55 protein-coding genes are annotated in these 57,671 nt (G+C 34.2%); 35 read left to right on the top strand and 20 right to left on the bottom strand.

The window, feature by feature from the left end; genetic code table 11:
• Positions 1–11: 11 nt before the first annotated feature.
• Entirely contained in the window at positions 12–917 is a 906-nt protein-coding gene (rluF, locus tag H4O20_RS14760; protein ID WP_185099793.1) for a 23S rRNA pseudouridine(2604) synthase RluF, read from the bottom strand.
• 115 nt (positions 918–1,032) lie between these two features.
• On the opposite strand from rluF, the gene H4O20_RS14755 reads away from it, so the two are divergent.
• Positions 1,033–2,559 (top strand): GH3 auxin-responsive promoter family protein, encoded by a 1,527-nt coding sequence (locus H4O20_RS14755; protein ID WP_185099792.1) that lies wholly within the window; start codon positions 1,033–1,035, stop codon positions 2,557–2,559.
• A gap of 93 nt (positions 2,560–2,652) precedes the next feature.
• Here the strand turns inward: H4O20_RS14755 and H4O20_RS14750 are convergent, their stop codons facing one another.
• The 7 genes from H4O20_RS14750 to H4O20_RS14720 form a co-directional block, all read right to left on the bottom strand.
• Complete coding sequence (locus tag H4O20_RS14750) at positions 2,653–3,066, bottom strand: hypothetical protein (protein ID WP_185099791.1); 414 nt, start codon at positions 3,064–3,066, stop codon at positions 2,653–2,655.
• A gap of 113 nt (positions 3,067–3,179) precedes the next feature.
• A complete protein-coding gene (locus H4O20_RS14745) occupies positions 3,180–3,782 on the bottom strand; it encodes a hypothetical protein (RefSeq protein WP_185099790.1) in 603 nt (200 codons plus the stop codon).
• A 112-nt stretch (positions 3,783–3,894) separates the two neighbouring features.
• On the bottom strand, positions 3,895–5,892 hold the full coding sequence (uvrB, locus tag H4O20_RS14740; protein ID WP_139856058.1) for an excinuclease ABC subunit UvrB: 1,998 nt from the start codon (positions 5,890–5,892) through the stop codon (positions 3,895–3,897).
• 78 nt (positions 5,893–5,970) lie between these two features.
• On the bottom strand, positions 5,971–6,546 hold the full coding sequence (locus H4O20_RS14735; RefSeq protein ID WP_139856057.1) for a pentapeptide repeat-containing protein: 576 nt from the start codon (positions 6,544–6,546) through the stop codon (positions 5,971–5,973).
• Between the two features lie 39 nt (positions 6,547–6,585).
• Complete coding sequence (locus H4O20_RS14730; protein ID WP_139856056.1) at positions 6,586–7,230, bottom strand: vancomycin high temperature exclusion protein; 645 nt, start codon at positions 7,228–7,230, stop codon at positions 6,586–6,588.
• Positions 7,231–7,340: 110 nt separating this feature from the next.
• Positions 7,341–8,642, bottom strand: a complete 1,302-nt coding sequence (locus H4O20_RS14725) for a glycosyltransferase (protein ID WP_185099789.1) — start codon at positions 8,640–8,642, stop codon at positions 7,341–7,343.
• Positions 8,632–8,934, bottom strand: a complete 303-nt coding sequence (locus tag H4O20_RS14720) for a hypothetical protein (protein ID WP_185099788.1) — start codon at positions 8,932–8,934, stop codon at positions 8,632–8,634. Before H4O20_RS14720 ends, H4O20_RS14725 begins: the two co-directional genes overlap by 11 nt.
• 500 nt (positions 8,935–9,434) lie before the next feature.
• Here H4O20_RS14720 and H4O20_RS14715 point away from each other — a divergent pair, with 500 nt between their 5' ends.
• From H4O20_RS14715 to H4O20_RS14690, 6 genes are all read left to right on the top strand, one after another.
• On the top strand, positions 9,435–11,393 hold the full coding sequence (locus H4O20_RS14715; RefSeq protein WP_260402703.1) for a histidine kinase: 1,959 nt from the start codon (positions 9,435–9,437) through the stop codon (positions 11,391–11,393).
• A 3-nt stretch (positions 11,394–11,396) separates the two neighbouring features.
• Positions 11,397–12,155, top strand: coding sequence for a LytTR family DNA-binding domain-containing protein (locus H4O20_RS14710; protein WP_139856052.1), 759 nt, complete (start codon positions 11,397–11,399; stop codon positions 12,153–12,155).
• 215 nt (positions 12,156–12,370) lie between these two features.
• Positions 12,371–13,222, top strand: coding sequence for a hypothetical protein (locus H4O20_RS14705; protein WP_185099786.1), 852 nt, complete (start codon positions 12,371–12,373; stop codon positions 13,220–13,222).
• Between the two features lie 56 nt (positions 13,223–13,278).
• Positions 13,279–14,538, top strand: coding sequence for a hypothetical protein (locus H4O20_RS14700; RefSeq protein WP_139856050.1), 1,260 nt, complete (start codon positions 13,279–13,281; stop codon positions 14,536–14,538).
• A gap of 102 nt (positions 14,539–14,640) precedes the next feature.
• On the top strand, positions 14,641–15,000 hold the full coding sequence (locus H4O20_RS14695) for a DUF4870 domain-containing protein (protein ID WP_139856049.1): 360 nt from the start codon (positions 14,641–14,643) through the stop codon (positions 14,998–15,000).
• A 2-nt stretch (positions 15,001–15,002) separates the two neighbouring features.
• Entirely contained in the window at positions 15,003–15,542 is a 540-nt protein-coding gene (locus tag H4O20_RS14690; protein ID WP_185099785.1) for a hypothetical protein, read from the top strand.
• 108 nt (positions 15,543–15,650) lie between these two features.
• Here the strand turns inward: H4O20_RS14690 and rimO are convergent, their stop codons facing one another.
• Positions 15,651–16,955 carry a 30S ribosomal protein S12 methylthiotransferase RimO gene (rimO, locus tag H4O20_RS14685; protein ID WP_185099784.1) on the bottom strand — a complete coding sequence of 435 codons (1,305 nt, stop codon included), beginning with the start codon at positions 16,953–16,955 and terminating at the stop codon, positions 15,651–15,653.
• A 128-nt stretch (positions 16,956–17,083) separates the two neighbouring features.
• Between rimO and H4O20_RS14680 the strand changes: the two genes are divergently transcribed.
• The 11 genes from H4O20_RS14680 to H4O20_RS14630 all read left to right on the top strand — a co-directional run bounded on the left by H4O20_RS14680 (position 17,084) and on the right by H4O20_RS14630 (position 31,940).
• Complete coding sequence (locus H4O20_RS14680) at positions 17,084–18,982, top strand: S9 family peptidase (protein WP_185099783.1); 1,899 nt, start codon at positions 17,084–17,086, stop codon at positions 18,980–18,982.
• Between the two features lie 175 nt (positions 18,983–19,157).
• A complete protein-coding gene (guaA, locus tag H4O20_RS14675) occupies positions 19,158–20,687 on the top strand; it encodes a glutamine-hydrolyzing GMP synthase (RefSeq protein ID WP_139856045.1) in 1,530 nt (509 codons plus the stop codon).
• 77 nt (positions 20,688–20,764) lie between these two features.
• A complete protein-coding gene (locus H4O20_RS14670; protein ID WP_185099782.1) occupies positions 20,765–22,702 on the top strand; it encodes a LysM peptidoglycan-binding domain-containing protein in 1,938 nt (645 codons plus the stop codon).
• Entirely contained in the window at positions 22,699–23,103 is a 405-nt protein-coding gene (locus H4O20_RS14665; protein ID WP_185099781.1) for an OsmC family protein, read from the top strand. Before H4O20_RS14670 ends, H4O20_RS14665 begins: the two co-directional genes overlap by 4 nt.
• A 75-nt stretch (positions 23,104–23,178) precedes the next feature.
• Positions 23,179–23,709 (top strand): DUF922 domain-containing protein, encoded by a 531-nt coding sequence (locus tag H4O20_RS14660; RefSeq protein WP_185099780.1) that lies wholly within the window; start codon positions 23,179–23,181, stop codon positions 23,707–23,709.
• Positions 23,693–23,923 carry a DUF3820 family protein gene (locus tag H4O20_RS14655; protein ID WP_139856041.1) on the top strand — a complete coding sequence of 77 codons (231 nt, stop codon included), beginning with the start codon at positions 23,693–23,695 and terminating at the stop codon, positions 23,921–23,923. Before H4O20_RS14660 ends, H4O20_RS14655 begins: the two co-directional genes overlap by 17 nt.
• A 50-nt stretch (positions 23,924–23,973) precedes the next feature.
• Positions 23,974–24,621, top strand: coding sequence for a spermidine synthase (locus H4O20_RS14650; protein WP_185099779.1), 648 nt, complete (start codon positions 23,974–23,976; stop codon positions 24,619–24,621).
• Between the two features lie 123 nt (positions 24,622–24,744).
• Positions 24,745–26,364, top strand: a complete 1,620-nt coding sequence (locus H4O20_RS14645; RefSeq protein WP_185099778.1) for a CTP synthase — start codon at positions 24,745–24,747, stop codon at positions 26,362–26,364.
• 180 nt (positions 26,365–26,544) lie between these two features.
• Positions 26,545–28,431 (top strand): membrane protein insertase YidC, encoded by a 1,887-nt coding sequence (gene yidC / locus H4O20_RS14640; RefSeq protein ID WP_185099777.1) that lies wholly within the window; start codon positions 26,545–26,547, stop codon positions 28,429–28,431.
• A 138-nt stretch (positions 28,432–28,569) separates the two neighbouring features.
• The gene (locus H4O20_RS14635; protein ID WP_185099776.1) at positions 28,570–29,262 is read left to right on the top strand and encodes a toxin-antitoxin system YwqK family antitoxin; all 693 of its coding nucleotides are present in this window, start codon (positions 28,570–28,572) and stop codon (positions 29,260–29,262) included.
• Positions 29,263–29,468: 206 nt separating this feature from the next.
• Positions 29,469–31,940, top strand: coding sequence for a M14 metallopeptidase family protein (locus H4O20_RS14630; RefSeq protein ID WP_185099775.1), 2,472 nt, complete (start codon positions 29,469–29,471; stop codon positions 31,938–31,940).
• Between the two features lie 58 nt (positions 31,941–31,998).
• On the opposite strand, the gene H4O20_RS14625 is transcribed toward H4O20_RS14630, so the two are convergent.
• Both H4O20_RS14625 and H4O20_RS14620 read right to left on the bottom strand, forming a co-directional pair.
• The gene (locus tag H4O20_RS14625) at positions 31,999–32,745 is read right to left on the bottom strand and encodes a DUF6503 family protein (protein WP_185099774.1); all 747 of its coding nucleotides are present in this window, start codon (positions 32,743–32,745) and stop codon (positions 31,999–32,001) included.
• A gap of 92 nt (positions 32,746–32,837) precedes the next feature.
• On the bottom strand, positions 32,838–33,455 hold the full coding sequence (locus tag H4O20_RS14620; protein WP_185099773.1) for an alpha-ketoglutarate-dependent dioxygenase AlkB: 618 nt from the start codon (positions 33,453–33,455) through the stop codon (positions 32,838–32,840).
• Positions 33,456–33,615: 160 nt separating this feature from the next.
• Here H4O20_RS14620 and H4O20_RS14615 point away from each other — a divergent pair, with 160 nt between their 5' ends.
• Together H4O20_RS14615 and H4O20_RS14610 are read left to right on the top strand one after the other, a co-directional pair.
• Positions 33,616–34,176: a LemA family protein gene (locus H4O20_RS14615; protein WP_139856033.1), complete on the top strand. Its 561-nt coding sequence runs from the start codon at positions 33,616–33,618 to the stop codon at positions 34,174–34,176.
• 89 nt (positions 34,177–34,265) lie between these two features.
• A complete protein-coding gene (locus H4O20_RS14610; RefSeq protein WP_260402702.1) occupies positions 34,266–35,936 on the top strand; it encodes a DUF2207 domain-containing protein in 1,671 nt (556 codons plus the stop codon).
• 118 nt (positions 35,937–36,054) lie between these two features.
• On the opposite strand, the gene H4O20_RS14605 is transcribed toward H4O20_RS14610, so the two are convergent.
• The 3 genes from H4O20_RS14605 to H4O20_RS14595 form a co-directional block, all read right to left on the bottom strand.
• Complete coding sequence (locus H4O20_RS14605) at positions 36,055–36,621, bottom strand: hypothetical protein (RefSeq protein WP_165150285.1); 567 nt, start codon at positions 36,619–36,621, stop codon at positions 36,055–36,057.
• 115 nt (positions 36,622–36,736) lie between these two features.
• Positions 36,737–37,573 (bottom strand): ABC transporter permease, encoded by an 837-nt coding sequence (locus tag H4O20_RS14600; RefSeq protein WP_185099771.1) that lies wholly within the window; start codon positions 37,571–37,573, stop codon positions 36,737–36,739.
• A gap of 6 nt (positions 37,574–37,579) precedes the next feature.
• Positions 37,580–38,476 (bottom strand): ABC transporter ATP-binding protein, encoded by an 897-nt coding sequence (locus H4O20_RS14595; RefSeq protein WP_185099770.1) that lies wholly within the window; start codon positions 38,474–38,476, stop codon positions 37,580–37,582.
• A 128-nt stretch (positions 38,477–38,604) separates the two neighbouring features.
• Between H4O20_RS14595 and H4O20_RS14590 the strand changes: the two genes are divergently transcribed.
• On the top strand, positions 38,605–39,537 hold the full coding sequence (locus H4O20_RS14590; RefSeq protein WP_185099769.1) for a peptidylprolyl isomerase: 933 nt from the start codon (positions 38,605–38,607) through the stop codon (positions 39,535–39,537).
• Positions 39,538–39,616: 79 nt separating this feature from the next.
• On the opposite strand, the gene H4O20_RS14585 is transcribed toward H4O20_RS14590, so the two are convergent.
• Positions 39,617–40,420 carry an SDR family oxidoreductase gene (locus tag H4O20_RS14585; protein WP_185099768.1) on the bottom strand — a complete coding sequence of 268 codons (804 nt, stop codon included), beginning with the start codon at positions 40,418–40,420 and terminating at the stop codon, positions 39,617–39,619.
• A 22-nt stretch (positions 40,421–40,442) separates the two neighbouring features.
• The gene (locus H4O20_RS14580) at positions 40,443–41,000 is read right to left on the bottom strand and encodes a thioredoxin family protein (protein WP_185099767.1); all 558 of its coding nucleotides are present in this window, start codon (positions 40,998–41,000) and stop codon (positions 40,443–40,445) included.
• Positions 41,001–41,176: 176 nt separating this feature from the next.
• Between H4O20_RS14580 and H4O20_RS14575 the strand changes: the two genes are divergently transcribed.
• From H4O20_RS14575 to H4O20_RS14565, 3 genes are read left to right on the top strand one after another with little or no spacing between them, the layout of a single operon-like run.
• On the top strand, positions 41,177–41,488 hold the full coding sequence (locus H4O20_RS14575) for a phosphoribosylpyrophosphate synthetase (protein ID WP_139856025.1): 312 nt from the start codon (positions 41,177–41,179) through the stop codon (positions 41,486–41,488).
• Complete coding sequence (locus H4O20_RS14570) at positions 41,478–41,816, top strand: tRNA-binding protein (RefSeq protein WP_139856024.1); 339 nt, start codon at positions 41,478–41,480, stop codon at positions 41,814–41,816. Before H4O20_RS14575 ends, H4O20_RS14570 begins: the two co-directional genes overlap by 11 nt.
• Before the next feature lie 33 nt (positions 41,817–41,849).
• Entirely contained in the window at positions 41,850–42,356 is a 507-nt protein-coding gene (locus tag H4O20_RS14565) for a DUF6265 family protein (RefSeq protein ID WP_185099766.1), read from the top strand.
• A 7-nt stretch (positions 42,357–42,363) separates the two neighbouring features.
• Here H4O20_RS14565 and H4O20_RS14560 read toward each other — a convergent pair whose 3' ends face one another.
• The 3 genes from H4O20_RS14560 to H4O20_RS14550 all read right to left on the bottom strand — a co-directional run bounded on the left by H4O20_RS14560 (position 42,364) and on the right by H4O20_RS14550 (position 46,373).
• Complete coding sequence (locus tag H4O20_RS14560) at positions 42,364–43,980, bottom strand: SulP family inorganic anion transporter (protein WP_185099765.1); 1,617 nt, start codon at positions 43,978–43,980, stop codon at positions 42,364–42,366.
• A 170-nt stretch (positions 43,981–44,150) separates the two neighbouring features.
• Positions 44,151–44,549, bottom strand: a complete 399-nt coding sequence (locus H4O20_RS14555; RefSeq protein ID WP_185099764.1) for a PUR family DNA/RNA-binding protein — start codon at positions 44,547–44,549, stop codon at positions 44,151–44,153.
• A gap of 66 nt (positions 44,550–44,615) precedes the next feature.
• The gene (locus H4O20_RS14550; RefSeq protein WP_185099763.1) at positions 44,616–46,373 is read right to left on the bottom strand and encodes an ABC transporter ATP-binding protein; all 1,758 of its coding nucleotides are present in this window, start codon (positions 46,371–46,373) and stop codon (positions 44,616–44,618) included.
• A gap of 121 nt (positions 46,374–46,494) precedes the next feature.
• Between H4O20_RS14550 and H4O20_RS14545 the strand changes: the two genes are divergently transcribed.
• From H4O20_RS14545 to H4O20_RS14525, 5 genes are all read left to right on the top strand, one after another.
• On the top strand, positions 46,495–47,592 hold the full coding sequence (locus H4O20_RS14545; protein WP_165150272.1) for a Glu/Leu/Phe/Val dehydrogenase: 1,098 nt from the start codon (positions 46,495–46,497) through the stop codon (positions 47,590–47,592).
• A gap of 104 nt (positions 47,593–47,696) precedes the next feature.
• Positions 47,697–48,641: a transcription antitermination factor NusB gene (gene nusB / locus H4O20_RS14540; protein WP_185099762.1), complete on the top strand. Its 945-nt coding sequence runs from the start codon at positions 47,697–47,699 to the stop codon at positions 48,639–48,641.
• A gap of 54 nt (positions 48,642–48,695) precedes the next feature.
• A complete protein-coding gene (locus H4O20_RS14535) occupies positions 48,696–49,166 on the top strand; it encodes a DUF1573 domain-containing protein (protein ID WP_139856017.1) in 471 nt (156 codons plus the stop codon).
• Positions 49,167–49,193: 27 nt separating this feature from the next.
• A complete protein-coding gene (gene yajC / locus H4O20_RS14530) occupies positions 49,194–49,484 on the top strand; it encodes a preprotein translocase subunit YajC (RefSeq protein ID WP_139856016.1) in 291 nt (96 codons plus the stop codon).
• A gap of 154 nt (positions 49,485–49,638) precedes the next feature.
• The gene (locus H4O20_RS14525; RefSeq protein ID WP_185099761.1) at positions 49,639–50,877 is read left to right on the top strand and encodes a DUF445 domain-containing protein; all 1,239 of its coding nucleotides are present in this window, start codon (positions 49,639–49,641) and stop codon (positions 50,875–50,877) included.
• A gap of 326 nt (positions 50,878–51,203) precedes the next feature.
• On the opposite strand, the gene pepT is transcribed toward H4O20_RS14525, so the two are convergent.
• On the bottom strand, positions 51,204–52,466 hold the full coding sequence (gene pepT / locus H4O20_RS14520) for a peptidase T (protein WP_139856014.1): 1,263 nt from the start codon (positions 52,464–52,466) through the stop codon (positions 51,204–51,206).
• Between the two features lie 86 nt (positions 52,467–52,552).
• Here pepT and H4O20_RS14515 point away from each other — a divergent pair, with 86 nt between their 5' ends.
• The 6 genes from H4O20_RS14515 to H4O20_RS14490 all read left to right on the top strand — a co-directional run bounded on the left by H4O20_RS14515 (position 52,553) and on the right by H4O20_RS14490 (position 57,457).
• Positions 52,553–53,587 carry a quinone-dependent dihydroorotate dehydrogenase gene (locus H4O20_RS14515; protein ID WP_185099760.1) on the top strand — a complete coding sequence of 345 codons (1,035 nt, stop codon included), beginning with the start codon at positions 52,553–52,555 and terminating at the stop codon, positions 53,585–53,587.
• 121 nt (positions 53,588–53,708) lie between these two features.
• Positions 53,709–54,323: a LysE family translocator gene (locus tag H4O20_RS14510; protein WP_185099759.1), complete on the top strand. Its 615-nt coding sequence runs from the start codon at positions 53,709–53,711 to the stop codon at positions 54,321–54,323.
• A gap of 26 nt (positions 54,324–54,349) precedes the next feature.
• Positions 54,350–54,589, top strand: coding sequence for a hypothetical protein (locus H4O20_RS14505; RefSeq protein ID WP_185099758.1), 240 nt, complete (start codon positions 54,350–54,352; stop codon positions 54,587–54,589).
• Positions 54,590–54,992: 403 nt separating this feature from the next.
• A complete protein-coding gene (locus H4O20_RS14500) occupies positions 54,993–55,418 on the top strand; it encodes a hypothetical protein (protein ID WP_185099757.1) in 426 nt (141 codons plus the stop codon).
• 305 nt (positions 55,419–55,723) lie between these two features.
• On the top strand, positions 55,724–57,001 hold the full coding sequence (locus tag H4O20_RS14495; protein WP_260402701.1) for an RHS repeat protein: 1,278 nt from the start codon (positions 55,724–55,726) through the stop codon (positions 56,999–57,001).
• 48 nt (positions 57,002–57,049) lie between these two features.
• Positions 57,050–57,457, top strand: coding sequence for a hypothetical protein (locus tag H4O20_RS14490; protein WP_185099756.1), 408 nt, complete (start codon positions 57,050–57,052; stop codon positions 57,455–57,457).
• The last annotated feature ends 214 nt before the right edge of the window (positions 57,458–57,671 follow it).

Here is a 57,671-nt window from a genome sequence, read left to right as displayed (position 1 = left end):
ATGCTTTTTAGTTAACCTCTTCTTCGTCTTCCTCCTGTACTTTTAATATTAGAATCACCTCTTTTTTCACCGCGATCTTTTCTTGCTTGTGGCTTATCTTTTCTAAGAGTTTTACTTTTCTTATTGTCTATTTCACGACGTCTTGTGGGCTTTATGGCTCTTTTTTCATCAAAGTCGGCTTTAGGATGCGGTTTAGGCTGCCCATCGCTGTCTTTTACAGAATCTTTTAAAGTTTTTAATTCTTCTTCAGTTAGATCACGCCATTCACCAATGGGTAAGTCGCCTAATTCCAAATTCATAATTCTTATTCGTTGTAGCGCTACAACTTCATAACCAAGGTATTCACACATTCTGCGAATCTGTCTGTTCAAACCTTGAACTAAGAATATTTTGAATTCAAATCGGCTAACTCTTTCAACTTTACAGCGCTTTGTAACAGTATCAAGAATAGGAATTCCAGACCCCATTCTTTTTATAAATTCATCTGTAACAGGTCTGTCCACTTTTACGATATATTCCTTTTCGTGTTTGTTTCCTGCACGTAAAATTTTATTTACAATATCTCCTTCATTAGTTAGTAAAAGTAAGCCTTCACTAGGTTTGTCTAATCTTCCAACTGGGAAAATTCGTTCAGGATGTTTCACAAAATCTATTACATTATCTTCATAACGCGTATCGGTAGTACAAGTAATTCCAACAGGTTTGTTGAGCATTATATAAACAAGATTCTCATTTTCCTTAATTAATTTCCCATCAACACGTACTTCATCATTAGGCATAACCCTATCGCCAAGTGTACTTTTTACGCCATTTATTGTTACGCGCCCTTTTTCGATTAAGGCGTCGGCTTCACGACGTGAGCAGAAGCCACTATCGCTTATAGCTTTATTAATTCTTACAGAATCTGGATGATGCATTTATAGATTTTTTGTAAAGATACCATAACTGAAGGGCAAATTAAAAAGGTTAAAATTGATTTAATTTCTATATGTACATTTTTTAAAAATTGTAGTTTCATAAAAAACTAAAAATATGGCAATATTAGGTTCAATAATCAAGACTGCTATCGACTTGCGCGATGCGATAGTTTCTGAAAAATCCCAAGTAGAATCTCAAAAAGAAGTTTTAAAAAATTTACTTGAAAAGGCTAAGGATACGGCTTTCGGAAAATACTATGGCTTTTCTAAAATTTTAGAGGCTGAGGATATACAGAAGGAATTTTCTAAAAAAGTTCCTTATTTCGACTATCACCAAATGGAAGAGAAGTGGTGGGTAAAAACACAAGAGGGGCTAGAAGATATTACTTGGCCGGGTGTACCTACATATTTTGCTAGAAGTAGTGGAACTACTGGAAAAACATCAAAAAAAATTCCTGTAACTGATGAAATGGTTGAAGCTATTCGCAATGCAGGGATTAAACAAGTGGGTGCTTTAGCAAATTTTGATGTACAATCAGATTTCTTTGAAAAGGAAATAATGATGTTGGGTAGTAGTACTAACCTAGAAGAACAAGACCAGTTTTTAGAAGGTGAAATTAGCGGGATTAGCGCTAGTAATATTCCATTTTGGTTTCGCGGATACTACAAGCCTGGCGAAGAAATCGCACAGATGGAAGATTGGGACGAAAAGGTGGAAACAATAGCTAAGCGTGCACGGGAATGGGATATAGGGGCATTGAGCGGAATTCCTTCTTGGATGGAACTTATGATGAAAAAAGTGATAGAATATCACGGTGCAAAAAACATACATGAAATATGGCCAAACCTACAAGCATATACTTCTGGAGGTGTTGCTTTTCAGCCTTATGAAAAGAGTTTTAATCAGCTACTGGCGCATCCTATTATAATTATTGATACTTATTTAGCTTCAGAAGGGTTTTTAGCTTTTCAGAATAGACCCGAAACAACCTCAATGAAATTAGTTACCGATAATGGTATTTATTTTGAATTTGTTCCGTTTAACCCAGATTATATCAATGATGATGGGTCACTGTCTCAAGATGCTCCTGCATTAACACTTGAAGAGGTTGAGGTTGATACAGATTATGTTTTAATAATAAGTACGGTTTCTGGCGCTTGGCGTTATTTAATTGGTGATACCATCGCTTTTACAGATGTAGAAAAAGCTGAAATTAAGATTACAGGTCGCACCAAATTCTTTTTAAATGTGGTGGGGTCACAACTATCTGTAAATAAAATGGAGGTTGCCCTGCGTGAACTGGAAGAGAAATTCGACATAAAAATTCCTGAATTTACACTTGCTGCTGTTAAGATAGATGAAGAGTTTTATCATCATTGGTATTTGGGTACAGATACTGAAACTAGCGATGAAAAATTAGCAGAAGCCTTAGATAATGCTTTAAAAGAAGCAAATAAAAATTATGCTGTAGCTAGATCGAAAGCTTTAAAAGGGGTAAAAGTATCTACAGTAAGTTTAGAGGTTTTTCAAGAATGGAGTGCCAAGAATAAAAAGAAAGGTGGGCAGGTTAAAATGGAAAAGGTGATGGGAGAAGAAAAGTTTGCGGAATGGGAGGAATTTGTAAAGAAACTGGGTGTATAGGCAGGCGAATAGTTTCTTAACGAATTTTGATAACAAATAGTCGATATTGGGAAATATGCAATGTTTATTTAATGTTTAAAAACATGTTATGGCCTATAGATAAAGTTGTAACGTCTTCTTCATATTCATTCTTTCGACTGAAAACATTTTTGATTTTTGGTTTAAGAATTCAATTATAATAATTCCTTTTTCAGCAGTTTTATTTAATTCATAATTTTCTCCCAAATCAAGAGATTGTATTTTAACCACAAACTGATATATTAATTTTGCAATTTTTTCAATATGAGATTCATGTAACGTCGATATATGTTTTATTAAGTCTGCAGTTTTAATATTAGTTATTTTTTCTAATGATAAGTCAAATTCATTTTCTAGAACTTCATTTATACTGCTAATTTCGTTGTTTGTGTTATTTGAATTAATCCCACTAATTTTATCAATTAAACTGACTAATACTAAATTGAGTTTTTGAATTTCTCGTTTTAAATAGTCCTTTTCTATATCCATTATTTAAAGTTAGTATTTAATAGTTTTGGTTTTAAATTTGGCCAGTTTAATTTCGAAATTTTATATTGTTATTTCATACATTTTACTAGATGCTTTTAAGTCTAAAAATGGATCTAACCTTCTTTTTCAACTATTTCAATTTCTTCCTCAACTTTATTTTTGTTGATGAGTTCCATAACTTCTTCAGGTGAAATGTACAATCTTCGAATTCGGTCCTTATATTTCTCTGAAAGATTGGCGTTATCGAGTATAAAGTTCTTTGTTTTTAAAATATAATCACCCATGCCGTGAGCAATAGCATAAGTATCTGCTGCACGCTCTACTTCTTTGATATGTGCTGAAGAGAAAAGATATTTCAACCCAAATATTAGCATTCCAACATTTGTTCTATTGCGATAGTCCATAACATGACCTAATTCGTGTCCAATCCAACCAATTATTACATCGGAAGGAATATCATCTATGGTGAATTTTTCACCTTCAATTTGAATGTTTCTGCTAATTAGAATAACATATTCCCTGTTTTCTTTCGATTTAAAAAAACTTGCAAACCTCGGTTGAGCTTGCATTGTAGACTTTTTTATATTGTTCTTAAATTTAAACTCTATGGCAGTGTCATAGAGTTCAGGATAATACGAAATTGCTTCGATTACCTCTTTTTTAATGTTTTCTGGAATTATTTTGTTATCTAAATTGATATTTTGAGTTGAAATCATAGAAAGGGTAAAATACAAAATAGATTTTATGAAAGTCGTTAAAAGCATTGTAAAATTAAATCTCTTGTTAGTATACTACTGACTATAATATATAAAGAATATTTTATAATATTCAGACCTCCTCTAGCTGTTTTTGATACGTTTTAATTTTATCACGAAGTTTAGCAGCCATCATAAAATCTAACTCCTTGGCAGATTTTTCCATCGCTTTACGAGTATCTCGGATTTTCTTTTCAATTTGAGCTTTAGTTAGGTATTCCACTTCAGATTCTGCAGCAAGGCTTTCAGCTGTTTCAAACGAATATGCCTCTTGTTTAGACTTCGTTAGCGAATTTTCAAAAGACTTCTTAATTGCTGTTGGCGTGATACCGTGTTTTTTATTGTATGCAATTTGCTTTTCTCTTTTGTAGTTTGTGCTATCAATTGTCTCTTGCATACTTTTGGTTATTTTATCAGCATACATTATAGCTTTACCATTTAGGTTTCTAGCAGCACGACCTACAGTTTGGGTTAGAGAACGCTCACTTCTTAAAAAACCTTCCTTATCAGCATCTAAAATAGCGACTAATGAAACTTCTGGTAAGTCTAATCCTTCACGGAGAAGGTTCACTCCCACTAATACATCAAAAAGACCTAGACGTAAATCCTGCATAATTTCCACTCGTTCCAGAGTATCTACATCACTGTGGATATAACGAGTTCTCACCTGTACACGAATTAAATACTTGGTAAGCTCTTCTGCCATTCTTTTGGTTAATGTAGTTACCAAAACCCTTTCGTCTTTTTCAATGCGAAGGTGAATTTCTTCTAGTAAATCATCAATTTGATTGAGGCTAGGTCGAACTTCAATTGGTGGGTCCAAAAGTCCTGTTGGGCGTATAATCTGTTCCACAAACACACCGCCACTCTTTTCTAATTCGTAGTCGGCAGGAGTTGCACTCACATAAATAACTTGATTTTGAATAGCTTCAAATTCTTCAAACTTAAGTGGTCTGTTATCCATTGCAGCTGGTAAGCGAAATCCGTATTCAACCAAATTTTCTTTTCTAGAACGGTCTCCACCGTACATTGCACTAACCTGGGGGATAGAAACGTGACTCTCATCTACTACCATCAAGTAATCATCAGGAAAATAATCTAATAGGCAGAAGGGGCGAGTACCGGGCAAACGTTGGTCTAAGTAGCGCGAATAGTTTTCGATACCGCTACAATATCCAAGTTCGCGAATCATTTCCAGGTCGAAATTTGTGCGCTCTTCCAAACGTTTCGCCTCTAAGTGTTTTCCTATTTCTTTAAAATACTCTATCTGTAAAACCAAATCATCCTGAATGCTTTTAATAGCATTTTGTAACACATCTGGTGATGTTACGAACATATTGGCAGGATAAATATTTAATCGATCGTACTTCGCTTTTATATTGTTGTTTAAAGGATCAAATACTTCAATTTCCTCAATTTCATCTCCAAAAAAATGAATTCTAAATGCATCGTCGGCATAACCAGGAAAAACATCAACGGTATCTCCTTTTATACGAAATCGTCCGTGATTAAATTCGGCTTCAGTTCTAGAATAAAGACTTTGAACCAAGCGGTGAAGCAACTTGGTTCGCGAAATTATTTGTCCTTTTTCTAACGAAATAACGTTTTTCTTAAATTCAACAGGGTTACCAATACCATATAAACACGAAACGGAAGAAACTACTAGCACATCTCTTCGTCCAGATAATAGGGCAGAAGTAGTGCTTAATCGCATTTTTTCTATTTCTTCATTTATAGAAAGATCTTTTTCAATATAGGTTCCACTGCTCGGAATAAAAGCTTCAGGCTGATAATAATCGTAGTAGGATACAAAATATTCCACTGCATTATTTGGAAACAGATTTTTAAACTCTGTATAAAGTTGAGCAGCAAGAGTTTTATTATGAGCTAAAACCAAGGTAGGTTTTTGTACTTGTTCTACCACATTGGCAACAGTAAAAGTTTTTCCCGAACCAGTTACACCTAAAAGTGTCTGATATTTTTCATCGGAATTAAGTCCTTCAACTAATGATTTTATAGCCCGTGGTTGGTCTCCAGTGGGTTGAAATTCTGATTCTATTTTAAACTTCATATGTTCTTTTTCAAAGCTTTACAAAAATAGTGAATTGAAGCGAGAAGAGATTGTTTGTTAGCTAATGCTTAACGTCTATTAATTATGAATTTCAATTTGATATTTATCTAAAAGTACAATTACTTCAGGTAGTGAAAATTTAGCGCCTTTTAATCTGTTTTGTTCAGGATCAATAGAATAGTTTTTAGCTTCTCGAAAATCAGCTTTTTCCAAATTCGTATTTTGAAAAGTTGCATTCTGAAAATTACATCCCGTAAGTTTCACACCTTTTAAGTCTGCTTCAGTAAAATCTACAAATTGCAATTGTGATTTTTTAAAAATACTTCTGCTCAACTTCATTTTGTAGAAAATTGAATGCTCCAATAGGCATTCATCAAATGAAACAGCAAATCCGAATTCATTACATGAATCAAATTGTAACCCTAACATTTTACAATTTTTAAACCTCACATCCTGAAAAGATACTTTAGACAAATTACTATTGCTGAAATTACAATCTACAAACTTACAGTCTGAAAATCTACTTCCAGAAAGGTTACTATTAGCAAAATTGCAATTTGTAAAAGTGCAGAATTCATATTCGGCTATTTCTAAATTATCTTTAGAGGAGTCAATATTGCTAAAATTCTGATCGTCTATATATTTGATATTCATTAAATAATTTTGCGGTTATATATTAGGGCGGTTTGGTTATTAAGCAGATTTAATTTCAACTTTTTCACCGTAAAACTTGGGTTCAACGTTGAAAATGATATCTAAAAAAGCTTTCGTTCTTGCGAAATATTCGCGTAGTTTCACTTTAAAACCATTTCTCCCACCCACATCATTTGCGTTAAAACCAATTACGTTTAAACCATTGTTTTCGGCGAGATATATAGCGCGTTCGTTGTGAAACTGTTGTGAAATTACGGTAAAACTATCCTGACTAAAGATAGCATGAGCACGGATAACGGAGTCTAATGTTCTAAAACCAGCATAGTCCAAAAATATTACATTTTCAGGTATGCCGCGTTTAACCAATTCCTTTTTAAATGTTTTTGGCTCATTATAGCTTTTCGAGCTGTTATCGCCGCTTACCAAGATAAAATCAATTTTATCATTCTTAAACAACTCTACAGCTGCATCAATTCTGTATTTAAAATATAAATTTATTCCTCCGTCTTTATAGTACTTTGCTGTTCCTAGTACTACGCCAACTCTGTTTTTCTTTATGGAATTTACGTTGTTGAACGTTTTGCCTTTGCTTGTGTTTGTAATTGTATAATTGGAATAAAATGTCAAAAAAAACACGCTTAAGAACAACAGAATAATAACTTGAAAAATTCTCTTTATAATCATTGATAGTGTTTGGTGTTTTTCTGTTGAATTTAAATAAAAGTAAATCAATATTGCTACTTCACAAAGCTACGCAATGGGTTTAATCTTATAATGTGTTTTAGGGAAATTTACTACTTATACTCATCGCGTACTTCATCGCTATTCGCAAAACAAACTGGCGATGAACTTTGAGGAATTTGATTTTTAGTTTCAATCCATTTACTTAAGTATTTTGTGCTTTGTAGTGTGTGATGTTGTATCACCTGACCCAAGAAATTCTCTTGGCGGTGGTTTGTTATGTTTTCAACAAGGGAAGTAATTCTCGCCTTGAGTTTTTCAGAGAACAATTCATCTAAAAAACGTTTTTTAATAATTCTAAACCCATTTTCCTGAGCATTTTGCCAGGCGTTTTCATCTGAATACAGTTCAACTGCTTTAGTGATGAAGTATTCATCTGAAGTGGTTATAATTCCACCAAAGGCTAAATTTCCATTTAAACCTTCAGCGCCAATTTCCGTGGTAATTGAAGGTAGGCCAAATTGCATTGCATCGAAAAGCTTTCCTTTTAATCCAGCACCAAAACGTATTGGAGCAAGCTGTACACGATAATTATTCATTATCTCTTTAATGTCTTCTGCCCAACCTTTTACAATAAAACCTTCTTTTTTATTATTAAGTTGAAGAATTTGCTGAGGAGCATATGCACCGTAAACGTGGAGTTCAGCTGAGGGTATTTGCCTTTTTACTTTAGGCCATAATTTTTTAAGTTGTAAAACGGAATCTACATTAGGCGGGTGCAATAAATTTCCGATTGCTAAAAAGTTTTCTCTTTCCGTAAATGAAACAGTGTTTTTGAATTCCGTATTAGCGTCAGTCAACAACGGTAGATAAAAAAGTATATCTGAGGAAATCTTAAAAGTGTTCCTTAAAAGCTCAATCTCATATTCCGAAATTATTAAGGAGAGATCACATCTTAAAATACTTGCGAGTTCCCTTTTTGAAGAATCTGAGAATAGGTTCGCTTCAGAAACTGGTTTATTTTTTTTAATAGCTTCCTTTCTTGCGTTTCTTAAGAAGTGCAGATCCTCTGTATCTAGAATTTTCAATGCCTGTGGGCAGTTTTCAGATACTCGCCAACCAAATTGTTCTTCAGTAATAAAACGGTCAAACATTACTACTGTTGGATTTAATTCTTTTACAAAATCATCAAATGTAGAGTCGTTGAGTTTTATGTTTTTAGTAGCAATATTTTGAGCTATTAAGTTAGCCGATTTTTCACCTTTTGAAGCAGTACTTACAAAGGTTATTTCATAATTACTTCCAGTGAAAAATTGTATCAATTGCATCATTCTCCCGCCAGCCGCGGTAGTTGAAGGCTCAGGGTATGTATGGCCTATAATTAGAAGTTTTTTTGTATTCAAATTAGTATCCATAGAATTCACACATTAATCCAAGGTTGAAAAATCCAGAAAGAGCCCCTAAAAAGAGCATAGTACTAATAAATAAGATGGTGATAATCACAATTTTGTGTTTTGAGCGATATGCGATGTAATTTAAAATTATTTGAATTACCATAGCAAAACCTTGGGCTATTAACATCCGTTCAGCACACACAATAACAGGCTCCTTATAGTAAAGAATATAGGTGGCAATCATCAGAAACACATAAAGCGCACTGATGGTAAATAAGACTGTTTTTGGAAGTTTGAATCTTTGATAGCCCATCTTGACACTTTTATATCAAAGGTACAGAATTAAGAAGTTTTAACAATTAAAAAGCCTTTCCAATGCAGCAATTGCTTCGGAAAGGCTTGTTGAATTTGGTTAGTTTTATACTCCACTGTTATATAGAGAATTCGGCTCTTTAAACTATAACAGTGGAGTCCCCCTCTAATTAAACTTAATAAACAAACAAATGTTAACTTTTCTTACTAAGTAATTATACTCTATTTCACTACTAAACATAGCGTCAAAAAATAATTTTGAATCAAATATACCTTTGATATAATGTAGTATCAATACTAAATTAGTATTTGGTTCATCTTACTGAGTATTCGGTTTAAATGTATTTTAATTTCCCAAATACTAATTAATAGCCGCTATTTACTAAAATGTTGAGGTATAAGCGATGGTAGAATGGTATATTAGCTACAGACATGAGAACTTCCCTTGTTTTATTTGTTTTTTGTCTTTTAGCTAATTTGACATCGTTACAGGGTCAAATAATGGCTGACTCAATTGCGTCTAAATTTGAACTCATCAATAGTAAAGAAGTTCAAGCGCTTATTAATGATAAAGGTTCTAGCTTCGAAGATGTTAGGGAGAGTATTTCGTGGAGCCCCTACAGTTCAGAATTGTCTGTAAACTCTAAACAGGCACTTTGGTTAAAATTCGACTTAAAAAATAATTCCAAGGATACTATCCGCAATTATATATATAGTGACACCCCAAGTAACACTATATACCAGGTATTTAAAAACGATGTTAAGGTATTTAAAAATGGAAGGTTAATTCCCTTACCACAGCGCACAAATAAGTCTAATTATTATTTTACTGAAATAGCACTAGATCCATTTCAAACTTCTCAAGTATTTATACAGTTACACAATCCTTTAAACAAAAAAATAGATCCACCCACACTTAATTCCAAGCTTAGTTATTGGGAGACATTGCATAACATAAATGCAAAACAAGATGCATCAATTTCCTTTATATATATTTATATAATAACCATAACAACAATTTTTGTCTTTGCTCTGGTGTTTTGGTTGCGGCTTTGGAAGAAATTATACCTATATTATTTAGGATATTTATTTTTTCAAATAATTTATGGTTTTCAAGTATTGAGAACTACTTCTGCATCATTTGGTAATTTATTTACTTACATTCCAATACTTTCCACTTCTGCTTTTCAACCCGTTCAATTTATATTTATAGGATTTTACATTTTATTTATAAAACACTTATTGAAAGTTAAGTACTACGATAAATTACTGGCAAAAGTACTATCATACTTAGGAATGTTTTGTTTTGTGTATGCGTTTTCACACTTTATATTCAGCTATTTTTTCTTTGGAAATATGTTTGCCGAAACAGTGTTTGTTATTGTGAGATTAATAATTATTCCACTTAATTTTATACTGATTTTTTGGATTATTTATAAGGTAAAACATCCGCTTATAAGTTATTTTATAGTAGGACAAACGTTCTTTTTTATTGGTGCAGTTTTGTCGTCCTATGTTGCTTATGCAGAATTGAACTTCATTCCGGGCCACTTCTTTAACTTTACTCAAGCTCCAAATATCATCTTCCAAATAGGATTATTGGCTGAGGTAATATGTTTTTCACTTGCATTAGGAGAAAATGTACTTCTACTTCAAAAAGAAAAAACTATAGCTAACAAAGAATTAATTGTTCAATTAAAAGAAAACCAAGCCTTGCAAGAAAATATGAATCGGAAGCTTGATGAGAAAGTTCACAAAAAAACTGAAGAACTAATTAAGGTTTATTCTGAGATTGAAAAAGACAGAGAGCAGAAGATTAAAGATGAATTTACTCAGAAAATAAGGGAAACAGAAATGATAGCGTTGCGTTCACAAATGAACCCTCACTTTATTTTCAATAGTTTGAGTGCTATTAAGCATTTAATAATGACCTCTAGAAATGATGATGCAATTACCTATCTAGATGAATTTTCTGCTTTACTACGAGGAATACTAAATAGTAGTAAACATCAACAAATAACTGTAGAAAAGGAGTTGGAGATTTTAGAATTATATCTTTCTTTGGAGCGCAGTCGAATGGGGTCTAGCTTCTCTTATGATATTGAAGTAGCGTCTAAGGAGGAACTTTCACAATATCAAATACCTCCATTGCTGTTGCAGCCTTTGGTTGAAAATGCAATCTGGCACGGTTTGCAACCAAGTCTTAAAGCCGAGAAAAAATTATCGATTATATTTGATACTTCTGACGATTTAATAATCACTATATTAGATAATGGAATCGGCAGAAAGGAGAGTGCCAAGAAAAAAAGATTGCATGAGGCTATGGGCACAAGTCTAGTTCAAGATCGATTAACACTTTTTAATCATTTGAGCAATAAGTCAATACGTCTTAAAATTACAGACCTTGAAAAAGATGAAGTAGTTTTAGGAACAAAAATTACATTAACCTATGAAACTTAAATCATGACAAAAATTATAATAATTGATGATGAGGCGCATTGTACTAATGTATTAAAGCATTTAATCGAAAGGGCACATTCAGATTATACCATCACGGGGATTTTTACAAATCCACTTGAAGGATTAGAGTTTATTAAAAAAAATCCACCTGATTTATTGTTTCTAGATATTGAGATGCCAAATTTGAATGGATTTACCTTACTTGATAATTTATTACCAATTGATTTTGACGTAATTTTTACAACTGCTTATGATCAATATGCGATAAAAGCATTTCGTTATAGCGCTATAAATTACCTTTTAAAACCTATAACAGAGAGAAGTATTGTAAAAGCATTATCTGGTTGGGAAAGCCGTCGAAAAAAAACATCTACCAAACAGTGGCAGATTCTCAATGATTATATGCAAGATCCTAAAAAGGATATTTCTCAAATAGCGTTGCCAACAGGAGTAGGATACAAAATTGTAGAGATTCAAAATATAGTGCGGTGTCAATCGGATAGTAATTACACCAATATATTTTGTAAAGATCAACACAAGATTTTAATCAGTCGAACATTAAAAGAAATAGAGGAGCTATTATACGAAAAGGGTTTCATAAGAGTGCATCAATCTCATTTAATAAATCCTCAGTATGTAAAGGGAATATTAAAACACGACGGAGGGAGTTTAATTATGCACGATGATGTTGAGATTCCAGTGTCGCGTCAAAAAGCAAAACAAATTAATGAAATATTAGAGACAATGCTCCGCTTTAAATAAAAAGTAAAATAATGGATTACTAAGCTGTTTTGGATTGAAATTTTTATACCCAGTCATTTAAATGTCTGGGTTTTTTTATTTGTTTAATTATATAAAAAATATTTTTTCCAAATTCTAAATCATAACCTCCAAATTCTAATTAGGGGTTGTAATACTCTAACAGCATCGATAGGTTTGTTTGTGGAATTCTTTAGAAAAGAATAAAAAATAATATCATGAAAAAGATTTATACAGCTATAGTGACAACTTTAATGTTGTTAGCTTTTATAGCGCCAGTGCAAGGACAACGAGGTTTTATTAAAAGAAAAATTCAACAGAAAGTTGAAAAAGACATGCGCGAGAAGCATGCAGAGCCACAAAGGGAGAAAGGGCGCAAAGCGATAGAAGATATTACTTATGAAAATGATACACGCTATCAAGTGCCAGAGAACCCTGTACAAGCAACATTAGTGATGAAAATGCAATCGTTTAAAAAGAACGGAAAATTAGACGACACTAATACTGCAAAAATGGTTTTTGGTGAAACTGGCGAATGTATGATTATGAATGAAGGTGATAAAAATGAAAGTCGAATGCTATTTGATTATAAGGGTGCGGCCACGTATATGGTGAATCAAAAAGAAAAAACAGCGATGAAAATGCCAATGATAAATTTTCAGAAAATGGCCGAGAAAATGGCGGGAGATCAAGCTGATTTAGAAGATAGCAATGGTGAGTGGAAGCGAACTAATGAGGTAAAAGAAGTAAACGGGTATAAGGCCCGAAAATACGTTTATACCAATCCGAAAGAAGATATTAAAATGGATGCTTGGGTTACCAAAGATATTAGTATCGACCTTAGTGGAAACCATCTTTTTGGCGGACAGATTAAAGATTTTTCAAAAGCTTCGACTATTAAAATAGACGAGAATTACCCACAAGGAATGATGGTTAGAAGTATTTATTATGATAAAAAAAGCGATAACCCTAGTTCAATAATGGATATTACTTCTTTTAAAAAATCGTCAGACCCTAAATATTTCGACCTAAGTGGTTACACCATAAATGATATTTTGGGGAAACTTTAGGTATATAATTAGAATTATTAATAAATATCATAACTATAAACAATAAAAATTCAGACATGAAAAAGTTTCAATTTAAATTTCAAAACCTTTTATACATACCATTAGCTTTTATTGCTTTAACAAGTTGTAGTAGCGATGACGATGGTGGTGAACCAGACCCAGTAGTAGAGCCTTTAGTGTTAGATTGTTCTACAATTACTGAAGCAATGGTGCTAGAAGATAGAGGTTCTGGAATAGATTATATATGGCCATGTGCCGTTAAAGTAAGAGCTCCGTTAACAATAGAGCCAGGTGTTACAATCGCATTTGAACAAGGAGGAGGATTAATTATCGACGATTACGACACTAGAACAGGTGCGTTAATAGCGAATGGTACCGAAGATAAACCAATAGTATTTACAGGTACAAGTCAAACTCCAGGAGCATGGAATCGAATTTATATGGATTCGGGAGATTTAAATAATATATTAAATCACACTATAATAGAATATGCTGGAGGCACTGATGGAAGCTTACCTGCTTTGACAAATGTAAACGGAAGTAAAGTCGAAATTAAAAATACTATTATCCGCAATAATAAAGGAGATGGAGTTTTTGTTAGTACATCTGCTAATATAGATGGGTGGGAAGCTAATACTGTAATTGGGAATCAAGGTTATCCAATGCAAATTGCAGCGAGAAAAATTAAGTTTCTAGACGGAACTGCAAGCCTTTATGCCGATAATGGAATGAATCAAATTTATGTAAATTCAGAATCTATATATAATCGTGGATTTATTGAAGACGAGGTAAATGGTCCTGTACACACATGGTTAAATCCTGGTGTACCATTCTTTATTGAAGAAAATATATTTGTTAGACAAGATAGAGAAAATGAAAGGCCAGGCCATTTAAAGATTACCGAAGGATGTAATATTGTTTTTGCAGAAAATTATGGTATCCAAGTGTATCATGGTAATACTGTGTTAGAAGTGTTAGGATCAGCAGAAAATCCAGTAAACTTCTCTGGGCAATACGGACAAGGTAGTTGGAAAGGAATAAATATTATTCAAAGTATAAGCAACTTAAATAAAATTGAGAATGCAGTGATAGCCGATGCAGGACAATCTACTTGGGATTGGTTTAATCAACCAGGGGGTCTTTCTTTAGGAGGACAAACTTCTCATGCTGTAAACTTAACCTTAAACAGCGTTCATATTACTAACAGTGGTGGATGCGGAATTGTTGAAAGAAAGATGGCTAGTAACGCTAGTTTGGTATATAATGACCTCACTTTTGCTAACAATGCTGGTGGTGATATTTGTGAGGAAATATAAATTGCTAAAATGTTAACCTCATATTATTAATTAATTATACTCGACCCTTCATTAATAACACAAGTTTGATATTAATGAAGGGTCGATTTAAAAACAATAATTATGTACGAGAAAGAAAATACTCAGGAGGGCCAACCTTCAAATACTATTGAAGAAGGAAAGACTATTGCAATTATTGCCTACATAACCATCTTTGGCTTGTTGATAGCTTTTCTGATGAACAACGATAAAAAGAATTCATTTGCCTCCTATCACTTACGCCAATCTCTTGGGTTAGGGCTTACGAGTTTAGCATTATCCGTTATTAGTATCATTCCTATTTTGGGGTGGATAGTTTCATTATTAGGTAGTATTTTCATAATTGTACTATGGGTTATTGGACTAATGGGAGCATTGAACGGAAAAGAAAAACCGGTGCCTTTTTTAGGTAACAACTACCAAGAATGGTTTAAAAGTTTATAATTATGTGTAAAATAAAACCTTTATTGTTTGTTATAGGGATTTTCTGTCTTGTTTTGATAGGTTGTAAAAACAATGCAAACAATGAAAATGAGGCAAATAATAAAACCTCTTCGATAGTAGAAAGCAACGATGATATCTATGTTGAAATACAGCTAGAAGATGGGAAAACCATCAAATTAAATTCTCCTAAACAAAGAGGGAATCTATCTTCTCCCAGTAGCCTTTCTGTTAATATGGATAAGGATGGCATAGTTATAATGCTGAAATTGAATAAGTATAAAACCCCTTTAGAAAACAAAGTTTATGACGATCCACTTGATGCGCAGATTACGCTTACAAGTATATCACACGATGGCCCGCTCGGAAAGGAAGCTTACCGCTCTTTTAATGAAAACGAGAACGGAGAAGAAGGTAAGGTGAAAGTTAACTTAATTTCGCATAGTGAAATTCATTCTGAAGGAACCTTTGAGGGTACGCTTTATTCACAAAATAAGAAAGAAGCGACTATTAAGGGAAATTTTAAAACAAGAAAGAAAAAGTAGTTAGTGTTAATTGCTCAAAATAATATTCTAATACAGAATGATTAGTTAAACAAAAAAAGCGAGAAATTTCTCGCTTTTTTTGTTTTATAATAATAAGGTGTTTAAGTTTTATTTTACAACTTCTGCATACAAATCAAAGTCTTCAGCAGCGGTAATTTTTACGTAAAAAAATTCTCCAGTTCTTAAATAATCATCTTCAGCATTAATTAATACTTCGTTGTCAACATCTGGACTGTCGAATTCAGTTCTTCCTACAAAGTATCCACCTTCTTTTCTATCGATTACCACACGGAATTCCTTACCTATTTTTTGCTGATTTAATTCCCAAGATATTTGAGATTGAATTTCCATAATTTGGTTGGCGCGATCCATTTTTACATCTTCCGAAACATCGTCTTCCAGATTGTAAGCGTGAGTATTTTCTTCGTGAGAATATGTAAAACAACCCAAACGCTCAAAACGCATTTCTTTCACCCATTCTTTTAAAGTTTGGAAATCTTCTTCGGTTTCACCAGGGTAACCAACAATTAAAGTAGTTCTAATCGCCATTTCAGGAACGGCAGCTCTAAAGTCTTCCAATAATTTGGTTGTCTTCGCCTTTGTAGTTCCACGACGCATCGATTTCAAAATAGAATCTGAAATATGCTGTAATGGAATATCTATATAATTACATATCTTAGGTTCATTGCGCATCACCTCCAACACATCCATTGGGAATCCTGTAGGGAAGGCATAATGCAAACGAATCCATTCAATTCCTTCAACTTTTGCAAGCTTTTGAAGTAGCTCTGCAAGATTTCTCTTTTTGTATAAATCTAAACCGTAATAAGTTAAATCCTGTGCTATTAAAATAAGTTCTTTAACTCCTTTCGCTGCTAGTTTTTCAGCTTCAACAACCAATTCCTCCATTGGAGTACTTCGGTGTTTTCCACGCATAATTGGAATAGCACAAAAAGAACATGGGCGGTCGCAACCTTCAGCAATTTTAAAATACGCATAGTTTTTTGGTGTAGTTGTAATTCTTTCACCAATCAATTCGTGTTTGTAGTCTGCACCTAAAGCTTTTAATAAACCTGGAAGCTCGGTTGTGCCAAAATATTCATCCACATTTGGAATTTCTTTTTGAAGGTCTGGTTTATACCTTTCAGATAAACATCCTGTAACAAAAACCTTATCTACAATTCCCTCTTCTTTTTTCTGAACGTATTCAAGAATAGTGTTAATACTTTCCTCTTTGGCATTGTTAATAAAACCACAGGTATTAATTACCACAATGTTTCCTTCTTCTTCGTGTACTACTTCTTTATTACTAGCACGCAGTTGGCCCATAAGTACCTCACTGTCATATACATTTTTAGAACAACCTAGTGTTACTACATTAATTTTATTTTTCTTTAGGGATTTCGTGCGCATTTCTGTTATTTCTTAATTTAAAAAGTGTGCAAAGATACCACGAAAAATTAGAACATTCATTACTATCTATATCTAGTGCAACCCACATAGTTTTTTTGAGTAACTTTGCATTTTTAAAAACTTTTGAAATGAAAAAAATAACGTTCCTGCTAGCATTTCTTACTGCTGGCATCATGTTCGCTCAAAAAACGATGACGCCTGAGCTATTATGGCAAGTAAAAAAAGTAAGTCCGATTGGAATTTCTGACAATGGAGAAGTGCTTTTTTATAAAGTTACAACTCCTAATATGGATGAAAATAGCTTCGATTCAAAATTCTACGCTATGAAAGTAACGGGTGGCAATTTTGCAGAAGTTACTAAAGAAGAAGTTAAAGTAGCAGATAAAAATCTATCGGCGGACGGGAAATATTTATTAATGCACAAACCAGTTCACGTTAATGATATTACTGGAAAGGATATTTATAACGACTTACCAAAAAGTGATGCTTATGTGTATACGGCATTAGATTACCGTCATTGGGATAAATTCAACGACGGAAGTTTTAATCACGTTTTTTATAAAGATGTAAAAACTGGTGCTGAAACTGATATTACACCAGGGCAGCCGTATTACACACCACAAGCTCCTTTTGGTGGTGATGAAGATTATGTTTGGGACTCAAAAGGTGAAAACATCTATTATGTAAGTAAAAAAGTTGCAGGTACAGAATATGCAATAAGTACTAATACAGATATCTTTAAATACAATCTAGCAAGTAAAAAAACTGAAAATATTACCGAAGAAAATAAAGGGTACGATACAAACCCTGCATTTTCAAAAGATGGTGCTTTAGCTTGGTTACAAATGAAAACTCCAGGTTATGAAGCCGATAAAAATGATATAATAGTGCTAAAAGATGGTGTGAAACAAAACCTAACAGCACAATGGGATGGAACTGTTGCTAACTTTATATGGGCAAACAATAATAAAGACATTTATTTTACAGCTCCTGTAAATGGAACAAGACAACTTTTTAAAGTTGATCATCCTGGAAGATCTAGAAAAATGCCTGTAGTAGAGCAGCTTTCACAAGGTCAATTTGATGTATCGGGAATAGTAGCAGAAAATAATGGTCAATTAATCGTTACACGTACCGATATGAACCACGCTACAGAGATTTTTTCTTTCGATTTAAAGAAAAAAACTTTTAAGCAACTTACTCAAGTTAATACAGAGTTTTATGGTAAAATGGATTTACCGTCAGTTGAAAAAAGAATGGTAACTACTAAAGATGGTAAACAAATGTTAGTATGGGTGGTTTTACCTCCAAACTTCGATAAAACAAAAAAATATCCAACCTTGCTTTACGCTCAGGGTGGACCACAGTCTCCTTTATCTCAATTTTACTCATTCCGTTGGAATTTCCAATTAATGGCATCGCAAGGTTATATTGTTGTAGCTCCTAATAGAAGAGGAATGCCAGGTCACGGTGTAGAATGGAATGAAGCAATTAGCGGCGACTGGGGTGGTGGTGCAATGCAAGATTACCTAGATGCTATTGATGCTATTGCTAAAGAGCCTTATGTAGATAATGATAGACTTGGTGCTGTTGGTGCAAGTTTTGGTGGCTATTCAGTTTTTTGGCTTGCCGGAAATCACGACGGTCGTTTCAAATCTTTTATCGCTCATGACGGTGTTTTCGACAACCGATCAATGTATGGTACCACTGAAGAGTTATTCTTCGTAAACCACGATATGGGTGGTGCTTATTGGGAAAAAGAAAATGAAGTAGCACAGAAAACATACAATGAGTTCAACCCAATTAACTATGTTGATAAATGGGATACTCCAATTTTAATTGTACAAGGTGGTAAAGACTACCGTGTGCCTATTGAGCAAGGATTACAAGCGTTCCAAGCAGCGCAATTACAAAATATAAAAAGTAAACTTCTTTATTTCCCAGAAGAGAATCATTGGGTGCTTCAACCACAAAATGCGCTGGTATGGCAAAGAGAGTTCTTTAGCTGGTTAAAAGAAACACTTTAATTTATGCTAAATGAAGAATCACGAATGCACGAAGGATTATAAAAACTCGTGTGTTCGTGATTTTTTAAATGAAATTAAAAGAATAGCAAATCAACAATTATACTTTTGTTGAAAATACATTGAAAAATTACTCACAACAGTTTAACCAAATTAACAATTTACAGTATTTTTGCCTATGCAAAATAATGTCCTCATTTTAGATTTTGGATCGCAATACACTCAATTAATCGCTAGACGCGTTAGAGAGTTGAATATTTACTGCGAAATCCACCCTTACAATAAAGTTCCAGAAAACCTAGATCCTTATAAGGCTGTAATTCTTTCTGGAAGTCCATTTTCTGTTCGTGCTGAAGATGCTCCACATCCGGACCTTTCAAAAATTAAAGGCCATAAGCCACTTTTAGCGGTTTGTTATGGTGCACAGTATTTAGCACATTTTAATGGCGGAAGTGTAGAACCATCAAACTTACGTGAATACGGAAGAGCGAAGTTATCTATGATTAAAGATGACGAAGTTTTCTTTAAAGACATTCCAGAAAATACTAATGTTTGGATGAGTCATAGCGATACAATCGCGAAACTTCCTGAAAATGGAGTACGTTTAGCAAGTACTGTAGATGTTTTAAACGCTGCTTATAGAATTGAAGGCGAAGAAACCTACGCAATTCAATTTCATCCTGAAGTGTACCATTCAACGCACGGAAAGCAATTGTTAGAAAACTTTTTAGTGAATATTGCTGAAGTACCTCAAACTTGGACACCAGCCGCTTTTGTTGAAACTACTGTTGCATCTTTAAAAGAGCAAATAGGAGATGGAAAAGTTGTGTTAGGATTAAGTGGTGGAGTAGATTCTACTGTTGCTGCTATTCTTCTTAATAAAGCAATTGGCAAAAACCTATTCTGTATATTCGTTAATAACGGGTTGCTTCGTAAAAACGAATTTGATAGCGTTCTAGACCAATATAAAGATATGGGGCTAAACGTAAAAGGTGTAGATGCATCGGAGCGATTTTTGAAAGCTTTGAAAGATGTAAGCGATCCTGAAAAGAAACGTAAAGCTATTGGTAATGCCTTTATTGAAGTATTTGATGATGAGGCACATCAATTAACTGGTGTGGATTGGTTAGGTCAAGGAACTATCTACCCAGATGTTATTGAAAGTGTTTCTGTAAACGGACCTTCAGTAACCATTAAAAGTCATCACAACGTAGGAGGTTTACCAGATTTTATGAAGTTAAAAATCGTAGAGCCATTACGTATGCTTTTTAAAGATGAGGTTAGACGTGTAGGAAAAGAAATGGGAATCGACCCTGAGTTATTAGGAAGACATCCTTTCCCTGGACCAGGTTTAGCAATTCGAATATTAGGAGATATAACGGCCGAAAAAGTTCGTATATTACAAGAGGTTGATGCTATCTTTATAAATGGATTGAAAAAGTGGGACTTATACGATAAGGTATGGCAAGCTGGAGCAATTCTATTACCTGTAAATAGTGTAGGGGTAATGGGGGACGAGAGAACCTATGAGAAAGTAGTTGCCCTTAGAGCGGTAGAGTCTACCGATGGGATGACTGCAGATTGGGTAAATCTACCTTATGAATTTTTACAAGAAGTAAGTAATCATATAATAAATCGCGTTAAAGGCGTTAATAGAGTAGTCTATGATATCAGCTCTAAACCGCCTGCAACGATAGAGTGGGAATAAGATTTCTGTAATGTTTCTTTTTTGCTGAAATTGATTTAACCCCTAGATCATGTTTAATTTTAACTGAAATTGAGACTATGTTTGACAAACTTAAAAATTCGATTATCCCTATGTTGAAGTGTTTAATATACGTTTCAGTTACGTTGTTATTTATGGTTAGTTGTGGATCTGCAGCTCAACAACAATACAAGAGTCACGCTGTTAAAAAAGGTGAAACTGTATCGAGTATTGCAGATGCATATAATATTTCTGAAGAAACAATTTACAATTTGAACCCTGAATCTAGAAATGGATTAAAGGCAAATAGTATATTGATTATTCCTTCTAATAACATTATTAGTTCGGGAACAGAAAAAAATAACTACCGCGAGCATAGAGTTAAACGAAAAGAAACTTTATACGGCATAGCTCAAGAATACAATGTTAGTGTTGATGATATAAAGAGGTTAAATAAGGAGTTATACTCAAGAGGCTTAAGAAACGGTGAAAGAATATTAATTCCAGCGTCTTCAAAAAGTACTGAGGTAATTATCAATGAAGCTGATAATAAATTACCGTCTGGCACCCAAGAGTATAAAGTTCAAGCTAAGGAAACTAAGTTTGGAATTGCGAGAAAATTCGGGATTAGTATTGCGGAATTAGATGCGCTAAATCCAGAGTTAGGCGATGGTTTAAAGAAAGGTTCAATAATTATTGTGCCTGAAGATACTGTAATGGAAGATGCTGAAATCGACGAAGATAAATTTCAGTATTACGAGGTGTTACCAAAAGAAGGGTTTTATAGATTGAAAGTGAAATTTGGTCTTTCCCAAGATGAAATTATTGCTTTAAATCCGTATGCGAAAGATGGATTAAAAGAAGGGATGATTCTTAAACTACCTAAAGAATCAGATTACTCTTCTTCCGATGTTTATACCGATATCAATCTTGAAGACCGAATAGACAACAAGAGAATGAAAACGGTAGCGCTTATGTTGCCATTTCGTTTACCAGGAAGTCCAGACGACTCAACTGAAGGCGATAGCGATCTAATTAAAAGAGATCCTACGCTTCGTGTATCTTTAGATTTTTATAGCGGAGCATTAATGGCTGCTGAGTTTGCAAAGGATAAAGGCATTCCTGTTACTCTTAATGTTTACGATACAGAAAGAAGTGAAAGTAAAGTTGCATCTATTATTTCAAATGGAGACTTTAAAGATGTAGATGCCGTAATTGGTCCTTTACTACAGAAGAATGTCGAGAAAGCTTCAGATATGCTTCAGAGAGATAAAATTCCAGTTTTTTCTCCTTTAAGCAATAGAGATATGGCTATGAATAAGAATCTTTTTCAAACCATACCTACCAATTCAATTCTTGAAAAAACAATGATTCAATATTTGGTAAAGCATTCATCAGGTAGAAATATTATTATAATTTCAGATTCAAAAAGAGCTAAACAAAAAGAAATGCTACTATCAGCAATTCCAACTGCAAAAACAGTAGTGCCAAGAGGTGGAGGATATGTAGGTTCTAGTGATATTTCTGCTGTAGTAAGTAGCGAAATGGAAAATTGGGTTGTTCTTGAGTCGGAAAATCCTGTGCTCATTAGTAGTGCTGTAAATGTATTGGCTGGAATGTCTCCAAGCTATAAGCTTCGCTTATTTACTTTCGATAAAAACGACGCTTACGAATGGCACGAAGTATCGAGTAGAAGTTTAGCAAAATTAGATTTTACATTTCCTTCTGTAAACAGAAAAATTGATGAGGACGAACGCAATTCTTTTTTAGTAAGCTATAAAAATAAATACGGTGTGTTACCGAATAGATATGCTATTAGAGGTTTTGATGTAACTTACGATGTATTGTTGCGTATGGCTTCAGAAAAAGATATTTACGATGCTGTACTACCTGAAAATCAAACAGTGTATATTGAAAATAAATTTCGATATAAAAAGTCTGATAGTGAAGGGTATTGCAATGAAGCGGCTTATATTCTAAAATACAATAACGAACTTAAATTTGAAGTAGTAGAATGAGTACTTCTAAAGTAACATATTTAGGAAATCTTCGTACAGAGAACGAACACCTACAATCTAAAAGCACATATATCACAGACGCTCCAACCGATAATAACGGAAAAGGAGAAGCATTTTCACCTACAGATACTGTGGCTACAGGACTCGCTAATTGTATGATAACTGTAATGGGGATTAAGGCGAGAGATATGAATGTAAATATGGATGGAACAACAGCAATGGTAACAAAAACCATGGCTGCAAACCCTCGTCGTATTTCTAAAATTGAAATAGTCCTAAATTTCCCTGCTGGTATTGACGAAAAATCGAGAAAAATATTAGAAAATACAGGGAGAACTTGCCCTGTTATACAGAGTCTTCACCCGGATATTGAAAAAGTAATTGAGTTTAAATGGGGCTAAGAAAGCAATTAGCTTTCTTTTTCAGTTGAGAGTCAATTATTTTAATTCCGACGATGTTATTGGCTTCAACTTATTATGAAACTTTTTTTTACATTATTAATTTTCTTGCTAACACTCCCTCAGAACAATTCTGAAAAAATTACGTGGAGTGAAAGCTATAAGCTTAGTTGGAAGGATTTTCGCGGTAAACCTATACGTAGTGCAAGTTTTGTTGCAACAACCAATTCGGGAATAAGCTTTCAGTATTCATATTCAATCAAGAATAATGAGGTTAGTGTTGACTATTCGGTGTCAAGCTTTTTTGAGCCGAGTAATTCTTGGTATATTCCTGAAAAAGTAAATGATCATATTCTGAAACACGAACAGCTTCATTTTGACATATCAGAATTACATGCTCGAATGCTTAAAAAGAATTTAGAAGGAAAGCAATTTTCAAAGAGGGTGCAATCCGAAATTGAAAAAATTTACAGAGAAGTTGAACAGAAAAGAAGGGCAATGCAAACGAGATTTGATGCCGAAACTGATCACTCTCGAAACGAAAAACAAGAATTATACTGGCGAAAATTTATCGCCCAACAGCTCGCCGAATATGAACATTGGAAATAGCCCAGACCCTAATCACTTAATAGAGCTAGCTAACTATAAAATGCCTTTCGGAAAATATGAGGGTTATTATTTGGTGAATGTTCCTGAGTATTACTTCGTATGGTTTAAGCAAAAGGGGTTCCCAGAGGGGAAGCTTGGTAGGATGATGGCCGAAATGTACGAGCTTAAACTCAATGGGCTAGAAGGCTTAGTGAAAAAGCTTATCAAAAAGTAAAACTTTGTATCTTTTGGTAAAGGATAAAGCTGCAAAAATTAAAATGTATTATGAAAAAGATTTTAAGCTACATCTGGCCAATTACGAGAAAATTTCCTTCTGAATTTAATGGTACTTTAGAAATTTCCTATGTTAATGGTAAGAGGGTTTTAGACACAAAAAACGCAAATTATTCTTACGGGTCACTTCAGAAAATATTAGAAATAGGTTTGACTAAAGTAAATCTAAAGTCAGTTGAAAACTTATTGCTTTTAGGTTTAGGCGGTGGAAGTATTATCCAGTCTCTTCGTGAAACTTTTGAATATCAAAAAAATATTGTTGCTGTAGAAATCGATCCTGAAATCATAAAGTTGGCTAAGGATGAATTCGGTATTTCTCCTTCAAACACCTTGCAAATTGTCCAAGCTGATGCTTTCGAGTATGTAAAAACTTCTAAATATAAATTTCAGCTAATCATAATAGATCTTTTTATAGACACTACTGTGCCTTCAAAATTTTTCAAAAAGGAATTTTGTGACAATGTTTCAAAACTCATCAGCATTAATGGAGAGTTGGTTTTTAATATAGGAGTGAACTTAGAAAAGGATAGAGAAATAGCTTCCTCAATTATTGATAATTTCGGAATTAAATTCAAGTTTTATTCACTTAAAAAGGTAAATGGAACAAATCATTTATTAATTGGGAAAAAAATATCTTAATTCTAACAATTGACGGATATCTATTTTCAAAATAGAGTATTTCATTTTTGAAATTTAAACCTTTCCTTTCCACAATAAAAATGTACCTTTGCATCCCGTATAATCATTTCAGCAGAGGTATCCATGAGCACTACAAAATACATCTTCGTTACGGGCGGGGTTTCATCATCATTAGGAAAAGGAATTATCGCAGCATCGCTAGCTAAACTATTACAAGCTAGAGGCTACCGTGTAACTATTCAAAAACTAGATCCTTATATTAACGTAGATCCAGGAACTTTAAACCCATACGAGCATGGCGAATGTTATGTTACAGATGACGGTGCTGAAACCGATTTAGATTTAGGGCATTATGAGCGTTTCTTAAACGTATCCACTTCTCAAGCAAATAATGTTACAACAGGACGTATTTACCAAAGTGTAATTCAAAAGGAGCGTCGTGGTGAATTTCTAGGAAAAACTGTTCAAGTAATTCCACATATCACAAACGAAATTAAAGAGCGTATCCAACTTTTAGGTAAAACAGGCGATTACGATATCGTTATTACTGAAATTGGTGGAACGGTGGGAGATATTGAGTCTTTACCATACATAGAAGCTGTTCGTCAGATAAAATGGGAAATGGGGGATGATAACGCTCTAGTTATACATTTAACACTTGTTCCTTTCCTTGCTGCTGCAGGTGAATTGAAAACCAAGCCAACCCAACATTCGGTTAAAACTTTAATGGAAAGTGGTATCCGTGCAGATATTTTAGTTTGTAGAACAGAACACGAACTTTCTTTTGATTTAAGAAGAAAGCTTGCTCTTTTCTGCAATGTAAAACAAGAAGCTGTAATTCAATCTATAGATGCTTCTACAATTTATGATGTTCCAAACTTAATGTTTGAAGAAGGCCTAGATAAGGTTACTCTTAAAAAATTAAACCTAGTAGATTCAAATGAACCAGACTTAAAGCATTGGAATGATTTTTTGAAAAGACACAAAAATCCGAAAGCTGAGGTTAGAGTTGGTTTAATTGGAAAGTACGTTGAATTACAAGATAGCTACAAATCTATTTTAGAGGCTTTTATTCACGCAGGTGCTGAAAACGAAGTTAAAGTAAATGTAGACTTTATACATTCAGAACACATCAACGCAAAAACTATTGGAAATAAACTTTCTAAACTTGATGGAATTCTTGTTGCTCCAGGATTTGGAGAACGAGGAGTTGAAGGAAAGGTTGCGGCTGTTCAATACGCACGTGAAAATAACCTACCGTTCTTGGGTATTTGTTTAGGAATGCAAATGGCGGTTATTGAGTTTGCTAGAAATGTGTTGAAGTTAAAGGATGCAAATAGTACCGAAATGAATCCAAAAGCTCAAGACCCTGTAATTAGTATAATGGAGGATCAGAAGAACCTAGAGGATATGGGAGGAACTATGCGTTTAGGTTCATGGAAATGTGATTTAAAAGAAGGTAGCTTAGCTAGTAAGATATATAGTTCAAACGCTATTGAAGAGCGTCACCGCCATAGATACGAGTTTAATAATAAATACAGAGATGAATTAGAAGCTGCAGGTATGATTGCTACAGGTAGTAATCCAAACACCAATTTGGTAGAGATTGTAGAAATTCCAAGTCACCCTTGGTTTGTTGGAGTTCAATACCATCCTGAATATAAAAGTACGGTTGCCAATCCGCATCCGCTTTTTGTGGCTTTTGTAAAAGCAATGCACGAGCATTCAGAAAAAAATAACTAAGACAATTTGGCGTAAGGTCAATAAAAGGCGGGATTATTGTTTACCTAGCTGTCTTATAAGTTTAAATCTAAGTTAATAACCAAGATTACAACGAAACAAAACGATTAAATTAAACTAAAACTTTCGAATTATAAATTCGGAATGCATTAAAACGATTGCGGTACAAGTCCGCGACTTAATATGGAAGAAAAGAAATTTGACGTTAACTCACTCGTAGGTTTTTTATTGATTGGTGGTATCCTTATTTGGATGCTTTATATGAATAAACCTACCGAGGAGGAATTACAAGCTGAAAAAGCAAAAACTGAAGCTGCAGCAAGTGAGGCTATTTCATCAGAAAAAGGACAGCTAGACACAACATTGGCTGGAGCTATTTCAGATTCAATGAAGCTAGGTTCTGCAAGTGATTCATTAGCTTATGAGCAATTGAAAAACCAATTAGGTTCTTTTGCTTATTCTAGCACATTGCCTTCTGCAACCGATGAAAGTACAGTGTTTGAAAATGATGTTCTTTACCTAAAAGTAAGTAACAAAGGAGGATATATTTCTGAAGCTAGATTAAAGAATTTTACAAAATTTGATTCTGTTCCAATCTATCTTATTAAAGATGGAAACGCTTCATTAAACCTTCAGTTTACAGCTGAAAATAGAAATTTAAACACAGCAGATTTATACTTCGAGCCTACGTTAAGTAAAAACGGTGAAGATAAAGTGCTTTCTATGAAGCTAAAAACTTCACAAAATGGATTCTTGGAATATCGCTATACCTTGAAGCCTGGTGAGTATATGCTTGACTTCAGTATTAATAGTCAAGGTTTAGATGGTGTATTAAATACCTCTCAGCCTATGTATTTAGACTGGAGATTAAAAGGATATCGTCACGCAAAAAGTATTTCGTATGAAAACAGATACTCTCGTTTAACCTACGAATACGACGGCGAAAAGCACTCAAAATTATCTCCATCTGGTGATGACGAAGAATTAGAAAAAGATGTTACCTGGATGAATTTCCGTCAGCATTTCTTTAGTTCGATGCTACTTACCGATACTCCATTTAAAGAGGTAAAACTTACATCTGTAGATTTAGTAAAAGATGAAGAAATAGATACTGTATATACAAAACAATACGGAGCTAAAATGCTTATAGAACCTAAAGGTGGAAAGCTGGCCCATACTATGAATATGTATTACGGTCCTTCAGATTATAAAATCTTTAAAGAATACGGCCGTAACTTAGATGAGGCTATGCCGCTAGGTTGGGGAATATTCGGGTTTATTAATAAGTATGTTATTATTCCATTATTTGGGTTGTTATCAGACTTCTTACCTGCGGGAATCGCAATTATTGTACTTACCATTTTAATTAAACTATTGCTTTCTCCGGTTCAGTACAAGCAATATCTTGCTCAGGCTAAAATGAAGGTTTTAAAACCTGAAATGGATGCAATTAAAGAAAAGTACAAGGACAATAAGCTTAAAATTCAACAGGAAACTATGAAGTTGCAAACTTCCGCAGGTGCCAGTCCGCTGAAGGGTTGTTTACCAGCTTTATTGCAAATTCCTGTGTTCTATGCATTGTTTACATTTTTCCCATCGGCATTCGATTTGAGACAGAAGAGTTTCTTATGGGCAGAAGACCTTTCAAGTTATGATACAATTTTAGAATTACCATTTCATATTCCATTTTATGGTGATCACGTGAGTTTATTCCCAATTTTAGCTTCTATTGCTATCTTCATTTATATGATGATGACAACAGGACAGACAATGCAGCAACAGCAGCAACCGGGAATGCCTAATATGAAATTCATAATGTACCTTTCACCATTGTTTATGTTGATTTTCTTTAACAACTATGCAAGTGGTTTATCGCTGTACTATTTTGTTTCAAACCTTATTACTATCGGGATTATGCTTGTAATCAAAAACTTCATTATTGATGAAGAAAAGATTCACGCTAAAATTCAGGTGAAAAAAGCGCAGCCAAAAAAGCAAAATAAATTTCAGCGTAAAATGGCTGAAATGATGGAGCAGGCTGAGGAACAAAAGCGAGCTGGAAAACGATAATATTTTCTAAAAATAATAAAGAAGGGTTTCTTTGTAGGCTGATATTTCAGCATATTTAGAAACCCTTCTTCAATTCACAAATAATAGTAAAATAGAATTAAAGCTTCTTCGTTATCTTATTGAAATACTACAAACACTATGAAAATACTTAATGCCTTACTTTTCTTAGGAATTTTTATCTCGTCTATAGCAGGTTTTTCTCAGAATGATATAAACCAAATGGATGCAGATGGTAAACGTCACGGAATTTGGAAAAAGACATATCCTGGAACAGAACAATTGCGATATGAAGGTAAGTTTGAACACGGAAAAGAAGTTGGAGAATTCAAATTTTATTGTGAAGACTGCAAAAATCAGCCTACTGTAATTAAAACATTTAACAAGAGTGATAATATTGCCGATGTCAAGTATTTTACTAAAAAAGGAAAACTTGTAAGTGAAGGTAAAATGCAAGGTAAAGAGCGAATAGGGGAATGGGTTTACTATCACGAAAAATCTAAGGTAGTTATGTCTCGAGAAAACTACTTTAACGACGAACTTCACGGAAAAGTTATAACCTATTACCCAAATGGAAAAATAACCCAGGAAACCGATTACAAGCACGGGAAAAAGGACGGAGAAGACAATTATTACTCAGTTAAGGGGGTGCTTCTTAAAAAACTTCCGCATTTTAATGACCAAATTCACGGACAGGTTTTTTACTACGATGCTTATGGAAATGTTGTAATTGAAGGGCACTACAAACACGGTAAAAAGCATGGTCTTTGGAAATATTACAAAGACGGACAAGTTGCTTTAGAGGAAACTTTTCCAAAGAAAAATAGAGAGTAAATTAAAGTTTACCTTGTTTTATTAAGTTGTTACAAACAAACCCATCTCAATCATTTACCTTTAATTAATTAGCTATCAATTATTGAAACTTACTGCTTATTAAATTTCAGCTATCAATAGTGTTAAGTCTTGTCTTTGCCCTAAAATCAATAGCATTATTTCAAATTGTTTCTTTAGCTTTATCATTTATTTTAAACACTTTCAGAATGAATCGTTTTCTCACTATTTTATTTTTAATTTTTCCTGTTTTTATATTCGCGCAGTTAAAATCACCTGCTGAATTTTTAGGTTATGAAATAGGTACTCATTTTTCCAGACACGCCGATGTAGTTGCATATTTTGAACACGTTGCTGAAAATAGTTCGCTTGTTCAATATTCCGATTATGGAATTACAAACGAGCGTAGAAGATTGACCTATGCCATTATTTCATCTGAAGAGAATCTTAAAAACATTGAAAAGATTCGTACTGATAATTTAAAAAATGCTGGAATTATTTCTGGAAATGCAAACCCTGAGAAAGCTATTGTTTGGTTAAGCTACAATGTACACGGAAATGAAGCGAGTAGTAGTGAAGCAGCAATGAATACAATCTATAAGTTACTGACAGAACACCAAGATTATCTTCAAAATACTGTTATAATTATGGATCCTAGTGTTAATCCAGATGGGCGAGATAGATATGTAAATTGGTACAATCAAGTGCAAGCTAAACCTTATAACACTTCGCAAGACGCTACAGAGCATAAAGAGCCTTGGCCAAGTGGACGACCAAACCATTATTTATTCGATTTAAATCGCGATTGGATGTGGGCAAGTCAGGTTGAAACACAACAACGTTTAAAAATATACAATCAGTGGATGCCGCATCTACACGTAGATTTTCACGAACAGTTTATAAATAACCCATATTATTTTGCGCCGGGAGCAGAGCCATATCACGAAATAATTACTCCTTGGCAACGCGATTTTCAACATCAAATAGGAAAGAATAACGCCAAGTATTTTGATGAAAACGGATGGTTATACTTCACCCGTGAGAGTTTTGATTTATTGTACCCAAGTTATGGCGATACTTACCCAATGTATATGGGAGCCATTGGGATGACTTATGAGCAAGCTGGGCACGGTATGGCTGGATTAGGTATTATGAATGATGAAGATATTGAACTTACACTTGTAGATCGTGTTGCTCATCATACCACAACAGGATTATCAACTATTGAAGTTGCTTCAAAACAAGCGAAAACTCTTAATTCAGAATTCGGAAAATTCTTTCAAAATGACAATCTAAAATTCAAGAGTTTTGTATTAAAAGGAAATGCAGATAAAATTAAAAGTCTAACCGAAATGTTAGATCGTCACGATATTAAATACGGATTTGCAGATGGCGGTAAAGTAAAAGGTTTTAGCTATTCAACATCAAAAAATGCAACAATAGACGCTAAAGATGCTTTAGTGGTTAGTACAAATCAACCTAAAGGGAAGATGGTACAAGTGCTTTTTGAACCTACAACATCACTGTCAACCCCAATTACTTACGATATTACAGCATGGAGCTTGCCTTATGCTTTTGGGTTGGATGGCATTGCGAGTACTAGTTTGGTTCCTGCTAACAGCACAGTGAAGAAATCAGCAGTTTCGAATATTGCTTCTCCTAATGCCGCTGGTTATATAGCTAAGTGGAATAGTTTACAAGACGCTACATTTCTTTCTGAATTATTAAAGAATAAAATTAAAGTACGTTTTTCAGAAAAAGAACTTGGCTTTAATGGAAATAGCTTTGGTCGAGGGAGTTTAATTATCACAAGAAGCGACAACAAAACGAATTCAGAATTTGATACAAAACTTATCGAAATAGCCAATAGAATGGAGCGAGAGCTTTATGCTTCCCCAACTAGTTATGCTGATGAGTTGACAGATTTTGGATCACAGTACGTGCATTTAATTAAGAATAAAAAAGTTGCAATGCTTCAAGGTACAGGAACCTCTTCATTAAATTATGGAGCCCTTTGGCACTTTTTTGAAACTCAATTAAAATATCCTATCACTTCAATAAATACAGAAAGTGTAGGAAGGGTTAAGTGGAGTGAGTACGATGTTTTAATAATACCAGAAGGAAATTACAACTCAATTTTAAACGATGACAACTTTAAAATACTTGAAGATTGGGTTAGCCAAGGCGGTAATTTAATAGCTATAGGAAATGCTGTAGCTCTTTTTGAAGGTAAAAAAGGTTTTGATTTAAACAAAAACGCTTCTGAAAACGATGAGGAAAAAGAAGATGAAGCTTCAGATAAAAATTTAATACCATATGATGAACGTGAGATGGAAAGTACTAAGGATATGATTACTGGAAGTATTTTTAAAGTGAAGTTAGACAACACTCACCCTTTAGCTTTTGGTTATGACGATACTTATTACAGTATGAAATTGGGTAATAAGTCTTACAAGTTTTTAGAGGATGGATATAATGTTGGTTACATTGAAGGAGACGCTGTAAGTGTTTCTGGATTTACTGGTGAACGTGCAAAAGCTTCACTTAAAAACTCTATTGTTTTTGCTCAGGCAAAGAAGGGTAGTGGTAGTGTAGTTTACATGGTTGACGATGTTTCCTTCCGTTCGTTTTGGCAGAATGGAAAACTGTTTCTAGCCAATGCAGTGTTCTTTGTGAAATAAAACTCTCGATTAGTATGTATAAAAAAACTCGGTCTTTATTTTTAAAGACCGAGTTTTTTTATTCTATAATATCGACTGAAATATCTTCTGTAATTATTTCTGAAAGCAACTCTAATTTTCCTTCAGTAAAGAGCTCGTCTAGTGATTTCATTTCTACATTTTCCCAAGGTTCAGCTTTGTAGTTTTTGTAATCAACAAAACGTATTCCCTTTACAAAATTTGGGTTGAAAGCTTCTCTAAAACGAATGCCACCTTTTCCAGTGTAGAATTTATAAGCGAAATAGTCCGCAGTAAAATCATCTTTATTTATCCAATACATATAAATATCTTCGTGATCCTCTCCACCGCCTTCTTGGGCGAATGTTACTTCAATTTCGTAGTATTTCTTGCCTTTAATTTCAGCCTCTCCAACTAATTTTTTATTTACGGCTTCATCATTCAAACCGTAAGGTAGTTGCACAAAATAATGTACAGAATTTACCGAATTGGAATACAGATTGGAGAGTGAGTCGGACAAGCTTACTTTTACACCATCAACTTGTCTTTCAAAGCTACTATTTGTAAGCACATCAAAAGTTTCTCCTAAAGAATCGTTTATTGTTCGGGTTAATTTATATAGACCGTTTTTTCTTTCGCTAGTGTATTTATTTTTACGAAAAATGAATTCAATTTTTGCCTTGTCGTATTTATCTCCTCCAGCATTTTCAATTGTTTTGTCAATAATCTGTTGCGCTGTAAGTTGTTTTTCTTCTTGCTTGCAGGAAATAAAAAGGAAAAGAAATCCAATTATTGGAAGGAATCTCATAGGTTTATGTTTTTTCCTCAAAGATACAAATGAATTATTCTAATCAAGAAAATCATTTATACGTAAGTGTTGTTGTTGACATACTTTAAAAATTAATCTATAATAGTTCTAAACGTCAGATTGATCCTTGCTGAATTTATTTTTTTAGTTGGCGGTAATCGATGTAACCAATAGGTTTGAGTTTCACCTTTCATTACTAATAAGCTACCGTGTTCTAAGTTTACAGAAATCGTTTCTTTGGTTTCTTTGTGCTTAAAAGCGAATTTACGCACTGCACCAAAACTAACAGAAGCAATGGCTCCATTCTTTTTTAAATCTTTTTCATCATCACTATGCCAAGCCATTCCTTCTGCACCAGTGTGGTATAAGTTAAGTAAGCAACTGTTATAAGTTTCACCACTTTTCTTTTCAATATACCTTTTAAGCTCAAGTAATTCTGGTGTCCATGGAAGCGCTTTTTTTGTTGTTTTTGAATAGGTATATTTAAATTCCTTATCACCGTACCAAGCTACTTTTCGTTTTGTAATAATTTTTTTTCCAAAGATGAATGCTTCATCATTTTTCCAAGAAATAGAATTTAGAAGAATTTCGAAATAACGGTTTGCCACTTCTTCAGAAAATATTTTTCCGAAATAATTAACCTCGCCATCTATTGGAAGTAAGTTCTTTTCTGAATCTGCATTTAGGGAAAATAAATTTAATTGTTGCAAGTGAAATCTTTTATAAGGAATGATAAAAGTAACAACTACAAACGAATCGAGTATATTTAAAACGTACTATTTAGTTATTAAAAAAAATGTATGAAAGTATTTAAATTGAATTCATTACTTTTATTAGTCAATTGATTATCAAATCAAAACCTAAACAATTATGAATATTATGCTTTTTATTTTCGGAGTTATAGTAGTGATTGCGATTTTGCTTGTTATTGTTTTTAATCGCTTTGTAAAGAACAAAAACTTAGTGAAAGATGCTTGGAGTAATATTGATGTTGCTTTAAAGCGTCGTTACGATTTAATTCCAAACCTTATTGAAACTGTAAAAGGATATGCAGCCCACGAAAAAACCACATTAGAAAGTGTGATTAATGCGCGTAATGCTGCTATGTCGGTTCCTTCCGACGATATAAATGGCCAGATAAAAGCAGAAAGTCAATTACAACAATCGTTACGCAGTATTTTTGCATTAGGTGAAGCTTATCCAGATTTAAAAGCTAATCAAAGCTTTTTGGACCTGCAGCAGAAGTTAAATGAAATTGAAGTAAACCTTGAACGCAGTAGAAGGTATTACAATGGTACGGTGCGTGAAAATAATACCTATGGCGAAAGTATGCCTGGTGTTTTATTTGCTGGAATGTTTGGGTATAAGCATTTCGATTACTTTGAAGCTGATGAAGCCGAACGCAAAAATGTAAAAGTGAGTTTCGATTAAGTTTTATTAAAACATATGCAATTAAGATGCTTTTCAATTATTTCATAAAACTAGAGTTTAATAGCCGGTTCAATAAAAAACTAGTTCTATTGTTTTTTGGAATATTCTTTTTCCTAAAAGCTTCTTCTCAGGATTTTACTGTTGATTATGCAAAGATTGATATTTATTTAAGTGAAGAGGGGTATTTTGATGTTGTAGAGAATTACGACATTACTTTCACAGCTCCCAAACACGGGATATATCGTACCATACAAACTCAATACGATATTAAAACGGAAGATGGAACGGATGAAAAGCGCAAAATTGAGATTGAAAATATTGATGTTTCAAAGCATAAGTATTCAACAACGCCATTTTTTGCACGGAAAGTAAGCAATGATCTTGAAATTAAAATTGGGGATAAGGATAAAACTATAATCGGTCCGGAGCACTACGAAATAAAATACAGGGTTTACAATGCCTTTCTCTATGGAGAAGAAAATACTCATTTCTATTGGAATATTAAACCAGATAATTGGTTGGCACCCTTTAAAAAATTAGATTTTACTATTCATATTCCTGAAAGCATTGATTTGGATTTAGACAATATCTATGTGTATTCGGGTGAGCGAGGGCAATCTGCAGTTTCACCTTATTTTGAGGTTAGTTATGACGATGGAGTATTTTTGGTTAAAAGTACTCGAGACTTTAATTCTGCAACCGGAGAGAGTGTAACAGCACTTGTAAAATTGCCATTAGGCTCTATAAAAGAAATAAAACCCTTTTGGCCATTTTGGACTGACTATGTTTGGACTATTATTTTGGGAGCTTTAGTCTTTGTTTTTTATTTAGTTTGGAATAAATACGGGAAGGATGATAAGGTAATAGCGACTACAAGTTATTTTCCCCCAAGTGGCATAGACCCAGCTATGGCAGGGTATCTAATAAATGATAAAGGAGATACAGAAGATCTTATTGCTTTATTACCGTATTGGGGAGAACGTGGTATTATAGCCATAGAGGAGATTCCAAAAGAAAATTGGTTTGGTAAGAGTGATACTAAAATTACACGTTTACGACCTTTACCAGAAGGTGCTTCACCCTATGAAATAGAGCTTTTTAATGGAATTTTTGGCAGTAGAAATAATTCTGGTGAAAAAAGTGTTTTAATAAGTAGTTTGAAAAATTCATTTTACACAAAAATGATTAAAGCAAAAACATTATTAAAAAAACAAGCCCAAGTATATTATGATCCTAAAGCTAATAAAGTTCAAATTGGAGCAATAGTAGGTCTAATAATTATAGATCTTATTCTACTTTTTGTCTTTTTGGTATTTTGGGGTCTAATAGCGGTAATTGCACTTGTTCCAGTTTTCGCATTTTTACTTTATATGACAGTGCATCTGGTAAAGAAAAACGCGAAAGGAACTCAAGTTTTATCTGAATTAAAAGGGTTTAAACAGTTTATAAAAATAGCAGAAGAGAATAAACTAAAAATGCTATTAAAAGATAGCCCTAACTACTTTGAATCTACGATGAGCTATGCGCTAGCTTTTGGATTACTTAGCAATTGGGTTAAGAAGTTTGAAGCACTCGATATACAACCTCCTACTTGGTATTCTTCATCAACAGGAGTAATGACAATGAATAACTTCTCCAGATCATTTACCAATACTATAACGACTACCAAATCTACTATGGTTAGTTCACCATCAAGCAGTTCATCTGGAGGTGGATCTTCAGGAGGCGGTTTTGGCGGTGGTGGCGGCGGAAGCTGGTAAAGATTTTTTTTTATTTATGCAGAAGTGAATTAATTTTCATCTAGCATCTAGCATCTAGCATCTAGCATCTAGCATCTAGCATCTAACATCTAGCATCTCAAATCTCACATCTCACATCTCACTTCTCGTACCCCCACGGTGCTGCAGGAGTTTCAACTTCTTTAGTTAAATCGAATTTTACAGTAAATACTCTGTCGCTCCCAATTCTACGTAAATTGTAGGTCATTGAAGTATCATCAAGTGTAAACCACCAAACATTTGTAGAAGCTAAAGGAAGCATATTGCTTGTATGTTGGTCTGCAGGAAAAAACTGAATATTAGGTAAACCAGTATTAGAGCTTAACCCTCCGTATTGAGTAACATCTTCTTCAGTTCCATCTTCGTGACGATGATCGTGCTTTAGAAGGATGCGATTGTCATCTTGTAAGGTTAATACCCAAGTTCTTGATCTATTTTCACCTACAAAAAACGGAACGCGGATGATATTTTCTTCACAACTTCTTACATGCATAACAAGTTTTTCTCCCATAAAACCATCACCTTCTTTGCCACCAGCTGTAATTACTCCCTCATAAGCTTTACCGCAATGTGATTTTAAATTATTCCAAAATTGCTCAGAAGAAGGAGCTTCTTGAGCAAAAAGATGTAAAGGTAATAGCAACAATAAGAAGAATATCTTTTTCATTTTATCAGATTTTAAAAGAAATGCCAAGATATCAACTTTTAAGTAATTGGTGAATTAATATTGAATTAAAGTATACCGTTAAGCTATGTCAAATGATTATTTGTGAGTTTATAAGTTATAGATCTCTTTTCTTTAGGATTGCATATGACCAATAGACGAATAAAAACGTCCATACAATTACAATTAGGATGTTTAACCAACCAACTGCATAATCCTTTGTAAAATTTTCGCCTAATTGGTTTGCAGCGGTTTGAATAACTCCTAAACGGCTAAACGGTTCTTTTATTAGGTTCGCCATTGCATTTAGGGGAAAAAACAAAGCTACTTTATCAGCAATTTCAGTATCTCTAAAGAACTGCCATTTCATTAGGCCGTATAATAACCATTCAATTACTTGCCAAACAATTAAGAATCCAAGTGCAAAGGCAGAGCGCTTAACCAATACTCCTAGGAATAAACAAAGAGAGAAAAAGGCAACGAGTTTTATAAAATACGCTGCTATATATTCCAAATCGCTAAAAATTATTCCTATTTCATTATAATCAGAAAAACTTAAACCTAGGATTAATGTTACTATAAATATGAATATGGTAGAAATGCTTGCAAACAAAAACACGGTAAGAAATTTAGAAAGCACAAACTCCTTTTTGCTAAGGCCATCAATAAGGTTTTGCTTTAGTGTGCGATAACTATATTCATTACTCATCAAGGAAACAATAACAATGGCTAAGAATAGCTTTAGGATGGCTGCCATATAAGTATTAAAGTGCCAAATAAAAGGAAAGTTGAAAATTCCTTGATCTGCAACTCTAAAGTGAATATTTCCAAAATTGAATTCTATAGAAGCAATAAGGGCAATAAAAGTGATAAGTATAAAATAAATACTCGAAATAACTTTTACAGATCGGCTATGTTTCAGTTTAAAAAGTTCTATTTTTAATAATCGTAGCATCTGCAATTAGTTTTGTTTGGTTAGTTCAAGGAATTGTTCTTCAAGGCTTTCTTTTCGTTTTACAAGATGTGAAAGCGTAACACCTTTTTCAAAAAGCAATTTATTTACCTCAGTTGCATCCATAGGTTGGTTTAGGTAAACTATTAGATATTTTCCTTCATGTTTAACAGTTCCAAAAGCAGAATTGCCTTTTAAAGCTTGTTCCAATAGCTCCATATTATTACTTTGAAGGGTTAAAAAGCCGTGGCTTGCATTCATAGCATCTACACTACCTGAATACAGACTAACTCCTTTTCTTAGAATAACCACGTGAGTACACACTTTTTCTACTTCATCTAGCAAATGCGAAGCGAGTAATATCGTGGTGCCTAAGGAAGCTATTTTCTTAATAATCTCTCTAATTTGATGAATTCCCTGCGGGTCAAGACCGTTTGTAGGTTCGTCTAGAATTAATATTTCAGGGTCATTTAATAAGGCTGAAGCAATGGCTAAACGTTGTTTCATTCCTAGTGAAAAGGTGCTAAACTTGCTATCTTTTCTATCGGATAAACCAACTAATTCTAGCTTTTCTAAAATTTTAGCTTCAGAAACTTCTTTGATTTTACAAACCAGTTTAAGGTTTTGTATTGCCGTCATATACGGGTAAAAGTTAGGTCGCTCAATAATAGCCCCTACTTTTTTTAAAGCATCATGAGTAGAAATATTTCCGTTAAACCATTGAAAGTCGCCTGAAGTTTTGTTTACTACATTAAGCACAATGCCTAGTGTTGTACTTTTACCGCTTCCATTTGGACCAAGTATCCCGTAAACATTGCCTTTCTCGATGGTAAAAGATAGGTTGTTTACAGCAGTAAGGGAACCGAATTTTTTAGTAAGATTGTTTATTGTGAGAATGTTTTCCACAGAAAGGTTTTTGGTGGTTATTGTTTGTATGACGAATTACAAAGGCTTTTGTTACATTTTCAATTCTGAACATTGAATTCTATATTCAGAATTAAGTACCTTTGCACATCTTTTAAAATATAAATATAATGCAAGACGGAATCTACGCAAAAATAACAACAGAAAAAGGAGAAATCCTTATTAAACTTACACACGATAAAACTCCAGGAACAGTTGGAAATTTTGTGTCTTTAGCAGAAGGGAATTTAGAAAATTCAGCAATTCCACAAGGGAAACCTTATTACGACGGATTAAAATTCCACCGTGTGATCCCAGATTTCATGATTCAAGGAGGTGATCCAAAAGGAACAGGTTCAGGAGGTCCAGGATATAATTTTGATGACGAGTTTCACCCAGACCTTCGCCATGACACTCCAGGTGTAATCTCTATGGCTAATGCAGGTCCGGCAACTAACGGAAGTCAGTTTTTTATTACTCACGTGGCAACGCCTTGGTTAGATAATAAACACACTGTATTTGGAAATGTAGTAGAAGGACAAGAGGTTGTTGATAGTGTTTCTCAAGGGGATACTATGCAAAAAGTTGAAATTATTCGCGTAGGAGAAGAAGCTGAAAATTGGAATTCAGTAGAAGCGTTTAGAAGTTTTACTGGTGAAAGAGAAGCGCGAATTGCAAAAATGAAAGAAAAACAAGAAGCTGAGCTTAAGAAAGTAGCAGAAGGTTTTGAAAAAACAGATAGCGGACTTCATTATAAAATCATCATTAAAGGTGATGGTAAGAAAGCTGTAAAAGGAAAGACAGTTTCTGTACATTACAAAGGAATGCTAACCGACGGAACCGAATTCGATTCTTCATACAAGAGAAGACAACCAATAGACTTTCCATTAGGAAAAGGTCACGTAATTGAAGGTTGGGATGAAGGTATTGCCTTATTACAAGTTGGTGATAAAGCTAGATTTGTAATTCCTTCTAACCTTGCTTATGGTGAGCGCGGGGCTGGTGGAGTAATTCCTCCAAATGCAAATTTAATTTTCGACGTTGAATTAATGGACGTAAAATAAATTTACGTATTTATATCATTATCTTAAGAAATCTTCATTATTCCATTTTTGGTGTAATGAAGATTTTTTTTTAATACTATTATTTCCTTCCAACGAAATGTTCCATTGTTTTGTATATACCGAGCACCTTGCCAGCAAACCAATCGAAAGCATTAATAGAAAGTAATGCTTGTCCTAATCGTGTGAAGCGGTATATGTACCCCGGAATAGTTATCATCTTTTTATCTTTCTCAATTGCTTTTACAATAGTAAGCGCCGCTGCTTCAGGTTCGAGAATTGGAATCTTTGATTGAACACCATCAAACATCCCTGTATTGATGTAATAAGGCATGATGGTAGTAACCTTAATGGCTTTATTTTTTTGCATCATTTCTAATCGAAGACTATCAGACCATCCAATCATTGCCCATTTACTAGAGGCATAAACCGACATTTTTGGATTAGAGATTAATCCTCCGGAAGACGCGATATTGCAAATATGCCCTGAATTTTGATTTAACATGCCATCAAGAAATTCCTTAGTAACATACATCGGTCCAATGGCGTTAATTTCCATAGTTTTACCAATGTCTGTATTTGTGTGTTCGTCGAAATATTTCCCTACAACAATTCCAGCGTTGTTGATTAATACGTCAACAATTCCTATTTCTTGCTTTACTCGATTAGCTGTTTCTTTAATTTCTTCAGGGTTAGAAACATCTATTTTAAATCCAAAAAGATTTTTGTTATTGGAAAACTCAGTTAACGTGTGGTTGATATTTTCCTGACTAATATCCCAAATAATAACTTTTGCTTTACGCTCAAGCATTAATCGAACCATTATCTTTCCAATACCAGACCCTCCGCCTGTGATTAAAACGGTTTTATTAAATAATTGACTCATAGATTAATTTGATTGTTGGAATTTATTCTTTCCACTTGATATTGCATCCAATACTTGGTTTTTGATCCTTTCGCTGCGGATTATTATTAAGGATGTTATCCATAGCTTCGCGTAAATCACGGCCATTTACAGGAATTCTATTACCAGGTCGGCTGTTGTCTAATTGTCCGCGGTAAACCAGTTTAAGTTCATCATCAAAAAGATAAAAATCTGGCGTGCAAGCTGCATCATAAGCTCTTGCTATTTCTTGAGTTTCATCAAATAAATATGGGAAAGGATAGCTTTCTTTCTGGGCAGTTCGCCACATTTCCGCAGGGGAATCTGCTGGATACTTAATGATGTCGTTGCTGTTGATTGCAACAAAACCAAAACCAATCACCCTGTAATCGTTGCAAATGCGAACTAATTCTTCATTTACGTGTCTTACGAAAGGACAGTGGTTACAAATAAACATAACTACAGTACCCTTTTCACCACGAATGTCTTTTAGCGCAACAAGTTTGTTTGTTATTGCATCTGTAAGTACAAAGTCTGGGGCTTTGGTGCCAAGGGGTAGCATATTTGATTCAGTGTCTGCCATATTGTTTTTAAAATAAATGTATTGTGTTCAGGTCTAAATATACAATTTTTAAGGGGTTAATTAACTAAGGACAGAGGGCTAAACTTACAATCTGCGTAATAATTTTATTAAAGAATTTATAATTCTTTGCCGATGTTTATTTTCTCAGTTAACTTTAAAGATTAAATCAAAATATTATGAAAAAATCATATTCATCACTATCTGTAGCTATTCAAGATTTACAAAAGGAAGGTTATACTGAAGACTTTAATCTTGTAGAGGAAGGAATAGAATCTAAAAACCTTAAAAAGAAGTGGAAAGCTGGGGAGCTGGATGTTGTAAAATATTACCGTTTTGAAGGTATGACCGACCCGGGAGATAATACTATTCTTTATTTAATTGAAACCAAAGGAGGGATTAAAGGCCTTCTTGTAGATGCATATGGTGCCGACCAAAGTGTGGTATCTTCAGAAATGATTCAGAAACTTAGAATTACCCATGACGAATAATCTTACTTGGACCGATTTCGAAAAGGTGGAAATGCGGGTTGGAACTATTTTAGAAGCCAATGATTTTCCTGAAGCGAGAAACCCTTCATATCAGCTTATAATAGATTTTGGAGAAGAAATAGGACAAAGAAAAACTTCAGCTCAAATAACAAAACGCTATCATAAAGATGAATTAATTGGGAAACAAGTAGTGGCAGTTGTAAATTTTCCTAAGAAACAAATTGCAAATTTTATGAGTGAATGTCTTGTATTAGGTGCTGTAGATGGCAAAAATGTCACCTTATTGCGAACAGATAAACCTGTTGAAAACGGATTGCGAATTTTATAAATTTTATGCCACGGCTAAATAACAAACCAACAAATGAAAAAGTACTTATTTCTAATATTCCTTTCTGTTTTAATTATTTCATGTAAAAACAATACTCCGGCAGAGCAGATACAAAAAGAGGTTGTTGTAAAAAATTACGATAAAATAAATCAACTAAATTGGTTGATAGGAACTTGGACAAACGAGACTGAGGGTGAATATTCCCAAGAAACATGGACTAAAGAAAATGATAGTACCTATACAGGGTTTAGCTTTGTTGAGGTTAATGGTAAACCTGAACAAACAGTAACAATGGCCTTAGAGGAGAAAGAAAACAAATTGTTTTTATCCTTTCTAAAAGTTGATGAAAAAAATCCTAAACCTTACACCTTAACACTTATTTCATCAGAAGAAGGCCAATTTGTTTTCGATAATCAAAATATAGACTTCCCTGAAAAGGTCACCTATACCAATCCTGCCAAAGACTCCTTACACACATGGATTGACGTAGAGATAGAGGGGGAACCAACTAGAACAGATTTTTACTTCACCAGAAAATAAGATCCCATTAAGCTTCGGCATCTAAAGTATCGGTAACTACATAATAGCGCGGATCCTCAACAGAACTTTCTATAATTGTTTCGAATTCTGGATTCCACTTAAGTAGTAACGCTTTGCAATCTGGGCTAAGGTGCGTTAGTTTAATTTGCTTTCCGTTATCAAGGTATTTATTAGCAATATTACGAACAGCTTCAACACCAGAATGATCTGATATTTTAGATTCTATAAAATCTATTTCCACCGAATCTGGATCGCTTGAAACATCAAACTTACTGTTAAATGCTGTAGTCGACCCGAAGAACAAAGGTCCCCAGATTTCATAAACTTTGGTTCCGTCTTCTTTAATTCTCTTTCTAGCTCTAATTCTTGTAGCACTTTTCCAAGCAAAAACTAAGGCGCTCATAACAACCCCTATAAACACTGCTATTGCAAGATCTAACCATACTGTTACTGCTGATACTGTAATAAGCACTATAGCATCCGAAACAGGAATTTTATGCAGAATTCTGAAACTACTCCAAGCAAAAGTTCCAATTACTACCATAAACATAACTCCAACTAATGCAGCAATAGGAATTTGTTCAATAAGTGGAGCACCAAATAGCACAAAACACAGTAAAGCTATTGCGGCTGTAGCTCCGGAAAGTCTTCCGCGTCCACCAGAACTTACGTTAATGATAGATTGCCCAATCATTGCACAGCCACCCATTCCACCAAAAAGACCGTTAAGAATATTAGCTCCACCTTGAGCTACACATTCTCTGTTTCCACTACCACGAGTTTCGGTCATTTCATCTATAAGGTTCAATGTCATTAACGATTCAATTAAACCTACAGCAGCCAATATAAAAGCAGTAGAAAATATCAATCCCCAATGTCCGTCTAAAGTTTCAATAAATCCAAAAATCTGAGTTTGGAACATCGGCAATGAACCTTTTAAACCAGATCCGCCACCATCGCGAATAAACGAGCCAACAGTACTCACATCTAGACCTCCGAATATTGTAATTGCTGCAACTACTATTATTGCAATAAGAGCAGCTGGAAGTTTTTTGGTGATTTTCGGTAAACCGAACATAATACCCATGGTCAATCCAACTAGCGCTAGCATTACCCATAGGTCCAAACCGGAAATCCATTGAGGTACTGTTCCGCGAGTTTCTTTAAATAGACCTAGTTGAGAAAGAAAAATTACAATTGCTAAACCATTAACAAATCCCATCATTACAGGGTGGGGGATAAGTCGTACAAATTTCCCTAACTTAAAAACACCAGCCATTATTTGAATAGCTCCTACAAATAATAGCGTTATAAAAAGCCATTGAAGTCCAAGGTTCTGAACGGGTTCGGCTAATGTAAGTCCAACCTCATTTCCTTTTTGGATTAGGTGTACCATAACAACCGCCATAGCACCGGTTGCCCCTGAAATCATACCAGGACGGCCACCAAAAAGAGCTGTTACAAGTCCCATTATAAAAGCACCATAAAGTCCCACTAAAGGATCTACACCAGCTACAAATGAAAAAGCTACCGCTTCTGGCACCAATGCAAGAGCAACAGTAAGTCCTGATAGAATATCGTTTTTTGGATTCTGAGTGAAGTTTTGAAGTGTTTTTGCGAGCATAATGTTTTTTATAAAGGGCGGCAAAGATACCCTTTTTGAAATAAAATTAAAGGATGGAGTGTTTCAATGTATTTTAAGTTGTAAATCTATTTAAAACATTGATTTTTAAGAAATAAAAAAACCGGCTACGAAATTATTCGTGCCGGTTTTACATTTTTGTTTTTCAACTACTAAATATCGTCGAAACTGATGTCTGTAAAAGTACTTGTATCAGTACTAGCAGTTTGTTCAACTGTTTCTTCAACAGGATTAGACTTGTTGTCTGTTTCCTTTTTGTAATCTTTTTGATGACGTTCGCTTATAACTTCTTCGCCTTTCTCATCTATAATGTAATTTATCATTTCTTCAAGAGTGTCTTTAAACTCAGTAAAGTCTTCTTTGTATAGATAAATTTTGTGTTTTTTGTAGTGGAAAGACCCATCATCGTTTGTAAATTTCTTACTCTCGGTAATAGTAAGGTAAAAATCTCCTGCTTTTGTAGACCTTACATCAAAAAAGTAGGTGCGTCTTCCTGCACGCATTACTTTTGAAAAAATTTCTTCTTGCTCCATCGTATAGTGCTCACTCATAATTTCTATTATTTTTTACTAGGTGTCGCCAAAAATCTAAAAAAAAACCAAACCAGCCAAAGTAAATTACATTTCTTTTTCTAAAAGCTGTTTTGAATACAGTTCCTTATAATAACCCTCGATGTTAACTAACTCCTCGTGGGACCCTTTTTGGATAATTTTTCCTTCATCTAAAACAATAATCTTATTTGCATTTTTAACTGAAGAAATTCTATGGCTTACATTGATAGTGGTTTTATCTTTAGAAATCTTAAATAGGTTTTGAAGAATCTCTTCTTCAGTTTCTGTATCTACAGCCGAAAGACAATCGTCAAATAATAAGATTTGTGGATCTTTAATAATTGCTCTTGCAATAGAAACTCTTTGCTTTTGTCCACCACTCAATGTAAGCCCACGTTCTCCTAAAATAGTTTCATATCCTTTTTTGAATCCAATAATGTTTTTGTGAACCGCAGCGTTTTTGGCAGCATTAACAACTTCTTCTTCAGTTGCTTCTTCCTTACCAAAACGAATGTTGTTTTTTATCGAATCGCTAAACAAAAATGCATCTTGTGGTACATACCCAATGCTGTTGCGTAAATTATCGAGGTTGAGGTTTCTGATCGAAGTTTGGTCAATGTTAAGCATTCCTTCTTCAACATCATATAATCTTCCTATCAACTCTAGAATGGTTGATTTTCCAGATCCTGTATTTCCTACAATTGCAAGAGTTTCTCCAGGTTTTACAGAGAAAGATACATTTTTTAAGGCTGTAATTCCTGTATCGGGATAAGTGAATGTTAAATTATTGAATTCTATATCTCCATCAATAGGTGTACTTTCAGTAACAAGGTTTTTAATGGCAGGTTCTGTTTTTAGAAACTCATTTATACGTTCCTGTGAAGCTTCAGCTCTTTGCACCATAGAAGTCACCCAGCCCACAACTGCTACAGGCCAGGTAAGCATATTTACATAAATTAAAAACTCGACTATAGTTCCAAATTCGGTAATTTGACCGTTAATATATCTACTTCCCCCAATGTAAATAACTAGAATATTACTTACGCCAATAAGTAACATCATTAAGGGAAAAAATAGGGCTTGTACCTTTGCAAGGTCTATGTTTTTTACTTTACTCCCTTCGGCTAACTCTTCAAAATTAGCATTAATGCTTTCCTCGGTTCCGTAGGCTTTAATAACGGCAATTCCACTAAAACTCTCTTGAGTAAAAGTTGTTAGTTTCGATAAATATTGTTGAACTATAGTACTGCGTTGATTGATAATCACACTTAGTTTATAAATAGCAATCGATAGAATTGGGAGTGGAGCAATAGCATACCAAGTTAGAATAGGTGCGGTGTAAAACATATAACTTATTACTACAATAAAAAGTGTAATTGTAGTAATGCTATACATAAGCGCGGGCCCAACATACATTCTTACTTTAGAAACATCTTCACTTATTCTGTTCATTAAATCGCCAGTTCGATTTTGTTTGTAAAAGCCTAAAGAAAGTTTTTCGTAATGTTGAAAAATCTCGTTTTTTAAGTCGTATTCAACATATCTAGAAACCACAATAAATGTTTGTCTCATCATAAATGTGAAAAACGCAGAAAGCAATGCAGCGCCTAGTAAAAGTAAAATATTGATTAGAAGCTCGTGTTTAACATAAGCTAAATCGGTTACTTCTCCATTTAAGTATTGTTTTACGACAGTTACAGAATCTCCCACTTTCATAGGAACGGCTAGTTTAAATACCGTTGCAACTATGGTAATAAACACTCCCAACAGAAGTCGCCACCTGTATTTTAAAAAGTATTTGTTTAGATATTTTAATTCTTTCATTAGAAATAAATTGAATGTTTTTTTAAAGTTCTTAAATTAACACCCTTTGCTTTGTGGAATTAACAAGTAAAAGTTACTTTTGCACTGCCTTTTTAAAGGATAAACAAAAATTAAAATAGTTATGAAAACTGAGGTAATCAATACAAACGAACTACATAAAATAGACCCTGTATTTGGGCAAATGTCTTTTGATGATCACGAGCAAATCGTTTTTTGCAACGACAAAGATACTGGATTGAAAGCAATAATTGGTATCCACAACACTGTTTTAGGACCAGCTTTAGGTGGTACTAGAATGTGGAACTATGCAAATGAGTGGGAAGCATTGAATGACGTATTGCGTCTTTCTCGTGGTATGACTTATAAAAGTGCAATTACAGGTTTAAATCTTGGTGGAGGTAAAGCAGTTTTAATTGGTGATGCTAAAACTCAAAAAACGCCAGAATACATGTTGAAGTTCGGTGAGTTTGTACATTCATTAAGCGGAAAATATATTACTGCAGAAGATGTAGGAATGACAACTGCTGATATGGATTTAGTACGCACAGTTACACCTCACGTAACTGGTGTTTCTGAAGCAAACGGGGGGTCAGGAAACCCTTCTCCAATTACAGCTTACGGTGTTTTTATGGGACTAAAAGCTGCCACTAACTATAAATTTGGTTCAGATAATTTAGATGGGAAAGTAGTTTACGTTCAAGGAATTGGTAACGTTGGTGAAAACCTTGTTAAGCATTTAAGCGAAGAAGGTGCTAAAGTTTATATTTCAGATATCAACCAAGAGCGCTTAGAAGAAGTTCGCGATAAATACAATGTGAACATTTACACAGGTAGCAATCTGTATGCAGAAGAAATGGATATTTATGCTCCTTGTGCATTAGGTGCTACAATTAACGATCAAACTATTAGCCAGTTCAACACAAAGATTATTGCTGGTGCGGCTAACAACCAACTTGCCGATGAGCAAAAGCACGGTAAAATGTTACGTGAAAGAGGTATAGTTTATGCTCCAGACTTCTTAATTAACGCTGGAGGGATTATAAATGTATATGCTGAACTTGAGAATTATGGCCGTAAGGAGATAATGAGCAAGACAGAAAACATTTACAATACTACTCTTGAGATCTTGAAAACAGCTGAAAGTGATAAAATTACAACACATCAAGCAGCATTCAATATTGCACAAGCTAGAATAGACGCAAGAAAAAACGAAAAATAGTACAAACCTTTTTAGTACTACAACACCACTATTTCTTATATTTGCAGCGCACAAGATGTTCTTGTGCGTTGCTATTTTAAAAACAAGTTCTTTTAAAAAATAATATGCTTACTAGAAGACATATCCGAGTAAAAGTTTTGCAGACTGTTTATGCTTACAATCACAGTGTAAACCCGAACATCGATGTACAAGAAAAGTTTCTTCATCACAGTATTGGTCAAATGCAAGATTTGTATTTACTAATGTTAGAGTTGTTAGTTGCGGTAAAAGATCAGGCAGAAGATTTTCTCGCTAAGTCACAAAATAAATATCTTGCTACCGATTCTGAAAAAAATCCTAGTCGTACTTTTGTAGATAACAAAGTATTAGATATTATAGCCAACAATGCCGTATTTTCTGAAATAATTGATAAGAAAAAACTTAACTATTGGGCGTTAGACAACGAATATGTAAGTATTGTTTTTAAAGAACTACGCGAAAAAGATTGGTATCAAACTTATTTAGATAGAAAAGATACTACTCTTAAAGAGGATAAAGCTTTCATTGCGAAGTTCTACAAAGAAGTGATTGCTCCTAACGACAAGCTTTACGATTACTTAGAAGATAAACGTCTTACTTGGATAGACGACTTTCCAATTGTAAATACTGCCATCGTTAAAATGTTAGGGAAAATTTCAGAAAAGAATGCTTCTGATCTTTTAGTTCCTGATACATACAAAAATGATGAGGACCGTGAGTATGCGCTTCAACTTTTTAGAAAAGTAATTTTAAATGAAGAGAAGCTAAATCTTCAAATTGAAGGAAAAACTCCAAATTGGGATCAAGATCGAATTGCCGATATTGATTTGATTATCTTAAAAATGGCTATTGCTGAATTTTTATATTTCCCATCAATTCCTGTTCGTGCAACAATAAACGAATACTTAGAGGTTTCAAAAGAATACTCTACCCCAAAAAGTAGCATTTTCGTAAACGGTATCTTAGATAAATTGGTAAAAGAGTTTACCGAAAATGGGGATCTTAATAAAATGGGAAGAGGGCTTCAATAAGAGTAAAATATTGTTTATTTTTGCCCTGCTAAAAACATAAAAAATTAAAAAAAAATGAAAAAATCAGTTTTATTTGTAGCTATACTTTCTGTTTTTGCGTTTTCTTCTTGTAAAGATAATGCAGCAGATAAGGTAAACGAAGAAAATGTAGCAGCAGCAGAAGCACGTGATGCAGAATCTGGAAAATTTCCAGTAATGACTTTTGAAGAAGGTCAGTACGACTTCGGAACTATCGAGCAAAATACACCTGTTGAGCACGTATTTAAGTTTAAAAACACTGGAGATGCTCCATTAATGATAGTTAACGCCAAAAGTAGCTGTGGATGTACTGTTCCAGAATATACAAAGGAACCAGTTGCTCCAGGAGAATCTGGAGAACTTTTAGTTAAATTCAACGGTGCTGGTCAAAACCAAGTTAGCAAGACTGTAACTATTACTACAAATACTAAAGCAGGAGTAGAAACCTTAACTATTAAGGCTTTCGTTACCCCTAAAGGTGGAGCAAAACAGCTACCAACCTCATAATTTACTTACTGGAATTTAAAAATTACTATGGAACAAATACAAGGTTTTTTACCTATAATATTATTGTTTTTGGTGATGTATCTTTTCTTGATACGCCCACAAATGAAAAAAGCCAAACAAGAAAAGCAGTTCGCTGCTCAGCTTAAAAAAGGCGATAGAGTTATTACAACAGGAGGATTGCACGGTAAAATATTAGAACTGTCTGATGATGGAACTTGTGTTATTGAAAGCCTTGCTGGAAAAATGAAGTTTGAAAGATCTGCCATTTCTATGGAAAGAACAGCAAAACTAAACGCACCTGTTAAAGAAAAGAAATAGAAAATTGTTCCTTTTTGAATTAAAAACTCCCTCTCTATTTTATATAGTTGAGGGAGTTTTTTATTTTAGAGAATTCTTGTGAGGCTAAACGCTCTTCAGAATATCTAATTTGCTAGTTATAAATATTATCTCCTAATTTATCGTCGTATATACTATGTCCGACATTAAGAAGAATCAATTGCGAAAACACAAAAGATTGGCGACTGGCCTATTCTTTTTTATGGCGATTGTATATGGATTAATGGTTTACCTTCAACATCAAGGTAGTGAAGCTTGGATGGGGTATGTAGAAGCGTTTTCGGAGGCTGGGATGGTTGGAGCGCTGGCTGATTGGTTTGCTGTAACGGCTATTTTTAAACATCCTCTTGGAATTCCTATACCTCACACAAATTTGATAGAGCGAAAAAAAGACGATCTTGGACAAAATTTAGGGAAGTTTGTAAAAGACAACTTCTTAAATCCCGAAAATATAAGGCCGTATATAGAAAAATTAAATGTTGTAAAATGGATCTCGGAATGGCTCAATAAGCCCGCTAGTCAAAAAATTCTGGAGAAAGAAATTATTAATCTTACTAAAAAAATCATTTCAGACCTTCAGGATAAGGAAGTAGAACAATTTCTAGCAAACAAAGGGACGGAGATTTTACGTGAAATTGATTTTCAGAAAATTTCATCATCAGGTATTAAATACTTTATTGATAAAAATGAACATATCACCTTATTAGAAATTCTACTACCTGAAATTAAAGAGTACATCAATGAAAGCCAAGAGATGATACTTCACCGATTATCTGAAAACAGACCATTTATCGCTTTTTTGGCTGGTAGGAAAATTTCAAATGAAGTAGTTGAAGGTTTGATAAAATTTATTGATGAAATAGAATCGGATAAGGAGCATTTTGTTCGGAAAAAACTTACGAAAAATTTACAAGGATTCTCTGAAGATATTCTTGTTTCTGAGCAATGGAAGGAGAAATTTGAGAAGTTGAAACAAGAGGTATTAACGGAGCAAAACTTAAGATCTTACACCGATGATGCGTGGCAATCTATTAAAGGTCTTTTATTGCAAAACCTAGAAAATCCTAACTCACAATTACAAGGTTATCTACAAAGTAATATTCAAAAGTTATCGCATAGCCTTTCAGACGATCAAGACATTAGCAATAGGATAAATAGTTGGGTTCGTCATTTTTTATATAGAATGACATTAAAAAACAGCGATGAAGTAGAAGCGCTTATAAGTAGCACTGTTGCTGGTTGGAAAGGGAAAGAACTCAGTGAGAAACTAGAGTTGGAAGTGGGAAAAGATCTTCAGTTTATCCGTATAAACGGTACTTTGGTAGGTGGCTTTGTAGGATTGCTAATTTATACACTTACTCATTTGTTTATTTAACACTAAAATTCGGTTGTGTGTTTTTTTAGACGTAAGACGTAAGACCGCTGCGCTGAAGGATGTAAGACATAGGACTAAAGACCGCTACGCTGTAGGACTTAAGACGTATGACTTGATATTTGACAACTTTATATATATGTTAAATGGACTGATCAGGTTTTTAAAATTAACTTTAGTTGGTGAAATTAATATTAAGCCGTTAATTAATAAAAGTATACTCCAATTGTGTAATTATAAGGGAGTGATTAAATTCTGATTTGTACAATAATAAAAGCACCAAATTCCATAAGACTATCTTTGGAATTTGGTGCTTATTTTTTCAGCGTTTATTTTGCTTCTGTCTTAAATTTAGTAAGGTCTTCAGCTGTAATTTTTGCAATGTTTACAATTACTTCTACCGCTTTAATCATGCTCTCAACAGGTACGTACTCGTATCTACCGTGGAAGTTATGACCACCAGCAAAAATATTTGGACAAGGAAGTCCCATAAAGCTTAATTGCGAGCCATCTGTTCCACCTCTAATAGGTTTTATTAAAGGTTTGATGTTTGCTTGCAGCATAGCTTCTTCAGCTATATTTACAATATGCATTACAGGCTCCACCTTTTCACGCATATTAAAATATTGGTCTTTTATTTCAACCGATACAGCTTCTGTTTCAAATTGTTCATTTAAATCATCAGCAAGTTTTTGAATCATTTCTTTTCGAGCTTCAAAATGCCCTCTGTCGTGATCGCGGATAATATATTGAAGTTGCGTTTCGTCTACACTTCCTTTTATATTGTGTAAGTGAAAGAACCCTTCACGACCTTCTGTGTGTTCTGGTGTTTCAAGTCTTGGTAAGGAATTAATAAAGTCTGTAGCAATGTACATACTGTTTACCATTTTCCCTTTCGCATACCCTGGGTGTACAATTTTTCCTTTAATTGTAACTACGGCACCGGCTGCGTTAAAGTTTTCGTATTCTAATTCACCCACTTGACTTCCGTCCATAGTATAGGCCCATTCAGCACCAAATTTTTCTACGTCGAATTTATGTGCGCCACGACCAATTTCTTCATCGGGGGTGAAACCTACACGAATTTTTCCGTGTTTTATTTCAGGGTGATTAATTAGATATTCCATAGCCGAAACAATCTCGGTAATTCCAGCTTTATCATCGGCACCCAAAAGTGTTGTTCCGTCAGTAGTGATAAGGGTCTGACCTTTGTACAACAATAAGTCTTCGAAATAATCCGGAGAAAGAACGATATCTTGTTCTTCATTCAGAACAATGTCTTTCCCATCATAATTTTCAATTATCTGAGGTTTAACGTTGGCACCTGTGAAGTCAGGGGAAGTATCAAAATGCGATACAAAACCAATTACCGGAACATCATGTGGAACATTTGATGGCAAAGTAGCCATAATGTAAGCGTTTTCGTCGATGCTTACGTCTTCCATTCCTATTTCTTTTAGCTCCTCAGCTAGTTTATTTGCTAAATCCCATTGCTTTTCGGTACTCGGAGTTGTGTCGCTATTTGGGTCACTTTCGGTGTCAATAGTTACATAACTTTTAAAGCGGTCAATAATGTGTTGTTTTTCAATCATGTCTTTTTCATTTACAATACAAAATAAAGCATATTCAAAATAACAAATACATAGTTTAGTGTATTTTTGTACCACATTTTGCAATTATGTATAAAACTATCATCCGTCCCATATTTTTCAGCTTCGATCCTGAGAAAATTCATCATTTTACATTTTCATTACTTCAATTCTGCCATAAACTTGGTTTAGGAGGTATTTTCCGAAGTATTTATAAAGTTGAAGATAAAAAACTTGAACGCGAGCTTTTTGGTTTAAAATTTCCAAACCCCGTAGGTCTTGCAGCAGGTTTTGATAAAGATGCAAAACTTTATAAAGAATTGTCGAATCTCGGTTTTGGATTTATCGAAATTGGAACCGTTACGCCAAAACCTCAAGCCGGAAATGAGAAACCTCGTTTATTCCGATTAAAGGAAGATTCAGCTGTTATTAACCGAATGGGGTTTAATAATGGGGGAGTAGCAGAAGCCGTAGAAAGGTTAAAGCAAAACCCTGCACTTGGAGATAAAAGAAGGGTTTTAATAGGTGGGAATATTGGTAAAAATAAAGTTACGCCAAATGAAGAAGCGGTTAATGATTATATCATTTGTTTCGATTCATTGTTCAACTATGTAGATTACTTTGTTGTAAATGTAAGTTCGCCAAACACACCAAACCTTCGTGCGTTACAAGAAAAGAAACCTTTAACCGACTTGTTGCAAACGCTTCAAGACAGAAATAATAAAAAAGAAAAGCGTAAGCCAATTCTTTTAAAGATCGCTCCAGACTTAACAGATGAACAGCTAACCGATATTATTGACATTGTAAATACTACCAAAATTGATGGTGTAATTGCTACAAATACTACTATTTCACGAAATGGACTTACTTCAGAGAATCAAATCGAAATGGGAGGATTAAGTGGAAAACCTCTTAATACGCGTGCCACAGAAGTAATCCGTTATCTTTCAGAAAAAAGTAATAAATCATTTCCAATAATTGGAGTAGGCGGAATTCATTCAGCTGAAGATGCGCTCGAAAAGCTTGAAGCTGGAGCGAGTTTGGTTCAGCTGTACACAGGGTTTATTTATGAAGGACCGGGTTTAATAAAACGAATAAATAAAGCCATTCTTAAAAGGACTTAAGACAATAAGACATAAGACGTAAGACAAATTATTTAGCGTTTTCAATTATCAGCAATCAATATTAAAAAGTGTATTAGAGCAAATCCTAGGTCGTATATCTTATAGTACTAAGTCATTTTTTATGATTGAAACCATAATTTCTTTTACCATTGCAACTTTGGCACTTGCACTTTCTCCGGGGCCAGACAATATTTATGTCCTTACACAATCGTTAGTAAATGGCACTAAAAGTGGAATAGCCACAACAGCTGGTTTAATTAGTGGTTGTATTGTGCATACCACCTTATTGGCTTTTGGAGTTTCTGCAATAATAACAACTTCCGAAGAAGTTTTCTACGCCATTAAAATTTTGGGAGCTTGCTACCTGCTTTATTTAGCGTATTCGGTTTTTAAAAGTGGTACAGAAATTACCTTTACCAATAATGCTCCAAAAAAAACGTATTGGCAGCTCTTTAAAACGGGGGTGATAATGAACTTGTTAAACCCTAAAGTAATGATTTTCTTTTTGGCGTTTTTCCCTGGTTTTCTTTGGGATAAAGATGGCAATACGGTTTACCAGTTTTATGTGTTAGGAATTACTTTTATGATAATTTCTTTTTTTGTTTTCAGCTTAATAGCGCTTTTAGCAGGACGAATATCTAATTTGCTAATGAAGTGGAAACGCATAAATACTGTTTTAAAGTGGTTGCAGATAGTGGTGTTTGTGGGAATAGCTGTTTTTATTTTGCTGCCGTAACTATTTATTTTTAATTGTGATTAATTATGAAAAAAGCTGACGATAAAGAAGGTATGGAATGGCAAAATGAATCAGACGCAGAATTAAATTCTTCTGAATGGTTTGGTGCTATAATTCGGTATTTTTTTCATTTGGGCAAGAAAAAATTCAACACTTTTTACAATGAGCGCGAGTTGAAGAAAAACGCTTTGGTTGGTTATGCATTTAAAATTGTCTTATTAATTGGGTTGGTTGCCATAGTTTACTTATTTGCTTACAATTCATGAAATCTGTAGATCGAAAACTCCGCTCCTGCATTTTTGAAGTCACGTGAGCTTCATGTGGTTTCCCCGCTCCCGCATTCCCGAAGCTTCGAGAACATAGCGTGGTTTTCCACAGTCTTAAAATTTCATCTCGAAGCTAGGTACCGTTTCTTTCTGGAAAGCAAAAAATAGAGATTTTATAGTTTTGCAGTATTTTGGTTGAGAAATTTTGATTTTTATTGAAATGTAGAGAACCATAAAAAAGGATTGACTCCGTCGAATTTTATTTCGTGCGGTAGCGTGGATAGGAGTCGTGCTGTAGCGGGTGAATAGGATAGTTTAATTAAAATTGTGCGAGGTACGCGATGCAATCGCGAACCAGCGGGGTTATGAACAAAGTTATTGGAGTTTTTAAAATTTAATTAATATGAAGTATTTTCTTTTACTTTTAGGTTTTTTTATTTTTAATTCTTGTGATACAAATTTTTGCAATAATTCTTCTAAAATAAATGTTCCCAAAAAACTTTCTGAAATTAAAATTTATAAAAACAAGGACTATTGTACCTGCCTAAATGAAGCTCTTGAAGGTAATGGCGAATCTATAAACGAATTTTCGAAATTTATAGTAGCAAAAGATTTAGCTAATCAGCACGGCATTGTACTAACAAAGTTAATTGAAACAATTGGTGATGAGAGCTATACAAGCTATCTCATAAATTTTAATGATAGAAATAAGTTGTCTTTAATGACTTATGTGTCAATGGGCTTATATGAAATTAAATTTTCTCCCTTTCAAAGTGAAAAGCTTGAAGATAATTTTCCAAAGTTAAGAAGATTTTTAATTGATGAATAGCTTATGCAATCCCCCACTCCCTCGCGATTGCATCGCGTGGTCTCCCAAGCTTTAATGTAGTGACAGTACTAGCTTTTTCTTGTCTCGATTTTATTTTCAGCCTTTATTTTCCTGATATTTAGAAAAAATAATATCTTTAGAATAAGAGCCGAAAGTATAAACCTGCCTGCCAAAATAACTTTTGATTCTAGAAACAAAATTGAGTATTTTTATGCCTGCCTGCCATTTTAGGCAAGATGCCACAGGCATAAAATTACGTAAAAAGGAAAGTTATTGAGAGCTTAGTGACAAAAACAACAAATTATATGGATACTTCGACTTTGCTCAGCACAAGTGGGTTTCAATACAAAAACACAGCATTAGACTTCTTTCCTACTGCCGAAGGGTATGTAAAAGTGTTAGCGTTTGGGGGTGGCACAAGTTATAATTATGTTTTTAACTATACCGACCACTCTTGCCTCCGACGAGGGCTCATCACCGACGAGGGAGGCACGACCGAGAGGGTGATGGCAGGCCGAGAGGAAGGCATAAATATTCGTGCTAAATACACTCAAGACCCCAATGATGGTATGGTAACCTTAATTGAAGAAAACCAATACTATCCCTCCTGCCTCCGACGAGGGAGGCCCGACCGAGAGGAAGGCATAAAACACCTAAGCTACAACCCTGACCATAGTGTTTTTGAAGTTGGAGTGGGAGGCAATGTTATTATTACCCCTGTTACTCCGCTTTTGGGAGATAGTTATACTTATAAGTTTGGCGGGAAGGAGTACCAAGAGGAGTTCGACATCAACACCTACGACTTCGGTGCACGTAATTACGACCCAGCTTTAGGCAGGTGGATGAATGTTGACCCGTTGGCGGATCATCCTAGTCAAATAAATAGATCTCCATATATATATGCTTGGAATACTCCTACTTATTTTGCAGACCCTGACGGAAAATTTGTTCAAGTAGTTTGGGGCGCAGTTATTGGTGCATCTGTAGAATATACTGCCCAAGTTATTACAAATGGAATAAAAGGCAAAGGATTAGTCGATTCTTTGGTTGATGTGGATTTAGGTTCAATAGCAGTGGCCACTATAACTGGTGCTGCCACTGGAGGTTTGTCAAGTTTAAAAGTCATAGGAGCTACAGCAAGAGTTTATAAGGCTGTTGCCGCATCTTCTGTCATAGCTGCTGGCAGCACAGTTAATCAATTTCGAAAAAACGGACATAAACCGGTAAATCCAACACCTGTTATGGCGGATGTTTTTACAGGTAGATTGCCAAATAGCGGTAATAAATGGTTTGATTTTATTTTTCAAGTAGAAACAAAAGTGATTCTTGAGAATGTTTCGCCTCTTGATATATCCCCAAGACCTGAGCCAGAACCGAATCCATTGCCACAGCCTGAGCCAGAACCGAATCCATTGCCACAGCCTGAGCCAGAACCGAATCCAACGCCTAATCCTGAGCCAGCACCGCGTCCGGCCCCTAACCCTGAGCCGACACCAAGTCCAGCTCCTGAGCCCGCGCCGAGTCCTGCACCAAATCCTGAACCTTTACCAGTAATTCCAAGGCCTGCTCCTATAAAATTTTAAATTAAATAACTATCCAAATAATAAAATAATCCTATAGTTTTTATTCTGATGACGAAATATAAGAACAAAAATAAAATACTGATAGGATTAAGTGTGTTGATATTGCTAATCTCATTTATAGGTTTCTGGAAAACAAATGAGAAAAGAAAGATAGATTCAGAAGGTTTTGAAGTAGTTGCAGAAGTTGTTTACTGTCCTGAAAATTGTACGACCATAAATTATAGATTAAGACATTGTAAGCTAAAATATAATAACAAGATCTTTGTAAAAGATATTGATTTGGAACTGTGTCAATTAATTTCAGGAAAGGAGGAAATTAAAATGTTGACCAATAAAACAAGATCGCGTTTATTGTTTGAGGGAGAATATGAATCAGGCGATTTTTTGTTTAGTATTCTATTGGTATTTGTGGCCTTTTTTGGATTGAGACAGGGTTTTAAAGGTCTTAAAGATTAGATTTATAGTGGTAAAGTTTAGATTTGAAATTGGAACTTTATAAGAAGCCCCCGCTCCCGCACGATTGCATCTCAAATCCGCAACTCTCCAAAAGAACTTGTGGCTTTCTCCTCTTAAAACTGCTAGAGATGTAGATTTGTAGTTTTAGATGAGTTTTCGGCTCTATTCAAAGCATATCTCCCCCATTACAAGTTTTTTCTGCTCGGTACGAAGC

Source organism: Aequorivita sp. 609 (assembly GCF_014212065.1).
Taxonomy (GTDB): Bacteria; Bacteroidota; Bacteroidia; order Flavobacteriales; family Flavobacteriaceae; genus Aequorivita; species Aequorivita sinensis.
This window is presented reverse-complemented; position numbering and strand designations above follow the sequence as displayed.

What these genes read in the sequence shown, in the direction of transcription:
- rluF (WP_185099793.1), bottom strand. Translation starts at nt 917, where the DNA reads ATGCATCATCCAGATTCTGTAAGAATTAATAAAGCTATAAGCGATAGT.
- H4O20_RS14755 (WP_185099792.1), top strand. Translation starts at nt 1,033, where the DNA reads ATGGCAATATTAGGTTCAATAATCAAGACTGCTATCGACTTGCGCGAT.
- H4O20_RS14750 (WP_185099791.1), bottom strand. Translation starts at nt 3,066, where the DNA reads ATGGATATAGAAAAGGACTATTTAAAACGAGAAATTCAAAAACTCAAT.
- H4O20_RS14745 (WP_185099790.1), bottom strand. Translation starts at nt 3,782, where the DNA reads ATGATTTCAACTCAAAATATCAATTTAGATAACAAAATAATTCCAGAA.
- uvrB (WP_139856058.1), bottom strand. Translation starts at nt 5,892, where the DNA reads ATGAAGTTTAAAATAGAATCAGAATTTCAACCCACTGGAGACCAACCA.
- H4O20_RS14735 (WP_139856057.1), bottom strand. Translation starts at nt 6,546, where the DNA reads ATGAATATCAAATATATAGACGATCAGAATTTTAGCAATATTGACTCC.
- H4O20_RS14730 (WP_139856056.1), bottom strand. Translation starts at nt 7,230, where the DNA reads ATGATTATAAAGAGAATTTTTCAAGTTATTATTCTGTTGTTCTTAAGC.
- H4O20_RS14725 (WP_185099789.1), bottom strand. Translation starts at nt 8,642, where the DNA reads ATGGATACTAATTTGAATACAAAAAAACTTCTAATTATAGGCCATACA.
- H4O20_RS14720 (WP_185099788.1), bottom strand. Translation starts at nt 8,934, where the DNA reads ATGGGCTATCAAAGATTCAAACTTCCAAAAACAGTCTTATTTACCATC.
- H4O20_RS14715 (WP_260402703.1), top strand. Translation starts at nt 9,435, where the DNA reads ATGGCTGACTCAATTGCGTCTAAATTTGAACTCATCAATAGTAAAGAA.
- H4O20_RS14710 (WP_139856052.1), top strand. Translation starts at nt 11,397, where the DNA reads ATGACAAAAATTATAATAATTGATGATGAGGCGCATTGTACTAATGTA.
- H4O20_RS14705 (WP_185099786.1), top strand. Translation starts at nt 12,371, where the DNA reads ATGAAAAAGATTTATACAGCTATAGTGACAACTTTAATGTTGTTAGCT.
- H4O20_RS14700 (WP_139856050.1), top strand. Translation starts at nt 13,279, where the DNA reads ATGAAAAAGTTTCAATTTAAATTTCAAAACCTTTTATACATACCATTA.
- H4O20_RS14695 (WP_139856049.1), top strand. Translation starts at nt 14,641, where the DNA reads ATGTACGAGAAAGAAAATACTCAGGAGGGCCAACCTTCAAATACTATT.
- H4O20_RS14690 (WP_185099785.1), top strand. Translation starts at nt 15,003, where the DNA reads ATGTGTAAAATAAAACCTTTATTGTTTGTTATAGGGATTTTCTGTCTT.
- rimO (WP_185099784.1), bottom strand. Translation starts at nt 16,955, where the DNA reads ATGCGCACGAAATCCCTAAAGAAAAATAAAATTAATGTAGTAACACTA.
- H4O20_RS14680 (WP_185099783.1), top strand. Translation starts at nt 17,084, where the DNA reads ATGAAAAAAATAACGTTCCTGCTAGCATTTCTTACTGCTGGCATCATG.
- guaA (WP_139856045.1), top strand. Translation starts at nt 19,158, where the DNA reads ATGCAAAATAATGTCCTCATTTTAGATTTTGGATCGCAATACACTCAA.
- H4O20_RS14670 (WP_185099782.1), top strand. Translation starts at nt 20,765, where the DNA reads ATGTTTGACAAACTTAAAAATTCGATTATCCCTATGTTGAAGTGTTTA.
- H4O20_RS14665 (WP_185099781.1), top strand. Translation starts at nt 22,699, where the DNA reads ATGAGTACTTCTAAAGTAACATATTTAGGAAATCTTCGTACAGAGAAC.
- H4O20_RS14660 (WP_185099780.1), top strand. Translation starts at nt 23,179, where the DNA reads ATGAAACTTTTTTTTACATTATTAATTTTCTTGCTAACACTCCCTCAG.
- H4O20_RS14655 (WP_139856041.1), top strand. Translation starts at nt 23,693, where the DNA reads ATGAACATTGGAAATAGCCCAGACCCTAATCACTTAATAGAGCTAGCT.
- H4O20_RS14650 (WP_185099779.1), top strand. Translation starts at nt 23,974, where the DNA reads ATGAAAAAGATTTTAAGCTACATCTGGCCAATTACGAGAAAATTTCCT.
- H4O20_RS14645 (WP_185099778.1), top strand. Translation starts at nt 24,745, where the DNA reads ATGAGCACTACAAAATACATCTTCGTTACGGGCGGGGTTTCATCATCA.
- yidC (WP_185099777.1), top strand. Translation starts at nt 26,545, where the DNA reads ATGGAAGAAAAGAAATTTGACGTTAACTCACTCGTAGGTTTTTTATTG.
- H4O20_RS14635 (WP_185099776.1), top strand. Translation starts at nt 28,570, where the DNA reads ATGAAAATACTTAATGCCTTACTTTTCTTAGGAATTTTTATCTCGTCT.
- H4O20_RS14630 (WP_185099775.1), top strand. Translation starts at nt 29,469, where the DNA reads ATGAATCGTTTTCTCACTATTTTATTTTTAATTTTTCCTGTTTTTATA.
- H4O20_RS14625 (WP_185099774.1), bottom strand. Translation starts at nt 32,745, where the DNA reads ATGAGATTCCTTCCAATAATTGGATTTCTTTTCCTTTTTATTTCCTGC.
- H4O20_RS14615 (WP_139856033.1), top strand. Translation starts at nt 33,616, where the DNA reads ATGAATATTATGCTTTTTATTTTCGGAGTTATAGTAGTGATTGCGATT.
- H4O20_RS14605 (WP_165150285.1), bottom strand. Translation starts at nt 36,621, where the DNA reads ATGAAAAAGATATTCTTCTTATTGTTGCTATTACCTTTACATCTTTTT.
- H4O20_RS14600 (WP_185099771.1), bottom strand. Translation starts at nt 37,573, where the DNA reads ATGCTACGATTATTAAAAATAGAACTTTTTAAACTGAAACATAGCCGA.
- H4O20_RS14590 (WP_185099769.1), top strand. Translation starts at nt 38,605, where the DNA reads ATGCAAGACGGAATCTACGCAAAAATAACAACAGAAAAAGGAGAAATC.
- H4O20_RS14585 (WP_185099768.1), bottom strand. Translation starts at nt 40,420, where the DNA reads ATGAGTCAATTATTTAATAAAACCGTTTTAATCACAGGCGGAGGGTCT.
- H4O20_RS14580 (WP_185099767.1), bottom strand. Translation starts at nt 41,000, where the DNA reads ATGGCAGACACTGAATCAAATATGCTACCCCTTGGCACCAAAGCCCCA.
- H4O20_RS14575 (WP_139856025.1), top strand. Translation starts at nt 41,177, where the DNA reads ATGAAAAAATCATATTCATCACTATCTGTAGCTATTCAAGATTTACAA.
- H4O20_RS14570 (WP_139856024.1), top strand. Translation starts at nt 41,478, where the DNA reads ATGACGAATAATCTTACTTGGACCGATTTCGAAAAGGTGGAAATGCGG.
- H4O20_RS14565 (WP_185099766.1), top strand. Translation starts at nt 41,850, where the DNA reads ATGAAAAAGTACTTATTTCTAATATTCCTTTCTGTTTTAATTATTTCA.
- H4O20_RS14560 (WP_185099765.1), bottom strand. Translation starts at nt 43,980, where the DNA reads ATGCTCGCAAAAACACTTCAAAACTTCACTCAGAATCCAAAAAACGAT.
- H4O20_RS14555 (WP_185099764.1), bottom strand. Translation starts at nt 44,549, where the DNA reads ATGAGTGAGCACTATACGATGGAGCAAGAAGAAATTTTTTCAAAAGTA.
- H4O20_RS14550 (WP_185099763.1), bottom strand. Translation starts at nt 46,373, where the DNA reads ATGAAAGAATTAAAATATCTAAACAAATACTTTTTAAAATACAGGTGG.
- H4O20_RS14545 (WP_165150272.1), top strand. Translation starts at nt 46,495, where the DNA reads ATGAAAACTGAGGTAATCAATACAAACGAACTACATAAAATAGACCCT.
- nusB (WP_185099762.1), top strand. Translation starts at nt 47,697, where the DNA reads ATGCTTACTAGAAGACATATCCGAGTAAAAGTTTTGCAGACTGTTTAT.
- H4O20_RS14535 (WP_139856017.1), top strand. Translation starts at nt 48,696, where the DNA reads ATGAAAAAATCAGTTTTATTTGTAGCTATACTTTCTGTTTTTGCGTTT.
- yajC (WP_139856016.1), top strand. Translation starts at nt 49,194, where the DNA reads ATGGAACAAATACAAGGTTTTTTACCTATAATATTATTGTTTTTGGTG.
- H4O20_RS14525 (WP_185099761.1), top strand. Translation starts at nt 49,639, where the DNA reads ATGTCCGACATTAAGAAGAATCAATTGCGAAAACACAAAAGATTGGCG.
- pepT (WP_139856014.1), bottom strand. Translation starts at nt 52,466, where the DNA reads ATGATTGAAAAACAACACATTATTGACCGCTTTAAAAGTTATGTAACT.
- H4O20_RS14515 (WP_185099760.1), top strand. Translation starts at nt 52,553, where the DNA reads ATGTATAAAACTATCATCCGTCCCATATTTTTCAGCTTCGATCCTGAG.
- H4O20_RS14510 (WP_185099759.1), top strand. Translation starts at nt 53,709, where the DNA reads ATGATTGAAACCATAATTTCTTTTACCATTGCAACTTTGGCACTTGCA.
- H4O20_RS14505 (WP_185099758.1), top strand. Translation starts at nt 54,350, where the DNA reads ATGAAAAAAGCTGACGATAAAGAAGGTATGGAATGGCAAAATGAATCA.
- H4O20_RS14500 (WP_185099757.1), top strand. Translation starts at nt 54,993, where the DNA reads ATGAAGTATTTTCTTTTACTTTTAGGTTTTTTTATTTTTAATTCTTGT.
- H4O20_RS14495 (WP_260402701.1), top strand. Translation starts at nt 55,724, where the DNA reads ATGGATACTTCGACTTTGCTCAGCACAAGTGGGTTTCAATACAAAAAC.
- H4O20_RS14490 (WP_185099756.1), top strand. Translation starts at nt 57,050, where the DNA reads ATGACGAAATATAAGAACAAAAATAAAATACTGATAGGATTAAGTGTG.